The sequence below is a fragment of the Kitasatospora sp. NPDC058046 genome (genome assembly GCF_042885595.1).
In the GTDB taxonomy this organism is placed as follows: Bacteria; Actinomycetota; Actinomycetes; order Streptomycetales; family Streptomycetaceae; genus Kitasatospora.
In genome coordinates this window covers 400,133-441,636 of record NZ_JBHVRS010000006.1, presented here as the reverse complement: position 1 = coordinate 441,636, position 41,504 = coordinate 400,133, and the positions used below count along the sequence as shown (strand labels likewise).

General features: G+C 73.9%; 39 protein-coding genes (1 of these 39 cut by a window edge). 17 read left to right on the top strand and 22 right to left on the bottom strand.

All coding sequences use genetic code 11. From position 1 onward, the window contains the following. A partial coding sequence (locus ACFVU7_RS16360) for an ALF repeat-containing protein (protein ID WP_388045572.1) occupies positions 1 to 1,159 on the bottom strand: 1,159 nt, incomplete at its 3' end. A gap of 728 nt (positions 1,160 to 1,887) precedes the next feature. Between ACFVU7_RS16360 and ACFVU7_RS16355 the strand changes: the two genes are divergently transcribed. From ACFVU7_RS16355 to ACFVU7_RS16340, 4 genes are all read left to right on the top strand, one after another. After that, positions 1,888 to 2,277, top strand: coding sequence for a hypothetical protein (locus ACFVU7_RS16355; RefSeq protein WP_388045571.1), 390 nt, complete (start codon positions 1,888 to 1,890; stop codon positions 2,275 to 2,277). Positions 2,278 to 2,571: 294 nt separating this feature from the next. Further along, the gene (locus ACFVU7_RS16350; RefSeq protein ID WP_074002869.1) at positions 2,572 to 3,069 is read left to right on the top strand and encodes a carbonic anhydrase; all 498 of its coding nucleotides are present in this window, start codon (positions 2,572 to 2,574) and stop codon (positions 3,067 to 3,069) included. 109 nt (positions 3,070 to 3,178) lie between these two features. Beyond that, positions 3,179 to 3,772, top strand: a complete 594-nt coding sequence (gene thpR, locus ACFVU7_RS16345; protein ID WP_388045569.1) for an RNA 2',3'-cyclic phosphodiesterase — start codon at positions 3,179 to 3,181, stop codon at positions 3,770 to 3,772. A 293-nt stretch (positions 3,773 to 4,065) separates the two neighbouring features. Continuing rightward, positions 4,066 to 4,788 (top strand): LURP-one-related/scramblase family protein, encoded by a 723-nt coding sequence (locus ACFVU7_RS16340; protein ID WP_079272189.1) that lies wholly within the window; start codon positions 4,066 to 4,068, stop codon positions 4,786 to 4,788. Between the two features lie 226 nt (positions 4,789 to 5,014). Here ACFVU7_RS16340 and ACFVU7_RS16335 read toward each other — a convergent pair whose 3' ends face one another. From ACFVU7_RS16335 to ACFVU7_RS16320, 4 genes are all read right to left on the bottom strand, one after another. Then, a complete protein-coding gene (locus ACFVU7_RS16335; protein WP_388045567.1) occupies positions 5,015 to 5,338 on the bottom strand; it encodes a hypothetical protein in 324 nt (107 codons plus the stop codon). Positions 5,339 to 5,480: 142 nt separating this feature from the next. After that, positions 5,481 to 6,812 (bottom strand): M64 family metallopeptidase, encoded by a 1,332-nt coding sequence (locus tag ACFVU7_RS16330; protein WP_388045566.1) that lies wholly within the window; start codon positions 6,810 to 6,812, stop codon positions 5,481 to 5,483. 285 nt (positions 6,813 to 7,097) lie between these two features. Continuing rightward, entirely contained in the window at positions 7,098 to 8,366 is a 1,269-nt protein-coding gene (locus ACFVU7_RS16325; protein WP_388045564.1) for an MFS transporter, read from the bottom strand. Positions 8,367 to 8,412: 46 nt separating this feature from the next. Then, entirely contained in the window at positions 8,413 to 9,126 is a 714-nt protein-coding gene (locus ACFVU7_RS16320) for a class II aldolase/adducin family protein (RefSeq protein WP_388045562.1), read from the bottom strand. 219 nt (positions 9,127 to 9,345) lie between these two features. Here ACFVU7_RS16320 and ACFVU7_RS16315 point away from each other — a divergent pair, with 219 nt between their 5' ends. Further along, the gene (locus ACFVU7_RS16315; RefSeq protein ID WP_388045560.1) at positions 9,346 to 10,263 is read left to right on the top strand and encodes a LysR family transcriptional regulator; all 918 of its coding nucleotides are present in this window, start codon (positions 9,346 to 9,348) and stop codon (positions 10,261 to 10,263) included. A 214-nt stretch (positions 10,264 to 10,477) separates the two neighbouring features. Here ACFVU7_RS16315 and ACFVU7_RS16310 read toward each other — a convergent pair whose 3' ends face one another. Together ACFVU7_RS16310 and ACFVU7_RS16305 are read right to left on the bottom strand one after the other, a co-directional pair. Then, complete coding sequence (locus ACFVU7_RS16310) at positions 10,478 to 10,954, bottom strand: hypothetical protein (RefSeq protein ID WP_380781278.1); 477 nt, start codon at positions 10,952 to 10,954, stop codon at positions 10,478 to 10,480. Between the two features lie 323 nt (positions 10,955 to 11,277). Continuing rightward, complete coding sequence (locus ACFVU7_RS16305) at positions 11,278 to 12,594, bottom strand: serine hydrolase domain-containing protein (protein WP_388045558.1); 1,317 nt, start codon at positions 12,592 to 12,594, stop codon at positions 11,278 to 11,280. Positions 12,595 to 12,972: 378 nt separating this feature from the next. Between ACFVU7_RS16305 and ACFVU7_RS16300 the strand changes: the two genes are divergently transcribed. The 5 genes from ACFVU7_RS16300 to ACFVU7_RS16280 all read left to right on the top strand — a co-directional run bounded on the left by ACFVU7_RS16300 (position 12,973) and on the right by ACFVU7_RS16280 (position 18,132). Continuing rightward, a complete protein-coding gene (locus ACFVU7_RS16300) occupies positions 12,973 to 13,773 on the top strand; it encodes a ferritin-like domain-containing protein (RefSeq protein WP_388045556.1) in 801 nt (266 codons plus the stop codon). Next, complete coding sequence (locus ACFVU7_RS16295; RefSeq protein ID WP_388045555.1) at positions 13,770 to 14,576, top strand: ferritin-like domain-containing protein; 807 nt, start codon at positions 13,770 to 13,772, stop codon at positions 14,574 to 14,576. Before ACFVU7_RS16300 ends, ACFVU7_RS16295 begins: the two co-directional genes overlap by 4 nt. A gap of 203 nt (positions 14,577 to 14,779) precedes the next feature. After that, positions 14,780 to 15,364: an ECF RNA polymerase sigma factor SigK gene (gene sigK / locus ACFVU7_RS16290; protein ID WP_375872967.1), complete on the top strand. Its 585-nt coding sequence runs from the start codon at positions 14,780 to 14,782 to the stop codon at positions 15,362 to 15,364. Beyond that, complete coding sequence (locus ACFVU7_RS16285) at positions 15,361 to 16,107, top strand: anti-sigma factor domain-containing protein (RefSeq protein ID WP_380781270.1); 747 nt, start codon at positions 15,361 to 15,363, stop codon at positions 16,105 to 16,107. The genes sigK and ACFVU7_RS16285 overlap by 4 nt, the downstream gene beginning before the upstream one ends. Before the next feature lie 222 nt (positions 16,108 to 16,329). Then, positions 16,330 to 18,132: a S8 family serine peptidase gene (locus tag ACFVU7_RS16280; protein ID WP_388045590.1), complete on the top strand. Its 1,803-nt coding sequence runs from the start codon at positions 16,330 to 16,332 to the stop codon at positions 18,130 to 18,132. Between the two features lie 106 nt (positions 18,133 to 18,238). Here ACFVU7_RS16280 and ACFVU7_RS16275 read toward each other — a convergent pair whose 3' ends face one another. From ACFVU7_RS16275 to ACFVU7_RS16245, 7 genes are all read right to left on the bottom strand, one after another. Further along, entirely contained in the window at positions 18,239 to 18,409 is a 171-nt protein-coding gene (locus tag ACFVU7_RS16275; RefSeq protein WP_388045553.1) for a hypothetical protein, read from the bottom strand. A gap of 349 nt (positions 18,410 to 18,758) precedes the next feature. Further along, on the bottom strand, positions 18,759 to 19,856 hold the full coding sequence (locus ACFVU7_RS16270; protein ID WP_388045551.1) for a glycosyltransferase: 1,098 nt from the start codon (positions 19,854 to 19,856) through the stop codon (positions 18,759 to 18,761). Between the two features lie 4 nt (positions 19,857 to 19,860). Next, complete coding sequence (moaA, locus tag ACFVU7_RS16265) at positions 19,861 to 20,895, bottom strand: GTP 3',8-cyclase MoaA (protein ID WP_049657070.1); 1,035 nt, start codon at positions 20,893 to 20,895, stop codon at positions 19,861 to 19,863. Beyond that, entirely contained in the window at positions 20,876 to 22,069 is a 1,194-nt protein-coding gene (locus ACFVU7_RS16260) for a deoxynucleoside kinase (protein WP_388045549.1), read from the bottom strand. Before ACFVU7_RS16260 ends, moaA begins: the two co-directional genes overlap by 20 nt. Positions 22,070 to 22,123: 54 nt before the next feature. Then, positions 22,124 to 24,514, bottom strand: a complete 2,391-nt coding sequence (locus tag ACFVU7_RS16255) for an MBL fold metallo-hydrolase (RefSeq protein ID WP_388045546.1) — start codon at positions 24,512 to 24,514, stop codon at positions 22,124 to 22,126. Continuing rightward, positions 24,499 to 25,098, bottom strand: a complete 600-nt coding sequence (locus ACFVU7_RS16250) for a non-canonical purine NTP pyrophosphatase (RefSeq protein ID WP_387971405.1) — start codon at positions 25,096 to 25,098, stop codon at positions 24,499 to 24,501. The genes ACFVU7_RS16255 and ACFVU7_RS16250 overlap by 16 nt, the downstream gene beginning before the upstream one ends. After that, a complete protein-coding gene (locus tag ACFVU7_RS16245) occupies positions 25,095 to 25,898 on the bottom strand; it encodes an SDR family oxidoreductase (protein WP_388045543.1) in 804 nt (267 codons plus the stop codon). The genes ACFVU7_RS16250 and ACFVU7_RS16245 overlap by 4 nt, the downstream gene beginning before the upstream one ends. A gap of 416 nt (positions 25,899 to 26,314) precedes the next feature. On the opposite strand from ACFVU7_RS16245, the gene ACFVU7_RS16240 reads away from it, so the two are divergent. From ACFVU7_RS16240 to ACFVU7_RS16230, 3 genes are all read left to right on the top strand, one after another. Further along, a complete protein-coding gene (locus ACFVU7_RS16240) occupies positions 26,315 to 27,118 on the top strand; it encodes a class I SAM-dependent methyltransferase (RefSeq protein ID WP_388045541.1) in 804 nt (267 codons plus the stop codon). Between the two features lie 470 nt (positions 27,119 to 27,588). Next, the gene (locus tag ACFVU7_RS16235; protein ID WP_049653036.1) at positions 27,589 to 27,807 is read left to right on the top strand and encodes a ferredoxin; all 219 of its coding nucleotides are present in this window, start codon (positions 27,589 to 27,591) and stop codon (positions 27,805 to 27,807) included. Between the two features lie 82 nt (positions 27,808 to 27,889). Continuing rightward, complete coding sequence (locus ACFVU7_RS16230; RefSeq protein ID WP_388045538.1) at positions 27,890 to 29,095, top strand: cytochrome P450; 1,206 nt, start codon at positions 27,890 to 27,892, stop codon at positions 29,093 to 29,095. 48 nt (positions 29,096 to 29,143) lie between these two features. Here the strand turns inward: ACFVU7_RS16230 and ACFVU7_RS16225 are convergent, their stop codons facing one another. Beyond that, entirely contained in the window at positions 29,144 to 29,764 is a 621-nt protein-coding gene (locus tag ACFVU7_RS16225; RefSeq protein ID WP_388045537.1) for a sulfotransferase family protein, read from the bottom strand. Between the two features lie 86 nt (positions 29,765 to 29,850). On the opposite strand from ACFVU7_RS16225, the gene cysC reads away from it, so the two are divergent. Then, positions 29,851 to 30,429 (top strand): adenylyl-sulfate kinase, encoded by a 579-nt coding sequence (gene cysC / locus ACFVU7_RS16220; protein WP_049653039.1) that lies wholly within the window; start codon positions 29,851 to 29,853, stop codon positions 30,427 to 30,429. Next, complete coding sequence (cysD, locus tag ACFVU7_RS16215) at positions 30,426 to 31,364, top strand: sulfate adenylyltransferase subunit CysD (RefSeq protein ID WP_388045534.1); 939 nt, start codon at positions 30,426 to 30,428, stop codon at positions 31,362 to 31,364. Before cysC ends, cysD begins: the two co-directional genes overlap by 4 nt. A 102-nt stretch (positions 31,365 to 31,466) precedes the next feature. Here the strand turns inward: cysD and ACFVU7_RS16210 are convergent, their stop codons facing one another. From ACFVU7_RS16210 to ACFVU7_RS16200, 3 genes are all read right to left on the bottom strand, one after another. Then, positions 31,467 to 32,456 (bottom strand): aldo/keto reductase, encoded by a 990-nt coding sequence (locus ACFVU7_RS16210; protein ID WP_388045532.1) that lies wholly within the window; start codon positions 32,454 to 32,456, stop codon positions 31,467 to 31,469. Positions 32,457 to 32,651: 195 nt separating this feature from the next. Beyond that, positions 32,652 to 33,830 (bottom strand): P1 family peptidase, encoded by a 1,179-nt coding sequence (locus ACFVU7_RS16205; RefSeq protein ID WP_388045531.1) that lies wholly within the window; start codon positions 33,828 to 33,830, stop codon positions 32,652 to 32,654. Between the two features lie 47 nt (positions 33,831 to 33,877). Further along, positions 33,878 to 34,525 carry a TetR/AcrR family transcriptional regulator gene (locus tag ACFVU7_RS16200; protein ID WP_387827723.1) on the bottom strand — a complete coding sequence of 216 codons (648 nt, stop codon included), beginning with the start codon at positions 34,523 to 34,525 and terminating at the stop codon, positions 33,878 to 33,880. A 118-nt stretch (positions 34,526 to 34,643) separates the two neighbouring features. Between ACFVU7_RS16200 and ACFVU7_RS16195 the strand changes: the two genes are divergently transcribed. Beyond that, the gene (locus ACFVU7_RS16195) at positions 34,644 to 36,110 is read left to right on the top strand and encodes an APC family permease (RefSeq protein ID WP_388045529.1); all 1,467 of its coding nucleotides are present in this window, start codon (positions 34,644 to 34,646) and stop codon (positions 36,108 to 36,110) included. 101 nt (positions 36,111 to 36,211) lie between these two features. Here the strand turns inward: ACFVU7_RS16195 and ACFVU7_RS16190 are convergent, their stop codons facing one another. The 3 genes from ACFVU7_RS16190 to ACFVU7_RS16180 all read right to left on the bottom strand — a co-directional run bounded on the left by ACFVU7_RS16190 (position 36,212) and on the right by ACFVU7_RS16180 (position 39,367). Next, positions 36,212 to 37,129: a glycoside hydrolase family 19 protein gene (locus ACFVU7_RS16190; protein ID WP_388045527.1), complete on the bottom strand. Its 918-nt coding sequence runs from the start codon at positions 37,127 to 37,129 to the stop codon at positions 36,212 to 36,214. A gap of 253 nt (positions 37,130 to 37,382) precedes the next feature. Beyond that, a complete protein-coding gene (locus ACFVU7_RS16185; RefSeq protein WP_388045524.1) occupies positions 37,383 to 38,393 on the bottom strand; it encodes an NAD-dependent epimerase/dehydratase family protein in 1,011 nt (336 codons plus the stop codon). Continuing rightward, on the bottom strand, positions 38,390 to 39,367 hold the full coding sequence (locus ACFVU7_RS16180; protein WP_388045522.1) for a putative sugar O-methyltransferase: 978 nt from the start codon (positions 39,365 to 39,367) through the stop codon (positions 38,390 to 38,392). Before ACFVU7_RS16180 ends, ACFVU7_RS16185 begins: the two co-directional genes overlap by 4 nt. 170 nt (positions 39,368 to 39,537) lie before the next feature. On the opposite strand from ACFVU7_RS16180, the gene ACFVU7_RS16175 reads away from it, so the two are divergent. After that, the gene (locus ACFVU7_RS16175) at positions 39,538 to 40,827 is read left to right on the top strand and encodes an activator-dependent family glycosyltransferase (protein ID WP_388045520.1); all 1,290 of its coding nucleotides are present in this window, start codon (positions 39,538 to 39,540) and stop codon (positions 40,825 to 40,827) included. A gap of 61 nt (positions 40,828 to 40,888) precedes the next feature. Here the strand turns inward: ACFVU7_RS16175 and ACFVU7_RS16170 are convergent, their stop codons facing one another. Beyond that, positions 40,889 to 41,504 carry the end of an RNA polymerase sigma factor gene (locus ACFVU7_RS16170; RefSeq protein ID WP_388045519.1) on the bottom strand. The gene runs 659 nt beyond the window's last position, so 616 of the gene's 1,275 nt are visible here — the last part of the coding sequence; its start codon lies off the right edge, out of view; it ends in the stop codon at positions 40,889 to 40,891.

Here is a 41,504-nt window from a genome sequence, read left to right as displayed (position 1 = left end):
CGGCGGAGCCGGCCTGGCCCGCCCGGGCGCTCGCGTCGGCGGCGGACGAGGCGGCCGACGCCGCGTCCCGCGCACCGGCGGCGGCGTTGCGCGCCAGCACAGCGGCGTCGCTCGCCGCCTTGGCCTGGGACCGGTCGCCCGCGGCGGCGGCAGCGGCGTTGTACGCGCGGCTGGCGGCCTGGCCGGCGGCGGCCGCGGCCGAAGCGGCCGAACGCGCCGCCGTGGCAGCCGTCTTGGCCGCCGCCACCGCCGTGTTGGAGGCGTCGATCGCGGTCTTCGCGGCCTCCGCCGCACCCTGGGCGGCCTCGGCGGCCCGGTTGGCCGCGGCGCCCGTCTTCTCGGCGTCGTCCTTGGTCTTGGCAGCCTCGTCCGCGGCCGTCAGCGCGGCCTGCTTGGCCGTCTCGGCGGCCTTCTCGGCCCGGGCGCCCGCCTCCTGGGCGGCGGCCGTCTCCTCCAGGGCGCGCTTGGTGGCGTCCTTCGCGGTCTGGGCGAGCTGCTTGACGTCGAGCGTCTCCTGGTCCCTCGCCTGGGCGAGGAGCTGGCCGTTCTCCAGGAACCCGCGGATGTCGGCGGGTGTGCCGCTGAGCGCCCGGCCGGCCTGCTTGGTGAACTCCGGGCCGGTGTAGACGTCCATCAGCCGCAGGACGGCGACCCGGTCGTCCTCCTCCTGCGCCTTGAACCGGCCGGTGGTCAGGAAGGCGTCCATGGCCTCGGCGGTGCCGTCGCCGAGCGCCTTGGTCCCGGCCGTGCGGACGGCGACGTCGGCGCCGTCGACGATGGTGACGATCGCCGCCCGGCGGTCGTCCATCATCGGGTTCTGCCAGCCGCTGGTGACGAACGCGTGGAGGTCGGCGTCCGACCCGCTCAGCGCCTTCGACGCGGCGTCGCGCACGCCCTTGCCGGTGCTGCTCAGCATCTTGATGACGGCGAAGCGCTCGTCCGACGCCTGAGCACGGCTCAGCGTGCTGGTCAAGAACGTGGTGATGTCGGCGTCCGAGCCGACCAGTGCCCGTGCGGCCGCGTCCTTCACCGCTGTGCCGCCGCCCTGCCAGGCTTCGACCACCTGCGCGCGGTAGTTGGCCGGCAGCGGCTCCGGGGCCGTGTCGGACGGAAGTGCTTGGGCGACCGTCGTCCCCATGACGGTCGCGGCCAGCATCATGGCCGTGGCGGACAGGATCCTGGCGCGTGAGCGCCGTGCCGACCCTGCCCTCATTGGCGAGTTCGCCATTTCCCCCTCTTCTTCCCCAATCTCCTGGCCCGTCAGGGCCAGTGTTCACCAGGACAGTTGTCCTGATGCCGCAGGAATCCTAATGCCGGAGAAGGCGGATCGACGGGGCGGAATGATTTTGTCTGGATCGCATGCCAACTGGCTGAATCCCCGTCGGTTTCGGCCACCGATCGCATAGGCCTGCAATGGATTCACCCAAACGGCGGCAAAGGACCGGTTCATCACCCTCGTCCGGTTCACGTACATCCCCCCTGCGCCCCGAATGTCAGAGTGACTGACCGTCAGTATGGCGGCCAGTCACTGAAAGTGATGGCAGGATAGGGATTTGCCAAACCAGGAAAAATACAGGAAGGGCACAGGAAGAACACAGGAAGAGTGCCGCTCCGGGGGCGTGAGCATCCGATCCACCGGGGAGCAGCGAACACCACCGTGGTGTTCGCCGAAGCTCGCGAGGTTGCTGAAGGTTTCCGGGGTCGAGTCGATCGGTGCGTCGGCCGCTGTTCCGGAGAAAGGGCGACGGCCGGGCGCGGTGGCGCATCAACTAGCGCACGTCGGTGGGTATTTCGGCGGAGTTTCGTCCTGCTGGGCGGGCGGGAATCCGTCGTCACGCACCTGTGTTTCCACGATCACGTGGTCATCCGAGGGTGGTGTGTCGATCCTTGGGTTCGCCACCGTTTGCCGTGAGGGAAGCGGTTCGCCGGCGTGCGATCGACGCCTTCCAGGCCGCCACCGCACTGGCCTGCTTCCTCCACGTTCCCGATCTCGCCGCGCGCTTCTCGAAGGAGGACCGCGGCGGCGGGTGGCGGCTCCTCGAGAACCCGGCGTCGACCGGCGCGGTCCGAGAGGGCGGCATGTGGCGTGAGGGAACGTGTGGGATCGCCGCAGCTCGGCTGTCCACGGAGGCGGTCACCCGGCGGAGTGGAGAATGGGCGAATCCCGGGCGGGGGCGCTCCGGCGGGCAGTACGGTGCCCGCATGACCGTGCTCGTCCGCCGTCGTCACATCGACTTCGGCCGCATCCACTCCACAGGCTGTCCGGTCATCGTCTGATCGCCCGTTCCAGCCGCCCGGCCGTGCCGTTCCGTTGCGCTCTTCCGTTGCGCTCCGTTCCGAACGGCACCGCCGTGGCGGCCGTCGCTCCCCGCCGCCGTGAGGGTCGGCCGTCGCCCCGGTCGACGGACCCTCCGAGCGGCGCTCCGGACGCATCCGGCGGGACGCGCTCACCCGCTGCTCCGTGCCGCCCGCTCCGTGCTGCCCGCAGCACGCACCCGCGGGCGGGACGGGGCGCTCCCGCGCGTCCCGGCCGACCACGATCCGACCGCACCGAGAGGACAGCCGTCCACCATGACCGACACCGCCACCGACCACTACCTGCGCAACAACGCCGACTACGCCGCGGCCTTCGACGGGCCGCTCCCGCTCCCGCCGGCCCGCCGCACGGCCGTCCTGGCCTGCATGGACGCCCGGCTCAACGTGTACGGCGCGCTCGGCCTCGCCGAAGGCGACTCGCACGTGATCCGCAACGCCGGCGGGGTGGCCACCGACGACGCCATCCGCTCGTTGGCGATCAGCCAGCGGCTGCTCGGGACCCGGGAGATCATCCTGATCCACCACACCGACTGCGGCATGCTCACCTTCGGCGACGACGCCTTCCGCGAGTCGATCCGGGAGGAGACCGGCGTCAAGCCCCCGTGGGCCGCCGAGGCCTTCGCCGACCTGGAGACGGACGTGCGCCAGTCGGCCGCCCGGATCCGCACCAGTCCCTTCGTCCCGCACACGGACGCCGTGCGCGGCTTCGTCCTCGACGTCGCGACCGGCCTCCTCAAGGAGGTCGTGCTCTGACCTGACGGCGTCCCGGTGCGGCGGTCGGACGGGGCCGCCGCACCGGGGCCCGGCCGGCCCGTACGGGAGAGTCGAGGGCGGCGCCGGCCGTCGACTACCCTCCCCCCTCGTGGACGATCACCCCGAACCCCGGACCCTGCGCGTCTTCGTGGCGCTCGCCCCGCCCGACGACGCCAAGGACGAACTGGCCCGGGCCCTGCGACCCGCCTATGCCGGCTACCCGCGGCTGCGGTGGAACCGGATCGAGGACTGGCACATCACCCTGGCCTTCCTCGGCGAACAGTCGTCCGCGGCGGTGCCGCTGCTGCGGTCGGCGCTGGCCGTCGCGGCCCCGTCGCGCCCCGCCCTGCGGCTGGGCCTGCGCGGCGGCGGCTACTTCGACCAGCGGCTGCTGTGGACCGGCGTCGACGGTGACCTGGAGGGACTGCACCGGCTCGCCGCCGACGTCCGGGACCTCGCCAGGTCCTGCGGGATCGACTTCAGGGAGCGGCCGCTGAACCCCCATCTCACCCTGGCCCGCTCCCGCCGCGACGACTCCGTCAGCGTGCCGCTGGCGGCGGCCGGGCTCACGGGGTTCGTGGGCCGGCCGTGGCGGACCGAACGCCTCCACCTCGTCGGCAGCAACATCGGTCGCGGCCCCGGGCCGATCCACTACCGCGACATCGAGGCGTGGCGGCTCGGCGTCGCCGCGGCCCCGGCGTGAGGCGCCCGGGGGGGGCGTAGGCCGGGGAGCCGGGTGCCTGCACCGGCCTACGGGTACGTGCCTACAGGTACGTGCCTACGGGTACGGCTCCGTTCGATGTCGCACGGTTTTTCCGCCGTCCGTGATCGATCGGCGGATGTGACATCGGCCACACGCGTGCCGGTCGTCGGTCGGCCCTCGTTCGCAACACGCCGATCCGCAGGTCGAATTCGCGACTCGGAGCCCCCGGTGCGCCGAGTGGGCATCCGAAACGATCTCGCTGCTGACAGTGGATTGGCCCTAGCCTGCCGGGCATGTCCCAGAACACGAACATCCCCGGTTTCCCCGGGGGGCCGACCGCTGCGGTCGGCGACTCCGCCAAGGTGCAGCGCCAGGTACGGCAGCAGGCGGGCGTCGGACCGGTCTACGGTGGCGGCGGCACCCTCTTCTCCGAGCCCGTCCTGGTGGTGAACCAGAAGGCCAAGCTGATCGAGCTGACCAACGAGTACTCGGTCTTCGACCAGCAGGGCGCCACGCTGGGCTCGGTGGTCCAGGTCGGCCAGAGCGGCCTGCGCAAGGTGGTGCGGCTGCTCTTCTCCATCGACCAGTACCTGACCCACAAGCTGGAGATCCGCGACGCGCAGGGCACCCCGGTGCTGCTGCTGACCCGTCCGGCGAAGTTCATCAAGTCGCGGGTGATCGTGCAGCGTCCGGACGGCCAGGAGGTCGGCCAGATCGTTCAGCAGAACGCCATCGGGAAGATCAACTTCTCGCTGGAGGTCGGCGGTCAGAAGGTCGGCGCGATCAAGGCCGAGAACTGGCGGGCCTGGAACTTCTCCATCGTCGACGGGACGGACACCGAGATCGCCCGGATCACCAAGACCTGGGAAGGCCTGGCGAAGACGATGTTCACCACGGCCGACAACTACGTTCTCCAGATCCACCGCCCGCTCCCCGACCCGCTGCTCAGCCTGGTCGTGGCGACCGCGCTGACCGTGGACACCGCGCTGAAGCAGGACGCCCGCGGCCTCGGATAGCCGCGAACCGGGGAAACCGGGGACTGACGGGCAGGCCGCCCGAGCGTTGCGGGCGGCCTGCCCGTCCCCGCGTTCCGGCTCGGGGGAGGGGGTTCGGGGGAGGGGGCTCGCCGACCGGCCTCTCGAACGTCGCGACGCGCCGACCGGGCTCCGGGCGGTCCCCGGTGCGTGCACTCCGGGCGGGAGGCACCCGTAGGCGATGCCCGGGGGCGGGCCACCCCTCGACTCAGACGAAGGCGATGACGAGCAGGACGGCCGCCAGCAGGAGAACGACCGTCAGCGCCGGGGCGCCGGTACGCCCGCCGGCCTCGGAGGTGACGGCGATCAGCGAGACGGCGGGGACCGCCAGCGAGAGGAAGACCGCCAGCCACCTGACGGTACCGATGGGAACCCCGGCGACCATGGCCCCCCAGACGGTCGTGAACATCACCGCGAGCCAGCCCGTCGCGGTCAGCGCCGCCCAGGTCGCACGCGCGGTCCACCGCTCGACCGGGTCGGCCAAGCGGAAGTTGGTACGGGTCATCGTGAAGATCCGGGTCAAGTTCGCCACCTGAGCATCCTTTCGAACAACACGGCCGGGCACCAGCGACGGAAGCACACGGCGACCCGGCGTCCGGAGTAAGGGTGACGTCGCGTCGGACCAGGCCGGCGTGGACCCTCGCCGGCGCGGCCGTGAGGGTCCACGCCCGTGGTCAGCGGGTGACGCTCCAGACCAGGCTGCGGGTCAGCGCCGGGGTCAGGGCCGGGTCGATGACGGCCGAGGTGGGGTCGTTCGCCACGGCCTTGAGCTCGTGGGACGCGGGCTTGGAGCCGGTGGGGCCGAGGTCGGAGACGGCGATCGACTTGTGGTCGCGCAGGGCCGTCACCTCCTTGCCGTCGAGGTACCAGCGCAGCTTGGTGCCGGAGACCGGGAGGTCGACGGTGAGGTGGTCGGTCGCGGTCAGGCGGGTGGTGACCGGCGTGCTGCTGGAGAGGGTGGAGGCGTGCCGGTAGAAGCCGGCGATCATCGCCTCGCGGCCGGGGAGGTTGAACTCCCGCCCGAGGGAGCGCATCACGGAGTTGTCGGTCGGCCGGTTGAGGCCGGTCGGGTAGTTGCTGCCGCCCTGGTACGCGCCGACGGTGCCGCCGTCGGGCGAGGTCTTCCCGAGCCAGCGGTACCACTTGGCCTTGTCCTGGCGCATCCGGTCGGCGCTCAGGGTGGTGATGTTGGGCTGCGGGGGTTCCGCGCCCTGGTAGGGCCCCGCCCCGTCGGCCCAGTACTCGTCCGCGAGCTTGCCCAGCGAGTGGCCGGTCTCGTGCACGGCTATCTGGCCGGACGCGCTGTTGCCGCCCGCGACGGTGGCGATGCCCTCGTACCCGAGCGGCGACTGGGTGCTGCCGTAGCCGGCGCCGCCGTACTTGGCGGTGTTGGCGACGACGATCACGAGGTCGGCCTGCGGGGCCTTGGCGGCGTAGGTGTCGACGGCCTTGATGTCCACGCACAGCAGCCGCTCGATGGAGTTGCACCAGAAGCGCGAGCCGAGGGCGGTCTTGCGGACGGTGTCCTGCTTCGGGTCGCCGGAGACGCCCGACTGGGCGGAGACGGCGCCCACGGCCCACACGTTGAACAGCTTGCGGTAGGTGGCGTAGGGCTCGACGGCGCTGATGTCCTTCCACTTCGCCGCGGCGTCCTTGCGGAACTTGTCCTGCTCCGAGGCCGTGTAGCCGTCGCCGATCATGACCACGTCCAGCTTGCTGTCCGTGCTCCCGTTGTTGACGATCTTCGTCACGGTACCGTCCGCCGCGGCGCCGGCCGCGTTCATGACCGGCGCGCCGACGAAGGGGGAGGCGGCAGGGACCTTGGTCCGGCTGATGGCACCGTCCTCGGCGAAGACCTCCACGTCCTGGTCCCCCGGGGAGACGGTGACGGAGGCCGGGTCGACCGGGTCGGACGGGGCGGCGACCGCCGGGCCGACGCCGACGGCGAGAGCCGCCAGCGTCATGGCGCCGGCCAGGGTGACCGAGGTGAACCTGCTGGTGCGCAAGAGGGTTTCTCCGAAATCTATGGGCGGCGAAAAGTGGTGGAGCGCGGGGGAGCGCGGCCCCGTGCCGTGCTGTCGCCGCACTCAGCCAACACGGCTGAACGGAGCCGGAACTGACGAGGGGACACCATTCGGTGGCCCACCTCATCGGTGGATACGGCCGGCTGCCCACGAACGGTTCACGCGGGCTGTCGCCGTCTCGCCGGTGAGCGAGCTCCTGGCGGCTGCGGGACCGTCTCATCGCCTGCCGGCGCGTTCCGGGGGCCGGCCGGCCCGTTCTCCGGGGAGTCACCGGCGGGCGGGTGCCCGCTGGGTCAGGAGGACGGCGGCGGCCAGGGCGGCGACCGCGGTGGCGAAGACGGTGGTGGCGGTGCGCAGTCCGACGGCGCCGATCAGCGCGCCGACGCCAACGGCCGGCAGGGCCAGCATGGTGTACAGGGCGGCGAAGAAGGCCGAGACGGTACGGCTGCGGGTCCCGGGCGGGGTGCGCGCGCCGATGAGCGCGATCCCGTGGCCGACCGCGACGCCGGTCGCCAGGCCGACCGTCAGCCCCGAGCCGAGCAGCGGCAGGAGGGAGGAGGCCGCCACGGCGGCGGCGATCAGCCCGGCCGCGACGATCAGCCCGGCGCACGCCGCGGGCAGGGCGGCGCGCCCCAGTCGTGCGGCCAGGAGCTGGCCCGTGCCGGTGCAGGCGAAAGCGAGGGAGACGGTTGCCGCGGTGGCCAGGAGGTCGTGGAGGTGCGCGACTTCGGCCAGGAACAGCCCGGTCACCGCGGTGAGCACGCCGAGGACGGCGAATCCCGCGCCAGCGGCGAGCGCGGCGTGCCGGAACTCCCTGCGGAGGGCGGTGGGCACGCGGGGCGCGCGGGCGACCGAACCGGTTCCCCGCTCCCTCGGCGTCACGGTCTCCGGGGCCACGGCGAGTGCGGCCAGGGCTGCCGTCAGCAGAGCCGCGGCGGCGACCCAGGCGGCTCGCAGCGGCCAGTCGGTGGTGTCGGCGAGCACGGCCGCGAGCAGCGGGCCGCAGGCCAGGCCGCCCATGTTCGCGGCGAGCGCCAGCCGCCCGGCACGGAACCGGCCGTCGGCGGGCGCCAGTTCGGCCAGGTGGGCGGTGGCGGTCCCGGTGATGAGCGCGGCGGCCAGCCCGGACAGCACCCGTCCGACCAGGAGGGCGGCCAGGTTCTCGGCGAGGAGGAACACGACGGCGGCCGCCAGGGCGGTGAGCAGCGCCGCGGCGGCGACCGGACGGCGGCCGTACCGGTCGGAGAGCCCGCCGAGCGCCAGCAGTCCCGCGACCACGGCCAGCGCGTAGACCGCGAAGGCCACGGTCACGGCCAGCGGTGAGAAACCGAAGGCGCGCTCGTACAGCGGGTAGAGCGGGGTGGGCACCGTCGTCCCGGCCGTGACGGCCCAGAAGGCGCCGGCGACCGCCCAGGTGCCGATCCGCCGTCTGCTGCCCGGGGCGCCCGCCCCGGGAGTGGCGGCGGTCCCGGCGGCGGGCGCGGTCGGCGGGGCGGGTATCGGCGGGACGGGTGTCGGGGAGGCGTGGGTGTTCACGTGCGGGGTTCCTTCCGCGTGGGCGTTTTCCGAGAACGGGGAAGGGTCAGTGGGCCTGGAGGAGTGCGGCTCGGCGTAGCCAGTACCGCCAGCCGGCGTCGATCTGGCTGTCGGGCCAGGCCACCGCGTCCTTCTCCAGGCATTCCTGATGGCCGGTCCAGTGCCGGAGCTCGCCCGCGGCGCGGGCGGTGAGCTGGGTCCGGCAGGCCCGTTCGAGCAGGATCGCGTACATGACCGCGTGGGCGGTGTCCCGACCGACCGCCGCCAGGCCGTGTCCGGGCATCAGGCAGGCGCGGGCGCCGCCGAGGTCGGCCGCGAGCGCGCGGCCCAGCCCGGGGGTGCGGACGAGGTTGTCGGTGGCGGTGTACCGGGGCAGGCCGTGCTCGGCGAAGACGACGGCGTCGTGGCTGAGCGCGCGGAGCGGTTCACCGAGCGCGCAGAAGGCGTTGACCGTCGGGGAGTGGGTGTGGACGCTGGCGCGCATGTCGGGACGGGCCCGCATGAGTTCGGTGTGGAGGTGGTGTTCGAGGTGGACGCGTCCGGTTCCCGCCAACCGCTCGCCGGTCCACGAGACGAGCAGGACGCGCTCGGGAGTGATCTCCTCCAGGCCCCAGCCGGCCGACTTCATCCACACGCCGCGCCCGTCCGGGTCGCGGACCGCCAGGTGTCCCCACACCATGTCACCGTGCCCGGCGGCGGCCAGCGCCCGGCTGCCAAGCGCGACCAGCTCGACCGGGTCGTCCATCGTGTCGTCCGTCATGGGTGGTGCTCCTTGATGTCGTGTCCGGGATGTCGTGTCCGGGATGTCGTGTCCGGGCCCGTTCTCGGGCTGCTGCGGCCGCCGTCTCCCCTCGTACGCGGGGGGTTTCGGACCGTGCGTCCGGGGCGTCCGGGACCGCATCCTGCGGCGGTGCTCACGACCCTAGGAGCGGTCGCGGATTGCGACCAGTGAAAAGAATGCAAGTGCTATTTTCACTTGGTGAAAGTCACGTCCCTCGACCTCAACCTCCTCGTCATCCTCGACGCCGTACTGGAGGAGGGCAGCGTCACCGCGGCGGCCCGCCGGCTGGACCTGTCGGCACCGGCCGTCAGCAGGGCCCTGGGCCGGCTGCGGACCGCCTTCGGCGATCCCCTGCTGGTGCGCTCCAGCCGCGGACTGAAGCCGACCGCGCACGCGCTGGCGCTGCGTCCGCGGGTACGAGCCCTGGTCGAGGACGCCCGGAACCTGCTGGGGCCCGCGGAGGAGGACGCGCCAGCCGCCTGGTGCCGCAGCTTCACCGTTCTGGCACCCGAGGACCTGACCGGGTGCTTCGGTACGGACCTGCTGGCCCTCGTACGCGCCGAAGCCCCCGGCGTCCAGCTGCGCCTCCTCGGCGAAGGGCGGGCGGCCGACGAAGGCGCGGCGGTGCGCGAGGGCACCGCGGATGTAGCGATCGCGGTCAACGCCTCCAAGGAGGCCGACCTCCGCTCGGAAGGGCTGGTCCGCGAGCCGCTGCTCGGCGTGGTCCGCGCCGGTCACCCGCTGAGCCGCGGCGAGGTCACGGCGGCCCGCTTCGCGGCGTGGGAGCACGTCGTGGTCTCCCGTCACGGCAGCCTGCGCACCGCGGTCGACAGGCTGCTGGAGGCCGAGGGCGTGCGGCGTAGCGTCGCGGCCTCCGTGCCCGGCTTCGCCACGGCGCTGCGCCTGGTAGCCGCCGGCGACCTGGTCGGGATCGTGCCGGCAGCCCTGGCCGGCCGTCTGGCCGACCCGCTCGAACTGGTTGCCTTCCCGGTGCCGTTGGACGTGAAGCCGCTGCGCGTCAGCATGCTGTGGCACCCTCGCCACGACGACGACCCGGCCCACCGCTGGCTGCGTGCCCGCGTCCGCGAAGCGGCCGGCCGGCGGACCGCCCCGTGACGCGCGCCGCCCCGCCCGTCCGCACGGGGCGCGGACGGGCGGGGCGGTCAAGTGCCATGGTGCGGACAGGCCCTGGACCCTCGGCAGCCTGTCGGCGACGGTGAGGCCGAGGGTGCGTTCCTCGGCATGGTCCGGCGCCGTGACGGGTCCTCGGTCCCCGTCACGGCGCCGTGTCCTGGTCCGGAAAGATCCCGGGGAAGGCCCAGGGGCGGCGTCAGTAGATGAGGACGTCCCAGTGGCTGCCCTCGTTGCAGTACAGGTTGCCCGACGCGGCCTGCCACTGCGGGTAGCCGTCGCCCCGGAGGCCGATGTAGGTGAAGCTGTTCTGGACGTAGCTGTCGATGCAGGAGCTGCGGGCGATGTCGACCTTGTAGCCGTTGTAGTGGCTGTAGGTGCCGGAGGCGTGGCCCACCTCGGTGCCGCCCGTGATGTTGATGGCGCAGCCGCTGGCCTGCTTGAGGGTGATGACGGCGCTGACCGTGCCCGAGTTGATCTGGTCGAACGAGGTGCAGGTGGAGTTGGACCTGGTGGTGCAGCCCCCGCTGGAACTCCACGTGATGCCGGCGCCGCTGAACTGGCCGGCGGCCGCGGACTGCGACAGCTTGGTGCCGCTGGCGCCGGCCGTGGGCGCCGAGAGGGCGAGGCCGGCCAGGGCCAGGGCGACGACGGTGGCTGCGGTGCGTGGCTTCATCTGCATCTCCCGGTGAGGATGGTGTGCATCCGACTCGACCCCCGCCCTCCTGCCGCGCCTCGCTGGGAGGGCGGGAGGTCCGGCGCCGGGCCGACGGAACCGGCCCGGACGTAGGGGTCGTACGCAGTGCTGTGACGCGACAGTGCTCCGGCACGAGGGCCGACCGATCCCTCCGGCGCCACCGCCCGCCGCTCCCGGGAAACGGGGGGCGACGGGCTTCGAGCGCCGGCATCGGACCAGGATGCCCCATCGTTGTCTATGCGAGTAGACCCCGGGCTGTGAATTTCGCGTGACCGGGAGCGGCCTTCAGTGCGTCGAAACGCTCAGGCGAGCGGTCCGGCGGAGTACGGTGTCGCGGCGGCGTCGGACGGGACCGCCGACGGCGAGGAGGCCGACGGGCCGCCGCCGCAAGTGCCCGCGGAGTACAGGGCGTTGGAGGTCCTCAGCATCGCGGCATGGTCCGACAGGTCGTACCGGTTGATCGAGGTGGCGAACTGCCGCTTGCCGGTGACCTCGCCGACCAGCAGGGTGTTGTAGCCGGGGATGCCGCCGTCGTGTCCCCAGAACTCGCCGCAGGGTGTGGTCAACCGCTGGAGCCCGAGGCCGTAGCCGGCGGCCGCGTTCGGGCCGCTGGTGTCCTTCATCGCGGCGAGTTCGGCCGGGCCGAGCAGCTGCCCGCCGAGCAGGGCGGCGATGAAGCGGGTGAGGTCCGCGGTGGTGGAGATGCCCGCCCCGGCGGCGGACGCCATCGACGGGTTGAGCAGCGTCACGTCGGCGGGGCCGGTGGGGAGCTTGTAGTAGCCGTGCGCGTGGGAGCCGGGGATGAAGGGCGAGTAGAGGGGCATCGAGGTGCCCGTCAGGCCCAGTGGCCGGATGATGCGGCGGTCCACCTCCTGCGCCCAACTGCGCCCGGTGAGGCGCTCGATGATCATGCTGATGAGCACGTAGTCGGTGTTGGAGTAGTGCCAGCCCTGACCGGGGGCGAAGTACGGCGGGTACTTGTTGGCGATGTCCACGAGCTGCTGCGGCCGGTAGGACGTCCAGCGCCCACCCGCCAGCCACTGCCGCAGTGTCTCCTCGTTGCTCGCGTCGAACGCCGGGTCCTCGGTGAAGTCGTGGATGCCGCTGGTGTGGTTGAGCAGTTGGCGCACGGTGATGCCGGCGCCGTTCGGCACCACGCCCGGCAGGCGGCTCTCGACGGAGTCGTCGAGGCCGATCCGGTGTTCCGCGACCAGTTGGAGGACCACCGTCGCGACGAAGGTCTTGGTGACGCTGCCGATCCGGAACCGGCCGTCCGGATCGGCGGGCGCACCGGTGGCCAGGTCGGCCACGCCGGCCGCACCCTTCCAGACCGTGGAGCCGTTCTCCCGGACGCGGGCCAGCGTCGCCGCCGCCCCGCCATCCCGCACCATGGCCCGGACCACCGCGTCCAGGGCCGCTCCGTCCGCCGTCCGCTCACCGCCCGCCGTCACCCGGTGGGGCGCCGCCGGGCTGTCCGCCGCGCCGGCGGCCGGGGCCAAGGCCGCCAGCAGGCCCGCGCCTGCGAGCGCGACGATCGCCGACCGCCCGACCGGGCGCCGCCACCGTCGACCCTTCGACCGGATCGTCCGAGGACTCGGTACTGCTGCCTCGTCCGCCATGTCGTCCTCCCGAAGTCGACCGACGGATGCGATCAACACCCGTCACAACAAAGACAGTTGACAGAGTGTCAGTCGGCAGCATTGCGAGGCGTCCACCTCAGGTCCGGAGCATCTCCGCCCCGGGACCCATCTTCCCGTCCGGAGGACTCCACCTCAGGTCGAAGGCCGCCCCCGACGGATCCCTGAGGCCTCGGTGGATCGAGTGGCCGGCAGTCGGGATAGGGGCTGGCGCACGCTGTCCACCTCGCCCTGGTGGTTCACCCTCACAGGTGAACTACGGGCCCATCCGGCCCTGTGACCAAGCCGGGGCCGGGGAGGCGCCGAAGGCCGGGAGGAAGCGGTCCGGCATTCGGCCGGGCCGACGAGCCGAGACGGGACATGATGGCCAGCGAGCACATCGACACCCGGCTGCTGGAAGAACTCGCCGAGCAGTCAGAGGACTTGAACAGTGACGCGCTGCGGGTCACCCGCACCGCGCTGACCGACTTCGAGCAGGGCGCCGAGCCCGCGCGCCGCTGGTGGCAGCGTGGCACGGCGCTCGCGGGCCTGGCGGGAGCGGTCGGCCTGGCCGGCCTGACCCGGGCGGCGGCCTCCCCGTCGGCGACGGCCTCCGGGGGCGACATCCGGGCGCTGCAGACCGCCGCGTCGATCGAGAACCTGGCCGTGGCCGTCTACCGGGCCGCCGCGGGCCTGCCGTTCATCAAGGACGGCAACCGGACGGTGGCCGCGTTCATCGCCAGGACCACCGAGCAGCACCAGGCCCACGCCAAGGCCTTCAACACCGCCGCGACCGCCGCCGGCGGCAAGGCGCAGAACGACCCCGACCCGAAGTACAAGGCCGTCGTCGACCAGGCGCTGCCCACCCTCAGGACCCCGGCGGACGTGGTGAAGCTCGCCATCACCCTGGAGGACGTCGCCGCGCAGACCTACACCAGGAACGTCGGCCAGGTGGGCAGCGCGGACCTGCGCAGGCTCTTCGCCTCCGTCGCCCCGGTCGAGGCCCAGCACCGCGCCGTCCTGCTGGCCGTGCAGGCGCTGCTGGCGGGCGACGCCGCCGACCTGGTGACCATCCCGGTCGACCCGGCGAAGCTGCCCGCCGCGGCCGGAAGCGTGGGCTTCCCCGACGCCTTCCAGACGACCGAGAACGCCTCCCCGATCGCCGAAGGGGCTGTGAAGTGACTGCCGACCGTACCTGGGAGCCCGCCGTCGGCGAGGCCGAACTCACCCGTCTGACCCGGGAGATGAACGAGGCCCACCGGGCCACCCTCCCGGCCATGCGGGCGACCGCCCGCGAGCTGGTCGCGGACATCCGCGCCACCGGGCGGGTCGACGTGGGCCGCCGCCGCTTCCTGCTCGGAGCGGGTGGGGCCGCCGCCGGCCTCGTCCTGACCGCGTGCTCCAGCAGCCGGAGCCGCACCAACCCGGTCCCCGGCAGCGGAGCCTCCACCACGCCGGCTTCGGCCCAGGCGTCCGGGAGGTACACCGGCGATCTGAAGGTGGTGGCCCTGGCCACCGCGCTGGAGAACCAGGCCGTCGGTGCCTACCAGGCCGCACTCGACGCCGCGAAGGCGGGCAGGCTCGGTGCCGTCCCCCTGGCGGTGGCGACGTTCGTGACCGCCGCGATGGCCCAGCACGCCGACCACGCCAAGGCCTGGAACGCGGTCCTCACCGGTGCCGGCCTGCCCGCGATCACCGGCGTGCCGCTCTCCAACCAGCCGGAGACGCTGGCCGCGCTGGGCAAGGCCGCCTCCGTCGGCGACGTTGCCGAGCTCGCCCTCCGGCTGGAGGACCAGGCGGCCCAGACGTACCTCTTCGCGGCCTGCAACGTCGCCAGTCCCGCCGGCATCGCCACCGCTGCCGGTATCGCCCCCGTCGAGGCCATGCACGCCGCGATCCTCAACTTCGTGCTCGGCCGGTACCCCGTCCCGGACGACTTCCTGCCGACCGACAAGGCCGCCGCACCCACCCTGCTCACCGTCTGACCCCCTCAGCAGGCGCGTGCCCGGCGATCCGGACCGACACCCCCCGGCCCCGGCGGGCGCGCGCCCCATCCCGACCGGTGCCGATCGACCGGTCCTGCCCGCCGCTCGGCCCAGGAGGCCCTCATGCATTGCTACCGTTCGCACGGCAGGCCCGGACGGTCGCAGCCGGCCGGATCCGACAACGGCCGCGGAGGGAGGCGGGGGTGAGCGCCGTCGTGTACCTTCCCGCTCCCCGCTTTCGCGGCCCGGATCTGAAGGAACTGGTCGCCAGGACGGCGTTCGGCGACCAGGAGGCGTTCGCCCGGCTGTACGACGCGGTGGCCGGCCCGGTGCTGGGCCTCGTGCTGCGGGTGCTGCGGGATCCGTCGCAGTCGGAGGAGGTCACCCAGGAGGTGATGTTCGAGCTGTGGCGCACCGCGGACCGGTACGAGCCGCAGCGCGGAGAGGTGATGGCCTGGGTGCTGACGGTGGCCCACCGACGAGCGGTGGACCGGGTCCGGGCCGCGCAGGCCGCCACCGACCGGGACCAGAGGGCGGCCGCCCGGGCACGTGTTCCCGCGTTCGACGAGGTCGTCGAGCAGGTCGAGGGCCGGCTGGAGCGCGAGCAGGTCCGCCGCTGCCTGCGGTCGCTGACGGAACTGCAGCGTGAATCGGTCACCCTGGCGTACTACCGGGGGCACACCTACCCCGAGGTCGCCCAGCTGTTGGGCATCCCGCTCGGCACCGTCAAGACCCGGATGCGGGACGGCCTGATCCGCCTGCGCGACTGCCTGGGAGTGGGATCATGAATGCGGTACCCGATGCGCACACCCTCACCGGTGCGTACGCGGCGGACGCGTTGCCGGACGGGGACCGCGTCGCGTTCGAGCGCCACCTCGCCCAGTGCCCGGCCTGCGCGCGGGAGGTCTCCGAGTTCCAGGTGACCCTGGCGCGGCTCGGGGCCGCCGAATCGGTGGAGCCGCCGCAGGAGCTCAAGGCGCGGGTGATGCGGGGCATCGGCCACGTCCGCCAGCTCCGGTCGACGGCCGGGCCCGCGGCGGCGCGACCGCGGTACACGTCGAGCCTGGCACGGCAGTGGCCCAGGGTGCTCCTGGCGGCGTGCCTGGCCCTGGCCGCGGGGGCCGGTGCCATCGCGGTGCGACAGCACGGTGAGGCGGGCCGGGCCCAGGCCCAGGCGAGCCGGCTGCGCGACCAGCAGGCGGCCGTCGCGAGCCTGCTGTCCGCTCCGGACGTGCGCACCTCCACTGCGGTCTCCGGCCCGGCCGCCGCCACGGTCGTGTGGTCGGCCGGCCGCGGGCAGGCCGCGTTCCTCGTCACCGGCATGCCCGTCCCGCCGCGGGGGCGTGCCTACGAGCTGTGGTTCGACGATGGCGGCACGATGAGGCCGGCCGGCCTGCTGCGGGCCGGCGACGGGCAGTTGCTGCTCACCGGGAGCATCGGCGGCGCCGGCGGGGTCGGCGTGACCGAGGAACCGTCCGGCGGATCGGACCACCCCACCGGGCGGCCCCTCATGATGCTGCCGCTCGCCTGATGACACCCCGATGGGTGCCGGAGGCCCCGTGACATCAAAACGTAACGCTTCCGTGGAAAGTCGCCGGGCGTAAAGTCTTCCCCAACTCCTGCTAAATCTGGCATGTTTCCCTCAATTCCCGTGCGATCCCCCTCACGTACGGTCTGAATCGGAGGATACGTGTCACCCCTGATACCCCGGCGGCTCGGCCGCCCGGCCGCAGCCCTCGCCGTGCTCTCGGCCATGGCGCTCGCCACCCCCACCGCGTTCGCGACCGCCGCCACCACGACCCCCACCCCCACCGTCCCCGGCGCCGTCTCCGCGCCCGCGGCACAAGCGCCCGCCACGCAGGCCCCCGCCGCCCAGGCCCCCGCCGTTCCCGCCGCCGCGGGCAGCGCGGCGGGGTGGGCCGCCGGCACCCGTGCCTACCTGGTGATCAGCGCCCCCGCCGACATCGCCGCCGCCAAGGCAGCCGTCGCGGCCAAGGGCGGTACGGTCTTCTCGAGTTACGACCAGATCGGCGTCATCGTCGCCCACTCCACCAGCGCTGGCTTCGCCGCCGCGCTGCGCACCGTCACCGGCATCCAGCAGGTCGGCGCGACCCGCACCTCCGACGTGCCGGCCGACGCCTACAGCCCGGCGCTGCCCGCCAACCCGGCGCAGGCGACCACCACGCTCACCGAGTCCAACCGCTGGGACATGACGCAGATCAAGGCCGACCAGGCCTGGAGCGTCAGCACCGGCTCGCCGTCCGTCAAGGTCGGCGTGCTCGACACCGGCGTGGACGACCAGCACCAGGATCTCGCGCCGAACTTCGACGCCGCCGACTCGGTCTCCTGCGCCTACGGCAAGCCCGACGCCCGCACCGGCGCCTGGCGGGACGTGGACACCCACGGCACCCACGTCGCCGGCACCATCGCGGCCGCGAAGAACGGCAAGGGCGTCATCGGTGTCGCACCGGGCGTGAAGATCGCCTCGGTCCGGATCGCCGAGCCGACCAGCACCCTGTTCTACGCCGAGAACACCGTCTGCGGCTTCGTCTGGGCCGGCGACCACGGCTTCAAGGTCACCAACAACAGCTACTACACCGACCCCTGGCAGTTCAACTGCCCGAACGACCTCGACCAGGCGGCCATCATCGAGGGCGTCAAGCGCGCCCAGGAGTACGCCGAGGGCAAGGGCTCGCTGCAGGTCGCGGCGGCCGGCAACGCCAACTACGACCTGGCCAACAAGACCACCGACACCGAGAGCCCGAACGACTCCACCAAGGTCACCCGGACGATCACCAACGCCTGCATCGACATCCCCACCGAACTCCCCGGCGTGGTGACCGTCGCGGCCACGGGCAGCGGCAGCGGCAAGGCCTCCTACTCCAACTTCGGCCGGGGCGTCATCGACGTCGCGGCGCCCGGCGGTGACGGTGCCACCGGCGTCTACTCGACCCTGCCCGGCGGCAAGTACGGCACCAAGAGCGGCACTTCGATGGCCTCCCCGCACGTCACCGGGGTGGCCGCGCTGATCGCGAGCAGCAACCCCTCGCTCACCCCGGCCGACATCCGGGCCCGGCTGGCGAGCCAGGCCAACGACCTGGCCTGCCCCGCCTCCGACAGCCGCTGCACCGGCACCACCGCCGACAACTCCTTCTTCGGCGAGGGCCAGGTCGACGCGCTGAAGGCGGTCGGCGGCGCCACCCAGCCCACCGGCACGTACTTCGAGAACACCGCCGACGTGGCGATCCCCGACAACACCACGGTGGAGAGCCCGATCACCGTCACCGGCGTCACCGGCAACGCCCCGGCGACGCTCAAGGTCGGCGTGGACATCAAGCACACCTACCGCGGCGACCTCGTTATCTCCCTGGTCGCGCCCGGCGGCACGGTCTACCTCCTGGAGGACTTCCCGAACAGCGACAGCACCGACAACGTCGCCAAGACCTACACCGTCAACGCCTCCGCGAGCGCGGCGAACGGCACCTGGAAGCTCCGCGTGAAGGACGGCGCCTCCGGCGACACCGGCACGATCGACGCCTGGAACCTCACCTTCTGATCCCGCGGTTCCGCCCGGCCGACCGACGCCCGAGCGCGTCGGTCGGCCGGGAGCGTGAGCAGGACGCCGACGGCCACCGGGGCGGGCGGCTCACCGGGCCCTGCTCCTATCTGCCGGCCTCGTCGTTTTCGTCGGTGTCGGGCGCCAGGCCGACCTCCTCGCGGTCCTCCTCGGTGCGCTCCTCGAGCTCGGCCTCGTCGGGGCGTCGCGGCAGGCCGCGGCCGTGGCCGGTGTCGGGGTCGCCCTCGACGTCCTTGTTCGACTTGTGGTGCGACATGGTTCCTCCTGGGCCGGACGGCCCGCGGGCGGGTTCGCTGTTCTTCCCCCTCCTATCACCGCCCCTGGTCCGGCAGTCCGCAAGTCGGCTGGTAGGCCCGCGGCCGCGGGGCGGGACCGGTAGCCGGTGCGGAACCGGGTCGGCCCCAGAACTCCCGCAGGGCGGCGTTGACGGCGGCGGGTCCCTGGGCGTGCGGCCTCCGCCGGCCCGGTCGCGGTCGTCCCACACGGTCACGTGCACGGCTGCCACGGGGCATCCTCCCGAAGCCGAGGAAGATCAACTCCACTGAGGGCAGGATTCGGTGGTCAGCTCGACATCGACCGTGTCGAGCGGGGGCGGTGTCCGGGTGTCACGGTGACCCCGCGCCGCTGCCGCGGGAGGTGGCGGCGACCAGGTCGCGGGCGATCCGGGCGGCGCCGTCCGCCTGTCGGGCGGGGGTGGCGGCCGGCCGGGCCCGGGTGCCGGACGGGCCGTTGAGGGCTTCGGCCAGGGCCCGGGCGATGACGTGCTCCTCGGCGTCGGCGACCACCACATTGGGGCTATCGGCGGCCTTCAGGTGGACGCGTTGGTCGTCGAAGTCGCGGACGCCGGGGACGGCCACCACCGGCAGGCCGGAACGGACCAGTTCCTGCACGGTGTTGTACCCGGCGTGGGTGATCGCGGCGTCGGCGTGCCGGTACACGTCGTACGACGGCCCCAGGTACGGGCGGACCCGTACCGGCCCGGGCAGGCCGGGTGGCACGAGGACGGATCCGTCGAAGTGCGGGCCGGTGAGCACCAGGACGTCGACGCCGGCGGAGGCGGGGCGCCGGCGCGTGAACGCGCGGATGCCGTGCAGCGCGGCCGTGAGGAATCCGGGCGCGTCGTCGTGCCCGCCGCCGCCGGCCACCACCGCGACCCGGAGGGCGCGGGTGTCCTCGGGCCAGGGCGACCGGTCGTCGAGCAGCGGTCGGACGACGTGGGGCACCCCCAGCACGCGCACCCCGTGGACGGTCTCCTCCGGTCCGGGCTCGCCCAGCAGGTAGATCGTGCCGATGGCGGGCGTGTGGCGGGAGACCCAGTGGGGCGGGTCGGGGCGGTTGCGCTGGAAGCGGTGCACCAGGAACTGGGGGCAGCCCAGCCGGGCGGCCTGGTCGTACAGTTCCCGCTGCACCGTCACGTCGTGCAGCACCACGTCGTCCGGCCGCAGCACCCAGGCGACCATGGCCCGGGCGAGACCGTGGTCCACCGCGGGGCCGGTCCCGTGCAGTGGCTCGCCGACCAGGCTGTCGGCGTCGGTGGGCAGGACGGTCTGGGCGAAGCCGTAGTCCTCGATCAGCCGTTGGGGCCGTTCGGTCAGCAGCAGGGAGTCCCGGCCCAGCCCGCGCAGTTCGCGGTGGACGGCGATCTGGCGGGAGACGTGGCCCAGCCCCCGGCCCCAGGTGAAGGAGACCACACGGCCGTTCACGGCTTCAGCCGCCGATCATCGACATGCTGCGGTCGGGCCGGACGAAGTCGGGGTGGTTGATCTTGTGTCCGGGCCACTTGTGCCACAGCGCCTCGCGGACCAGCCGTTCCAGTTCGGCGTCGTCGGCACCGGAGCGGAGCGCGGTGCGCAGGTCGGTCTCCTCCAGCGCGAACAGGCAGACGCGGAAGGCTCCTTCGGCCGTGGTCCGCATGCGGTTGCAGCTGTCGCAGAAGGGCTTCGTCACCGAGGGGATGAAGCCCAGGACCCCCGGGGCCCCGTCGGCGAAGCGGAAGGAGGTGGCCGGCTGCGGCGCGTCCTGGACGACGGGGGCCAGGTCGTAGGCCGCGGAGACCGCCGCCAGCGTCTCGGCGGCCGGGACGACCTTCTCCCGCTCCCAGGTCCGCTCCGCGTCCAGCGGCATGTACTCGATGAAGCGCACGTCGTAGCCGCCTTCCCGCGCCAGGCGGGCGAAGTCGACGGCCTCGTCCTCGTTGCTGCCGCGGATCACCACACAGTTGATCTTGATCGGGTCGAATCCGGCCTCGCGGGCCGCCTCCAGCCCCGCGGTCACCTTGTCGAAGGCGTCCCGACGGGTCATCTCGGCGTAGCGGTGCCTCATCAGGGAGTCGCAGGACACCGTGATCCTGCGCAGCCCCGCCTCCCGCAAGGGCCGGGCCAGGCGGTCCAGCAGCAGCCCGTTGGTGGTGATGGAGACGTCCACCCCCTCCAGCGCGCACACCCGGGCCACGATCTCGGGCAGTTCCCGGCGGACGGTCGGCTCCCCGCCGGTGATCTTGAAGTCGCGCACCCCGAGGGAGTGGAAGAGCCGGGCGAGCCGGTCGATCTCGTCGACGGTGAGGAGCTCCTCCTTCTCCAGCCAGGGCAGCCCCTCGGCCGGCATGCAGTAGGTGCACCGTAGATTGCACTTGTCGATCACGGAGATCCGGAGGTCGCCGCCGACCCGGCCGAACGTGTCGATGAGCGGGCCGCCGGTCGGGGCGGGTCCCGGATTGCGCCAGTCAGCCTTGGGCTTGGTCATGTCGGTCGGTCCTTCGGTCGGCGGAGCCGGCGCGCGCGGGGAGCAGCTCCTCGAAGCGCGCCAGCACCTGGTCGGGGTTCAGCTCGGAGGTGTCGAGGTGGTGGACGGGGATCCGCGGGGCGAGCTCCTCGGCCACGTCCTCGAAGCACTGGGCCACCAGGGACACGTAGGAGTTGGTGAACGAGCGCTCCAGGACGCGGTCGCGGCGGCGCAGCCGGCGCATCAGCACGTCGGTACGGGCGGTCAGGTGGACCACCGCCTCGGGCGGCGGCAGCGCGGAGGTGATCAGGTGGTGGTAGCGGTAGTACGTCTCGTACTGCTGGGCGCTCAGGGCGCCGCTCAGCCGGAGCGCCTTGGCGTAGGCCAGCGAGCTGTGCACGTCCTGGTCCATGACGCCGCTCTCGCCGGTGCGGAGGTTCTGCAGGACCCGCAGCAGCAGGGTCTCCATCTGGCAGAAGAACCCCGAGGCGTCGTCCCCGCGCAGGTAGCGGGTCAGGTAGTTGTCCGGGCCCGGGCCCCGGTCCCGGCGCACCGGGACGATGTCCCGCACGTGCTCGGTGTCCGGGGCGCGGGCGGTGTGCCGCTTCAGCAGGGTGCTCTTGCCGACGGCGGGCGGGCCGATGACCACCACGCGGGCCGCTCCGTCCCTGCGCCACAGCGCGGGGACCGGATCGATCAGCCGCCGCGCCTCGTCCTCGATCTCGGCCACGGCACGGATCCCGCCGTCGTCCGCGGCGTCGTCGGGGCGGTGCCGCAGCAACTCGCCGACGCAGTACGCGGATGCCGCGTCGAGTCCAAGGCCCTCCCCGGTACCGGACTGCGGCGGGCTCCAGCGCAGGTCCGGGCCGGGTGCGGTACGCCGGGAGGCGCCCGCGTACCGGTGGACGAACACCCGCAGGTCGTGGGGCGCCTCCCCGTGGGGGCCGGGCGGGAGGTGGAGTTCGGTGAGGTAGCGCAGCCGGGCCGCGGCCACGCGCTGTCGGCAGGCGTGGCGGGCCACGTCCGCGGCGGTCTCCCGAGCGGTGCTGCCCGGTGGCACGACGGCCCAGGGCAGGCCGGGCCGCTCGTCGGCCGACCGCGGTTCGGTGAGCAGGACCCGGTCCTGCCCGTCGAGGATGACGCACGCGGCGCGGAGGTGGTCCGGGCGGTGCCGGGGCGGTAGTTCGGTGAGCATCACGGTCCTTGAGGTCGGTCGGAGACGGCCGGAGACGGCCGGGGGCGGTCGGGGTCAGCCGGTGCCGGCCGGTGGCGGCCCGGTCCTCGGGTACGCCCGGCGGGCCAGTTCCGCGAGGGCGAGCAGGGCGACCCGCTCCGCGAAGGCGACCGGGTCCACGGTCCGTCCGGCCTTCCGTACGGTCTCCCGGGGCGGCAGCAGCCAGGAGAACCGCACGTCACCGCCGAGCAGTGCGTGCAGGACGGCGTCCGGTGGCGCCGACGGGCGGGACAGCGCCGCCCGCACGCGGAAGTCGGGCTGTTCCACTGCCGGGTCCTCCGGCCCGGGGGCGGCCTCGACCAGGCCGTGGAGCCGGCACCCGGGCGACTCCCGGAGGACCAGGACCCGCCGGCCGTCGGACGGCCCCTCCAACGGGGGCACGCCGAGCCACCAGCAGCGCTCGGCTCCGCCGGTCACGGCGGGGTCGGGAGCGACGGGGCCGAGCAGTTCGCCGTCCCAGCCCCGGCGGGCCAGGTCGGTACGGAGCCGCTCGGCCGAGACGGGGAACAGCGAGGCCGCACGCCACCGGGGCACCCGTACCCCGGGGGGAAGCGCCGCGGCTACCCGCCACCGGCGGACGGGAGAACGCTCGATGTTCGCCAGCAACCGCCGGTAGGAGGAGTCCGGGAACCGCACCCCGCCACCGAGGTGGGGTTGGGCGTCCAGCAGGCTCGTCAGCACGAGCAGCCCCGTGCCGTCGTCCGGCCCGGGCCCGGGCGCGGGCCACTCGCCGCGCCCGAGCACACCGAGGTAGTGCGTGCGACCGGCATCGGTGAACGTCCCGGACGCGGCGGACGGGTCCTCGCCCCGCGCCAGGCAACGAGCGACGCGCGGCCAGAGCCGGGGCGGCTGCTCCCCGGCCCGCGACTGCGGCCGGACGACCGGGGGAAGGGTACGGGCCGGCGGCGCGGAGGGCGGAAGCACCGGAAGCACCGAAGGCACCGGACGGTCCGGGAGCCGGGCGTCGAGCTCGTGGTCCAGCTCCACCAGCGCCGAACCGAGCCGGGCGCGCAGCAGGATCGCGAACAGCCCGATGCCCGACAGCATTACCGCCCCGGTGGCGGGGACCGGGTCATGCCGGCTGGTGACAACGGCGGGGCCGGCGTCGGGATCGGCCGCCGGCCCGGGCCGCACCTCGCGCAGCCGCCCTCCGTACTGCGCCGCGGAGTAGCCCAGGCGCCCGTCGAGCAGGTCGTCCAGATCCCGGACGGAGACCGCCAGTTCGACGTCCGGCACGCTCTCCGAGGGCAGGGCGGACAGCGTGCCGTCGACGCCCAGCCGTACGGTCCGCTCCGCGAGCGGCTCCGCGCCGGCGCCCACCGTGACGAAGCGGTACGCGGTGGCGCGCAGCCGGCCCCGGGCGGCCGCGGCGAGCTCGGGCAGGCCGGGCACCGTCACCCGGCCGGAGGGGGCGTCAGCCCCGGGGAGCCCCGGGAGCCCGGGGAACAGCCGGTCCAGTGCCGCCGCTCCGCTGTGGCCGTCCGGTGCGCTCCGGCCGCCCTCGGCGGCGGGACCGGGGCCCGCGGCCAGCCGGCCGATCCAGCTTCCCGGACGGTAGCTGCGGTCGCGTGGCTCGTCGGTGGCGCGTACCCACTCCACGGCGGCCTCCTCCCACCGCACGGTCCCTCCCGTCACGGTGAGCCGGTCTCCCGGGCCGGGGCGCAGCACCCGGCGGTCCGGGTCGTCCGCGCGCAGCGCCCGGTCGACCAGACGGGGCGGTACGGGGAACTTGTGCCCGTTGAGCCAGGCCGCCTCGCCCAGCCCGTACTGCCCCTCCGGCAGCGGGACCACGTGCGCGGGGCGGACCTGTGCCATCAGCGCCGTCAGCGGATCGGACCAGTCCGGGTCCACCCCGGGTGGGACGCCCTCCACACTGCGGGTCTCCTCGATCGGCTGGCAGGGAGCCAGCAGGACGTCCGGCGGTGGTCCGTCGGCGAGCACCCGCCGCACCCACGCGGGCGTGACCAGGCTGTCGACCATGTGCCAGACGAAGGCGTCCCGGGTGCGGACCGAGAGCCCGTGCTCGGGGACGGCCATCGTCGAGGGCGTCCACGTCAGTTCGACGCCCCGGCGGGGGCTAAACGCCGTCCAGTCGCGCACCACGACGGTGTCGCGGAAGCCCAGCCGATGGAGGGCGTGCGCGATCCTCGGGTCGTCGGGGTGCAGGACCGGCAGCGCCCGGTCGAGCCGGGCCAGGGAGGCGAGGTCGAAGTGGTCGCGGTGGGAGTGGGAGATCCACACCGCGTCGGGCCGGGGCAGCGCGTGCGGCAGGACGCGTCGGGCGGGGGCGAAGCCGAGGAGGCCGCCGCGGTAGCTGTCGTGCAGGTGGGGGTCGCAGAGCAGGGTGAAGGCGTCCGCCCGGATCAGGACCGTCGCGTGTCCGCCGAGCTCTAGCGCGACCGGCATGCCGCGCTCTTCAGGGAGGCGGCCAGGCCGCGGAACGCCCGCCCCCGGCAGTACAGCCGGGCCTTCTCGTCCGCGGTCATCTGGCCGAGCGTGCGTCCGTCGCCGTCGTCGGGCACGAACACGGTGTCGTAGCCGAACCCGCGGTCGCCGAGCGGGCGTTCGGTGATCCGGCCCCGGGCGACCCCTTCGCTGACCACCCGCCGTCCGTCCGGGTAGCAGAGCAGCGCCACGGTGCGCACCCGGGCTCCCCGGCCCGGGGCGGCGACACCCGCCATCTCGGCGAGCACCTTGGCCACGTTCGCGGCGTCGCCCGCGCCCTCACCGGCGTAGCGGGCCGAGAACAGCCCGGGAGCGAGGCCCAGGGCGTCCACCTCCATCACGGTGTCGTCGGCCACCGCGGGCAGGCGGGTCGCGAGGGCCACCGCGGAGGCCTTGAGGTAGGCGTTCTCCTCGACCGTCGTCCCGTCCTCGACGATCTCGGGAAGCCACCCGGGCCGGGGCAGCAACTCCAGGACCCCGTGGAGCAGTTCGACGATCTCGGCGGCCTTGCGGGGATTGCCGGTCGCCAGTACGGCGTGCATCATGCGGGCGTCCCGTCCACGTGCCGGGCGTGGGCCCGGTCGTCCCTGCGCCCCGGCAGCACCTCGGGTTCCGACCTGCTGTGGCCCATCGCCAGGTAGCCGCCGTCGACCGGCAGGTCGGCGCCGGTGATGAACGACGCGCCGGGCCCGCAGAGGAACAGCACGACGGCCGCGACCTCCTCCGGCTGCCCCACTCGCCGCAGGATGTGGTGGTCGCCGAGCACGGGGCCCCAGCGCGCCCGATCGCCGCCGGTCATCCGGTCGGTCTCCGGGGTCCAGATCAGGCCCGGCGAGACGCTGTTGACCCGGATGCCGTCGTCCGCCAGGTCGAGCGCCTGGCAGCGGGTCAGCGCGAGCAGCGCCCCCTTGCCGGCGCTGTACGTCCACTGGCGGGGCTGGGCGATGTGCCCCGAGACGGACGCGACGTTGACCACCGAGGCCCCTCCCGCCCTGCGCAGCAGGGGGGCCAGCGCCGACGTCATCATCGCGCTGCCCTTGACGTTCACGCCCAGGCTCCGGTCCCAGTCCGCCGGGCCGGCGCCCTCGCCGAGGGCCAGGAAGCTCGCCGCGCAGTTGACCAGCGACCGGACCGGCAGCGCCGTCCCCTCGGCCGCCCGCGCGGCCTCCAGGCAGTCCGCGTGCCGCGAGATGTCACCCACCACCACGGAGGCCGCCGGGCCGAGTTCTCCGGCGACCCGGCGCAGCCCGTCGGAGTCCCGGTCCACCAGGACGGCGTGGGCTCCCGCGCCGGCGAAGGCGTGGGCGACGGCGCGACCGATGCCCGACGCGCTTCCGGTGATCACACAGGTCGTGTCCGCGAGGCCCGGACGAGGTGCGGAACGAGGCTTCGCGGGGTCGGGGTGAGGGTGGGGCGCCATGTCCCGCCTCCTCGGCTTGGAGCGACGGCGATCAGTCGTCGGACGAACCACCTACCTGTGACTTATGGTGCACGTGGCGATACGCACCGCAACCCAGCCCCCTCGCCTTCCCTGCCCGCCCCGCCCGCCGCCTGCCGGAGGAACGCCCGTGCACCCGCCCGTGACGACCGGATTCCCGGTGCCTCCCGAGGACCGCCGGCTCCCGCCGCACACCGGCCGGAGGCGAGCCCATTGGGAGGCCGCCGCCGACCGCCCGCCGGAGGCTCTGCAGCCCCTCACCCGCCCGGGCGGGGCCGCGGTGAACCCGCCCGGCACGCCCCGGCCGGTCGTCGGAGGTCCGGATGTCCTCCCCGGGTGAGCTCTTCGCCTCCGGCGCGTCGCACTACGCCCGCTATCAGCCGCGGTACCCGCGGGAGCTCTTCGACTTCCTCGCCGAGGCCTTCGGGCTGGACGGGACCCAGACGGCCCTCGACCTCGGATGCGGACCAGGCATCCTCGCCCTCCCGCTGTCCCGGCTGGTCGCCCGCGTCATCGCCGTGGACCCGGAACCGGGCATGCTCGAAGAAGGCCGGTCGATCGCCGAACGGCAGAGCGTCGACACCATCCGGTGGAGGCGGGGAGACTCCTCGGACCTGCGCGCGCTGGGCCTTCCCCCGCTGGACCTCTGCGTCATGGGCAGGTCGTTCCACTGGATGTCCCGCGAGCAGGTCCTCGCCGACCTCGACGGCCTCGTCAACCCTCGGGGCGGCGTGGTCATCGTCGCCACGGAACCGACCGGGACGGCGTGGTCGCGCGCCGTGGACGAGGTACGGGAGGCGTACCGCACGCTCCCCGGCGGCGGAGACGACGGCTCCCGCCCGGAACAGGAGGAGTCGAACCGCGAGATCCTCCGTCGCTCCCCCTTCCCCCGCGTCACGGCCGCGCACTGGACGTACCGCATCGACCGCACCCTCGACGAGGTCATCGGCCTCCAGTTCTCGCACTCCTCCTTCACCCCCGCCCGGCTCGGCGGCCGGAAGGACGCCTTCGAACGGGACCTGCGGACGGCGCTGACCGGCATCAGCCCGGACGGCCGCTTCGAACAGACCGTCCGTACCGAGGCGTTGACCGCGACGCGGCGTCGTCGAGGCCTCCGCCCCGGGTAGGTTCTGTCATGAGCGGAGCCGTACGACCAGTGCGGTGCCGCCCGGGAGACCGGGCGGGGGACGCCCGGACGGTGCCGGTCCGGCCGGAACCGGTCGTCGAGGTCGCCTTCGACGGCCTCCAGCGCGGCCCCGCCACCCCGCCGGGCAGGCCCTGCGGTTCGCCCGGGTGGTGCGCTACCGGACGGACAGGAGCGCCGCCGAGGCCCATGCGGTGGCCTCCGAGCGGGAGTTGGCCACCGTCGAAGGCTTGTGAGGCCGTCCGCGCGGCCGGGTCCGCCGACCCCTCCGATGAAGTACCGCAGGTTGAACGCATTGTGCGGCCATGGGGGTTCACGCACAGGGGCTGATTCAGCCGTTCTCGGTCCGGCCACCGTACCCGTCCGTAGGCGGACCGGCGACGGCTAGTTTGACCGTGACAACGAGAGGCGGCCGCCGGGCAGCCGGCGCCGCCCTGGCGAAAGGTGCCCGACATGCAGGTGAGCGTCGACCGGGACCGTTGCTGCAGCTCCGGCATGTGCGTGACGAACGCCCCCGCGGTCTTCGACCAGGACGAACGGGACAGTCTGGTGAGGCTCCGTCAGACCGTCCTGCTGCCCGAGCAGTTCGACGACGTCAGACTCGCCTCCGAGCTCTGCCCGGGCCGGGCGATCACCGTCACCGGGGACGAGCCCGCGCGGACCGGGGCCTGACGGACCCCCGCCGCAGGCCGCCGGGAACCCTCCCGGGCCCCGAACCCCACGAGAACACCCGCGACGTGAGGAGACCCCCGCCGTGACCACCGCACCCACCACCCCCGTCCTCCCACTGCCGGCCCGGCACTCCGGCGGCTGCCCGTTCGGCCCGCCGCCCGCGTACCCCGAGGCCGCCGCCACCGGGCCGGTGACCAGGGCCGTGCTGCCCGACGGCGACCTCTGCTGGCTGGTCACCGGCATCGCCGAGGTCCGCACCGTGCTGTCCGACCGCCGGTTCAGTGCCGACATTCGCCACCCGACCTTCCCGCTGCTGATCGCCGGCGCTCGCGAGCTGATCACCGACAATCCGGACTTCCTGCGGCTCGACGACCCCGAGCACGCCCGCCAGCGCCGCATGCTCACCGGGGAGTTCCTGGTCAAGCGGGTGGAGACGCTGCGCCCGGAGATCCAGCGGATCGTGGACGGGGCACTGGACCGGATGACCGAGGGCCGGACCACGGCCGACCTGGTCACCGACTTCGCGCTGCCGGTGCCCTCGCTGGTGATCTGCCTGCTGCTCGGCGTGCCGTACGAGGACCACGACCGCTTCCAGCGCCTGAGCCGCACGATGCTCAACCGGGAGAGCACCGTGGAGCAGCTCCGGGAGGCCCAGGAGGAGGTCCATGACTACCTGCGCGACCTGACGGCCCGCAAGCGCGCACAGCCGGAGGACGACGTCCTCAGCCGGCTCGCGGCGCGGGACGACCTGACCCCGGTCGACGTGGCCGCCATGGGCGTGCTGCTGCTGGTCGCCGGGCACGAGACGACCGCGAACATGATCGCGCTGTCGACCGCGCTGCTGCTGGAGCACCCCGAGCAGATCCCCGGCCTGGCCGACCCGGCCACCCTGCCGGGCGCGGTGGAGGAGTTGTTGCGGCTGCTGACCATCGTGCACACCGGCCTGCCCCGGGTGGCGCTGGAGGACGTGGAGCTGGGCGGCGTCACCGTCCGGGCCGGGGAGGGCGTGATGGCGATGCTCTCCACCGCCAACCGGGACGAGGGGGCGTTCGGCGGCGCCGGCCACCGGGCGACGGACGAGCTGGACGTGTACCGGGACGCCCGGCGGCACCTGGCGTTCGGCTTCGGCGTGCACCAGTGCCTGGGCCAGCCGCTGGCCCGCGCCGAACTCCAGATCGCCCTGGAGACGCTGTTCCGCCGGCTGCCGGGGCTGCGGCCGGCCGGCGAGCGCGAGTTCCGTACCGAGTCGTTCATCTACGGGATGCGGTCACTGCCCGTGACCTGGTGAGCGGGGCCCGAGGGAGAACTCTCACCGGAGTACCGGCCGGATCCCTGGCTAGTTGAGGTGGGGGAACGGCTCGTCCGGGACCGGCACGCCGAGGAAGGGGCCGAGCCGTTCGTACCCCTCGCCCCCGACGACGTCGAGGACGAGCAGGTCGTCGGCGCGGTCCGCGAAGTACCGGGCCACCTCGGCGACATGCCGCCGGTACACCCCGCGGAACCGCTCCGCGTGGAACGCGTGGCAGCCGTACACCGCGGCCCGCAGGAAGCGCTGGAGGTCGCCTTCGAGACGGACGTCCCGGCCGTCGCCCCGGTCCGGCAGCGGTCGTTCCCAGTGCGTCCGGCAGGACCGCAGCCAGCTCTCCTCCTCGCGGACGGTCAGCACGAACCTGCTGCCCGGCCAGGCGAGGTCGAGGTCCTGGTAGTACGGCACGACGGTGATGTCGGTGAGGCCGTCGTGCGATTCGAGCAGCGGGAACCGCGCGCTGCCGGCCAGCAGCGTCCGGTAGGTGGCCCCGTCGACCGGGTAGTGGACGACGTCGAACCCCAGGACGCCCAGGGCCGCGGTCAGGGAGCGCGTGCCCGTGCGCGTCAGACCGAGGCCGAAGACCTTCGGCGGGCGCGGGCGGCCGCCGTCGCGCTCGGACGGGACCGGCTGGAAGGAGGATGCGCTCACATGGGAACCCAACGACGTGGAGCCCCGCGGGGGTACGGAGCAACCCGGCATCGTGTCGTCACGGCGCCGGCCTCGTTCTAGCGGGTGTGAACGATCCGTCCCGCCCCGTCGCCTCCCGCGAGGGCCTCCCCGGGGCCACGGTCTGGCTGACCGGCCTGCCCAGCGCCGGCAAGTCGACGATCGCGTGGGCCCTCGCCGCGCAACTGCGGGCCGAGGCCCGCCGGATCGAGGTGCTGGACGGGGACGAGATGCGCGGCCTGCTCTCGGCCGGCCTCGGCTTCTCCCGCGCCGACCGGGACACCAACGTCCAACGGGTGGGCCTGGTGGCCGAGTTGCTCGCCCGCAACGGCGTCCTCACGCTGGTGCCGGTCATCGCCCCGTACGAGCAGGCCCGCGAGGCGGTGCGCAGGCGGCACGAGAAGTCGGGGACGGCGTACCTGGAGGTCCATGTCGCGGCGCCGGTCGAGGTCTGCGCCCGGCGCGACGTCAAGGGCCTCTACGCGCGGCAGCGCGAGGGGCTGCTCACCGGCCTGACCGGGGTGGACGACCCGTACGAGGAACCGGAGCGGCCGGACCTGAGGCTGGACACGGACCGGCAGAGCGAGGCCGAGTCGGTCAGGGCGCTGCGCGCGCTCCTGACCGACCGGGGACTGTGCGCGCCGTGACGGCCGGCGGCGCTCCGCCCGACGGACCGGGCACGGGCCCGCCCGGCCTCTCCCAGCTCGACCTGCTGGAGTCGGACGCCGTGCAGATCATCCGGGAGGCGGTGGGCGAGTGCGGGCGGCCCGTGCTGCTCTTCTCCGGCGGCAAGGACTCCATCGTCCTGCTGCACCTGGCGCGCAAGGCGTTCGGCCCCGCGCCGCTGCCCTTCCCGCTGCTCCACGTCGACACCGGGCACAACTTCCCGGAGGTCCTCGCCCACCGGGACAGCCTGGTCGCCGCCCACGGGCTGCGCCTGCACGTCGTCTCCGTCCAGGAGTTCATCGACGACGGGCGGCTGCGGGAGCGGCCCGACGGCAGCCGCAACGTGCTGCAGAGCGTCCCGCTGACGGCCGCGATCGAGCGGCACGGGTTCGACGCGGTGTTCGGCGGGGCCCGCCGGGACGAGGACCGGGCCCGGGCCAAGGAGCGGGTGTTCTCGATCCGCGACGGGTCCGGCGGCTGGGACCCGGGGCGCCAGCGCCCCGAGCTCTGGCGGCTCTACAACGCCCGGTGCGGCCCCGGCGAACACGTCCGGGTCTTCCCGCTGTCCGACTGGACCGAGCTCGACGTCTGGCAGTACATCGAGCGCGAGGGCGTCGGCCTCCCCGCGCTCTACTACGCCCACCGGCGGGAGGTGTTCGCCCGCGCGGGCATGTGGCTCACCCCCGGTGCCTGGGGCGGCCCGGGGGAGGGCGAGCGGCTGGAGACCCGGCTGGTCCGCTACCGCACGGTCGGCGACATGTCCTGCACCGGAGCCGTCGAATCGGACGCGACGACCCCGGCCCAGGTCATCGCGGAACTCGCGGCCTGCCGCTCGACGGAGCGCGGCGCCACCCGTGCGGACGACCGGCTCTCCGAGGCGGCGATGGAGGACCGCAAGCGGGAGGGGTACTTCTGACGAACGCCCGCCGCCGCCCCCGGGCCCGGAGGTCCGGGGGCGGCGGCCGTCCCACTGGCAGTCGCCGGGGATTCCGGGGCCGGCGACGGGAGCGGCGGTCGTTCAGCGGTTGACCGCCCGCATCCCGTCCTCGTCGTAGCGCTCGCCCGCGACCTCGGGCAGCTCGGCCTCGATGCGGGCCAGGTCCTCGGCGGTCAGCTCGACGTCGACCGCGCCCGCGTTCTGCTCCAGGTAGCTGCGGCGCTTGGTGCCCGGGATCGGCACCAGGCGCTCGCCGCGGGCGAGGACCCAGGCGATCGCCAGCTGGGCCGGGGTGACCTGCTTCTCCGCGGCGATCTCCTTCACCTTCCCGGCGAGCCGGAGGTTGGCCGCCAGGTTGGCCTCGGTGAAGCGCGGGTTGGTGCGGCGGAAGTCGTCCTTGTCGAGCTCGTCCGGGGAGCTGAAGCGGCCCGCGAGGAAGCCGCGGCCGAGCGGGGAGTACGGCACGAAGCCGATCCCGAGCTCCCGGCAGGTGGGGAGGACCTCGGCCTCCACGTCCCGGCTCCAGAGCGAGTACTCGCTCTGGACGGCGGTGACCGGGTGGACGGCGTCGGCGCGGCGGATGGTCTCGGCGCTCGCCTCGCTCAGTCCGATGTACCGCACCTTTCCCTCGGCGACCAGTTCGCCGAGCGCGCCGACGGTCTCCTCGATGGGCACCTCCGGGTCGACCCGGTGCTGGTAGTACAGGTCGATGCGGTCGGTGCCGAGCCGCGCGAGCGAACCGTGGACGGAACCGCGGACGTGCTCGGCCGAGCCGTCCTGGCGGCCCACGGTCGACATGTCGCCCGGGACGGCGCCGTCCATGCGGTAGTTGAACTTCGTGGCGATCACGTACTCGTCGCGGTGCCCCCGGACGGCCTCGCCGACCAGGGACTCGTTGGTGAGCGGCCCGTAGACCTGCGCCGTGTCGAGGAAGGTGATGCCGAGGTCCAGGGCGTGCCGGATGGTCGCGACGGCCTCGTCCTGGTCGGCGGTGCCGTAGAAGGCGGACATCCCCATGCAGCCGAGGCCGATGGCCGACACCTGGAGGTCCCGCAGACTGCGCTGTTGCATGTGACGTGCCAGCCCTTCGTCTCGTTCTTCCCGCGGCCCGACGCCTTCCGGCGCCCCGGTCCGGGTGACCGGTCGGCCTCGTCTTCCGGAGAGGACCTTACGGCGCCGGGGCCTTCCGGCGGCGGACCGGCACGGCCGGGTGCGGGACGCCCGTACGGTGCCGCGCCGCGACGGCTTCCGCGGTCACGGCCACGGCTACGCGGACAGCGGCCCCGCGCCCGGGACGGATGGTGTCCCGTCCTCGGCCGCCGCCAACGCGCCGCGCGCCGCGAGGAGTTCGCGGAGCCGCTGGTGGGGGAGTGCGGGGGAGCGGTGGCCGTCGCGGCCGGTCGTCTCCTCGGCGGTGACCAGGGCGTTCAGCACCGCCTCCTCCACGGCCTGGACGACGGCCTCGTAGAAGGGGTCGATCCGGCCCCAGGGGATGAACCGCAGGGTGTCGTAGTCGGTGTCGCCGGGCTCGCCCCGGGGGAAGGAGCTGCCCAGCGCGCCCGGGTTGGCGGTGGAGAAGGCGAGGAAGACGTCGCCGGAGAAGTGGCCCCCGCTGGTGCCGGTCCGGGCCAGGCCCAGCGGCACCCGGCGGGCCAGTGCCTTGCACTGGCCGGGCAGCAGCGGCGCGTCCGTGCCGATCACGACGATCACCGAGCCGGCCCCGCCGGGGGCGAACCAGTCGTCGTCCTCCATCGGGTTGTCCGCCGACAGCTCCCGCCCGACCGGGACGCCGGCGACCACGAGTTCGCGCCGGTCGCCGAAGTTGGCCTGGACGAAGGCGCCCACGGTGCACTCGGCGGAGCCGTAGCGGACGACCCGGCTGGCGGTGCCGGAACCGCCCTTGAAGCCGTAGCAGTTCATCCCGGTGCCGCCGCCGACGCAGCCCTCCTCGACCGGCCCGGCCGCCGCCGACTCGATCGCGGCGATCGCGTGCTCGGCGCGGACGTGCGGTCCGTTGATGTCGTTGAGGTAGCCGTCCCAGGTCTCGGCGACCACCGGCAGCAGCCACTGCCGGGCGAGGTCGGGCCGGTGGGCGGCGGTCCAGTCGACGACGCCCCGGTGCACGGTGCCGACGGCGTGGGTGTTGGTCACCATGATCGGGCCGTTGAGCGCGCCGGTCTCCTCGATCCAGGTCGTCCCGGTCATCTCGCCGTTGCCGTTCAGCGCGTACCAGCCGGCCGCGCACGGCGTGCCCACGCCCTCGCGTCCGCGCGGGAGCACCGCGGTGACGCCGGTGCGGACGTGCTCGCCCTCGACGAGCGTGGTGTAGCCGATCCGTACGCCGGGGACGTCGGTCAGGGCGTTGGCGGGGCCGGGGGTGCCGTCCAGGAGCAGGCCGAGGGCACGGGCCCGGGGGCGTCCGGACGGGGTGGAGAGCGTGGTCATGTGGATCCTTCCTCGCGGGGCAGGGGCAGGGGCTGGGGCGCGGGAGGTCAGTCGCGGGGGCGCGCGGCCGGGCCGTCCACCGCCCGGTCGGGGCGCAGGTCCGGGCAGCCGGTCGCCGTCCGGGCGTAGCCGAGCAGCAGCTCCAGCGAGCGCTCGGGGGTGAGCGAGGCGTTGCGGGAGACGATGTGCAGGCCGTAGCCGTCCTCCAGGACGACCAGGTTGGCGGCGAGGTCGAGGGCCGGCGCGGTGGGCTCGAAGTGGCCCTGGGCCCGGCCGATCTCCAGGATGCTCGCGTAGAGGGCGACCTGACGGTCGAACAGGCTCTGCGCGAGTGCGGAGTAGACCGGGTTGTCGTGCGTGGCCGAGCTGAACTCGTACAGCACCAGGGCGAGTTCGTCGTCCGGGCCGTCCGGGAGGCCGAGCCGGGCGCAGGCCACGAGCTTGTCGCGGGCGTCCGGCAGCGCGGCCGCGACGGCGCTGCGGCTGGTGAAGAAGCGGTCGGCGGCGCGCTGGTAGACCTGCTGGAGCAGCTCGCCGATGTCGCTGAAGTAGTAGCTGACCGAGCCCCGGGCGACGCCGGCGGCGTCCGCGATGTCGGCGACGCGCAGCTGCGCCAGGCCGTGCCGTCCGACGGCCTCGGTGGCCGCGAGGACCAGCTGTTCGCGGCGGGCGGCCTGGTTCTTTGCTCGGGCCATCGCATTCCTTGTCACTGATGTCGGATCACGTCGTACCTCTTGACGTGGAACTATCGCAGAACTTTGACTTCTGTGCCAAAGAACTCCGACGAAGTTTCATGGACTCGGAAGGAGCACGATGGCCGATCCCCGCGCCACCGACCCCGCCACCGTAGATTCTGGCTCCGACGGCCCGGGCTCCGCGCCGTCGGCCGGCTACGCCCAGGACCTCTCCCGCTCGCTCAGCCTGCGCGAGAACATGCTGATCACCCTCTCCTCGGTGACCCCGGCCTCCAGCGTGTTCATCGTGATGCCGGCGGTGATCCGGGGCCTCGGCGGCGCGGCGGCCGTGGCCTTCGCCCTCGCGGCGGCGGTCGGCGTGCTGATGGCGCTCTGCTACGCGGAACTGTCCAGCGCCTTCCCGGTCACCGGGGGCGAGTACGCCTTCGCGGCGCGCACTCTCGGCCGGTCCACCGGGTTCGCGCTGTTCGCGCTCAGCCTGCTCGGCGGGGTGCTGGTCACCGCCGTCATCGCCCTCGGCACCGGCAGCTACCTGGGCGTGCTCTGGAGCGCGCTGGACGGGAAGGGGACCGGGCTGGCGGTGATCGCGCTGGCCTCGCTGGTCGCGGTGCTCGACATCCGCACCAACGCCTGGGTCACCGGGGTCTTCCTGCTCCTGGAGCTGGCGGCGGTCGCGGTGCTGGCCGTGCTCGGCTTCGTCCACGTCGACCAGCCGGTCTCGGTGCTGTGGACCCCGCAGGCGCTCGGCGGCGCCGGCGGCGACGTGCTGGTCGGGGCGTCCTGGGGGCTGGTCGCCTCGTTCACGACCACCGCGATCTTCGCCTACAACGGCTACGGCACCGCCGTGTACTTCGCGGAGGAGACCAGGCGGGCGTCCTCGATCGGCCGGGTGGTGCTCTGGTCGCTGGGGATCACCGTCGCCGCCGAGTGCCTGCCGCTGGTCGGGGTGCTGCTGGGCACGCCGAGCATGAGCGGACTGATGTCGGCGGCCTCACCGATGAGCTACTTCCTGCTGGAGCGGGCCGGTTCCACCGTCAACACGGTGGTCAGCCTGGGCATCGCCGTCGCCGTCGTCAACGCGGTCATCGCGATCATGCTGCAGAGCGGACGGCTGCTCTTCTCCTCGGCCCGCGACCGGGCCTGGCCGGACCGGGTCGGCGCCCCGCTCGCCTCCGTCCACCCCCGGCTGCGCACGCCCCTCGCGGCGACCCTGACCATGGGCGTGGCCACGCTGCTGGTCGGCTGGCTCGTCTCGCTCGACACGCTGATCCTGGCCACCGGGTCGACCCTGGTCGTGGTCTACGTCCTGGTCGCGCTGTCGGCGCTGTTCGGCCGGATCAGGGGGACCACCGCCACGGCCCCCTACCGGATGCACGGCTGGCCGTATGTCCCGCTGGGCGTCGTCGCGATCATGCTCTACGTCGGCTACGAGTCGGTGCGGGCCGACTGGCGCCCGATCGCCATCGCGGTCGGGATGACGGCCGTCGGCTACGCCTACTACTACGCCTACCTCCACCCCCGCCGCGCCGACCGCTGGACCATGCCCGACCCGGTCCGGGAGGAGGACGGCGGCGCCGCCGGCTGAGGCCCCGGGCGGGTTCCGCCGGGGCCGGGACCGGCACCGGGGAACGCGGCAGCGGCGCCGAGGCCCTCCGCGGTGACGTACCGCGGAGGGCCCGTGCGGGTTCAGCAGCCCAGGTGGTCACCCGGCACGGTGCCGAGCAGCTGGGTGAAGCGCTGGTAGGCGTCGATCCGGCTCTGCACCTGCGCGGGGTTGCCGCCGTTGCACTCCAGCGAGCCGTTGATGCTGCGGATCGTCTCGCCGAAGCCGTAGCCGTTGACGATCGCGTTGTGCGGGGTCATGGTGCCCGGCCCGTTCTGGGTGTTCCAGTACCAGAGCGCGGTCTTCCAGGCGACGGCCGGGTCGGTCTGCACCAGGTTGGGGTTGCGCAGCAGGTCGATGCCGAGGGCGTCGCCGGCCGCCTTGTAGTTGAAGTTCCAGCTCAGCTGGATCGGGCCGCGCCCGTAGTACGCGGCCTGCCCGGCCGGGCAGCCGTACGGCTGCGAACTGTCGCAGTAGTGGGGGTAGTTGGCGGTGTTCTGCTCGACCACGTAGACCAGGGCGCCGGTCTCGTGGTTGACGTTGGCCAGGAAGGCCGCGGCCTCCTGCCTGCGGACGGTGTCGCTGCCGGTGGCCGCGAAGGCGGGGTAGGCGGAGAGGGCGTCGATCAGGCCCTGGTAGGTGTAGAAGGCGTTCCGGTTCGGGAACATCTGGTTGAACTGGGCCTGGCTGACCGGGAATCCGCCCGGGTTCGGGGTGCCGGTGGACGTCGGCGTGGCGGTCGGGCTCGGGCCGGTGCCGCAGCCGCCCTGGTCGGACCAGACGCCGGAGCCGCCGGTGCTGGGCGGCTCGTTCTGGGTCCACCACTTGGCGAGCCAGTTGTGGCCGTTGTAGGAGACGGCGGCGCCGCCGGTGTAGACGGCCGAGGAGCTCCAGGGCGTGGCGCAGACGGCGGCGCTGGCGTTGGTCGCGGGCAGCAGGAGGAGCACCGTCAGCGCCGTGGCGACGGCGGAGAGCAGTGCGAGCAGGCGTTTCGTGGACACTTGATCACCCCTTGTGCGGTGTGGGGCCGCACGGTCGTGGAGGTAGGGACGTCGGGGCAGGGGAGCCGGGCCCCGCGGGGTGGGGGCACGTCGTGGGGGACGGGCCGACCGGGGTGCGGGCCGGTGCGGGGCTGCCCCAGACTCAAGCGGAGTGGTCTATACCTGTCAAGGGGTTCCGGGCAAAAGACCCGCCCGCGAGCGGCGCGGTGGGCGGCGCCGGGGCGGTGGGGCGTGCGGATGCCGGCCCGGGTGGTCACAGGTCCGCGAGGTCCGCGAGGTTGGCGATCAGGTCGGCGAGTCCGGCGTCCAGCGGGATCAGCGGGCGCCATCCGGTCGCGGCGCGGAACCGCGAGGAGTCCGCGACGGTGCTCCGCAGGTCGGTCGGCAGCGCGTGCTCCGGCGGGGGGACGGAGACCACCGGCACGGCGGGACGGCCGGTCCGCACCGCGACGCCGTCGGCGATCGCCCGGAAGACCCGCCCGAGCGGCTCCCCGTGCCCGGTGCCGAGCACCCAGTGCCGGCCGGCGACCGCGTCGGGCCGGTCCAGGGCGGCCAGGAAGGCCCGCCCGGTGTCGTCGACGTGGAGCAGGTCGCGCCGTACGGAGCCGTCGTGCCACATCGTCAGCGGCTCCCCGGCCAGGGCGCGGCGCACCATCGTCGCCAGCACCCCCCGGTCGCCCCGCCCCGCCGGTGCGCCGCGGCCGTAGACCGTCGGCAGCCGCAGACAGGCGCCACGCACCGCGCCCTCGGCCGTGGCGGCCAGCAACTCCCGTTCCGCCGCCGCCTTCTGGCGGTCGTACGGGCTGGCCGGGGCGTCGGGCGCGGACTCGTCGACCGGGATCGGCGCGTCCGGCCCGGCCTGCGAGGTCGAACCGGCGAACAGGACGACCACGGGGGCGCCGCCGCGCCGTGCGCGCTCCTGCCGGAGGGCCGGCAGGAGCGAGCTCATCACGCCGGCGTTGGTCCGCCCCAGCGCTTCCTCGGGCTGGCCGGTGCCGCGCCACCCCGCGCCGTGCGAGACCAGGTGGACGACCGCGTCGGACCCGGCGACGGCGGCCCGGAGGGCCTCGGGGTCCGTCACGTCGGCGGCGACCACCTCGACCTCGGCCCGCCCGGCGGGCGGCACGGCGACCGCCCCCCGGGCCACCGCGCGCAGCCGGAGCGGGCGTTGGGCGAGCGCCCCGAGGACGACGGAGCCGACGAAGCCCGAGGCGCCCAGCACGGTGACGCGGGGGCGGCGCGCCGCCGCGACGGGGCCGCTCACGCCGCGCCGGCGCCCGCGTCGGAGCCCGCGTCGGAGCCCTCGTCGGGGCCCGCACCGGGTGCCGTGGACCGCCGGTACAGGGCCTGCCAGTAGTAGCTCCACGGGACGGCCCCGCCGTCGGCGACGGTCTCCCAGTGCGGCCCGGGGCGGTAGGACGAGAGGAACTTCGGCGCCAGCGCCTCGACGGCGCGGCTGTCGTGGATGTCGAGGACGTCCCGCAGCAGCCCGGTCGCCAGGGCCATCCGGACGACCTCCTCGCCCTGGGCGTGGTTGTCCAGCTCCTTCTCCAGGTACTTGCCGACCGGGTTGTTCACGTAGAGCGCCGTGCACCGGCGGTCGACCAGGTCGAGGTAGTTGAGCACCGTCCCGGGCGGCATCTCCGCGAACGAGTCGATGTTGAGGCAGAGTTCGAAGCGGCTCCCGCCGAGGGCCCGGTCCAGGTCGTCCGTGTCGTCGACCGGGACGAACCTTACGCGCGCGAAGTCCTCGGGGGCGAGCACCCTGCCGAGGTACGCCCGCGACAGCGAGAGCACGCGGGCCAGGTCGACGATGCAGTACTCCTCGACGCGGTGGTTGGCGAAGATCGCGTGGCAGGTCCGGCCGTAGCCGGCGCCGATCTCCAGGACGCGGGCGCCGTCCAGCGGGAGGTGGCGGGAGATGAAGTCCAGTTCGTGGACGGCGAGCAGGTAGTCCATGCAGACCCGGTCGCCGTCGTGGGTCACGGTGATGGGCGAGCCGAGTTCGCGGCCGCGGATCCGGCGCAGGCGGGACCGGTTCTCCGGCGTGAGCCGCGTGGCGAGTTCGAAGATGAGCGCCTTGAGGTAGCGAACGCCGTTGACCTGCGGATCCCAGAGGGCGAGCTTGAAGTTCACCGGCTCGGACTTGAAGGATCCGAGCTCGGCCACGCCCTGCTCGGTCACCTTGACGGAGTTGTTGTATTCCCACAGTGCGCTGGGGGCGTACCTGTCATCCATGGCTGCCGATGCTAGGAGGACCGGCCGGCGGGGGCTTCCTCGATCGTGCTGTTCCCGGCCGGCCTGGCCGTCCGCCGCCCCCGCCGCCCCGAACACAGCACTCCGCGAGAAGTGCGGCCGTCCGCCGCGGTGCCAGAATCACCGGGATTCGTCCGAGCTCGGAGGGCCCGTTGCGCGTACTGTTCGTCACCGCACCGTTCCGCTCGCACCTCTACGTGCAGACGCCGCTCGCCTGGGCGCTGCGCACGGCCGGCCACGAGGTCCGGGTCGCCTGCTCGCCCCGCCTGACCGAGGACGTCGTCCGCACCGGGCTCACGCCCGTGCCGATCGGCGAGGAGGTCGACCTCGGCGACCTGATGGCGCGGTCGGAGCCGGAGCGCGCCCCGGCGGCGCCGGCCGGGGGCCGGAAGTCGCACCAGAGCGACTACCCCCTCGGCGACCCGACCGCCGAGCTGGCCTCCAACGCGGCCGGCTGGCGGACGCTTTTCAACCCCGACTCGTCCTTCGACGACCTGGTCGCGTTCGCCGAGCTGTGGCGCCCCGACCTCGTCGTCTCCGACACCTTCGTCCTCTCGGGCGCGCCCGCCGCCCGCCGGGTCGGGGCGGCGCACGCCCGCATGCTGTTCGGCGCGGACGGGCTCGGCCAGCTGCGCACGGCCTGCCGCGCGCAGTGGCGGGCGCAGGGCTCCGACTGGGACGGCGTCGATCCGCTGCGGGAGTGGCTGGAGCCGGTGTTCGGCCGGTTCGGCGTGGAGTTCGACGAGGAGGCGGTCCTCGGGCAGTGGACGGTCTTCCCGATGCCCACCTGGGTCTGGCGTCCGGCCGGGATCCCGTACGTCCCGATGCGGCACGTCCCGTTCAACGGCCCGAGCACCACGCCGTCCTGGGTGTACCGGCGCCCTGAGCGGCGGCGGGTCTGCTTCACCCTCGGACTGGCGCACCGGGAGGGCCGCGGCCACGGGGTGTCCGCCTCGCCGCGCGAGGTCTTCGAGGCCATCGCGGACCTCGACGTCGAGGTGGTCGCGACCCTCGCCCCCGGTCAACTCCCGCCGGGGCTCCGCGTTCCCGACAACGTGCGGGTGGTCGACTTCGTCCCGCTCAACGACCTCCTGCCCACCTGCGCGGCCGTCATCCACAGCGGCGGGGCGGGGGCCTTCGCGGCCGCCGTCGAACACGCCGTCCCGCAGCTGATCGTGCCCAACGTGTACTGGAGCGAGAAGTGGTGGGGGCCGGTGGCGATGGCCTCCGGGCTGGAGGAGCAGGGCGCCGGCCGCTACGTCGCCGACGCCGACGGGCTGACCGGCGAGCTGCTCCGCTCCGAGCTGCGGCGGGTCCTGGAGGACCCGGCCTTCCGGGAGGGCGCCGCGCGGGTGTCCGCGCAGTCGGCCGCCCTGCCGAGCCCGCACGACCTCGTCCCGGTCCTGGAGGGGCTCACCGCCAAGCACCGCTACCCGGCCTGACCCCCGCACCGGCCCGCCGGGCCGCCCCGTCCCCGCACCGGCCCGCCCCGGGGCCGACGGCTCACCGCCGGGCCGGGCCGCCCCGGGACCCGCCCGGCTGACGGACCCGCTCCGCCTGCGCCAGCAGGTAGCGCCGCTCGGGGTCGCTCTCGGTGCGCCGCGCCGCGGCCTCGTAGGCGGCCCCGGCCTCGGCGGGGCGGTCCGCGAGTTCCAGCAGATGGGCCCGGACGGTGTCGACCCGGTGGTTCTGCGCCAGCGCGGGGTCGTCCGCGACCTCGGCGAGCACCTCCAGCCCGGCGAGCGGGCCGTGGACCATGGCCGTCGCCACCGAACGGCTGAGCGTGACCACCGGGCTCGGCGCGATGCGCTCCAGGATGCGGTACAGCATCAGGATCTGCGGCCAGTCCGTCTCCGCGACGCCGGGCGCCTCCGCGTGCAGGGCGGCGATCGCGGCCTGCAACCGGTACGGGCCGGGCCCGAAGCGTTCGAGGGTCCGGGCCACCAGGGCGACCCCCTCCGCGATCGCGTCCCGGTCCCACCGGGTGCGGTCCTGGTCGGCGAGCGGGACGAGCGCGCCGTCCGGTGCGGAGCGGGCGTCCCGCCGGGCCTCGGTCAGCAGCATCAGCGCGAGCAGCCCCGCCACCTCGCCCTCCTGCGGCAGGGCGCGGTGCAGGTCG

Excerpts from the sequence above, each read along its gene's own strand:
- ACFVU7_RS16350 (WP_074002869.1), top strand. The coding sequence starts at position 2,572 with ATGACCGACACCGCCACCGACCACTACCTGCGCAACAACGCCGACTAC.
- ACFVU7_RS16340 (WP_079272189.1), top strand. The coding sequence starts at position 4,066 with ATGTCCCAGAACACGAACATCCCCGGTTTCCCCGGGGGGCCGACCGCT.
- ACFVU7_RS16320 (WP_388045562.1), bottom strand. The coding sequence starts at position 9,126 with ATGACGGACGACACGATGGACGACCCGGTCGAGCTGGTCGCGCTTGGC.
- ACFVU7_RS16310 (WP_380781278.1), bottom strand. The coding sequence starts at position 10,954 with ATGAAGCCACGCACCGCAGCCACCGTCGTCGCCCTGGCCCTGGCCGGC.
- ACFVU7_RS16305 (WP_388045558.1), bottom strand. The coding sequence starts at position 12,594 with ATGGCGGACGAGGCAGCAGTACCGAGTCCTCGGACGATCCGGTCGAAG.
- ACFVU7_RS16300 (WP_388045556.1), top strand. The coding sequence starts at position 12,973 with ATGATGGCCAGCGAGCACATCGACACCCGGCTGCTGGAAGAACTCGCC.
- ACFVU7_RS16285 (WP_380781270.1), top strand. The coding sequence starts at position 15,361 with ATGAATGCGGTACCCGATGCGCACACCCTCACCGGTGCGTACGCGGCG.
- ACFVU7_RS16280 (WP_388045590.1), top strand. The coding sequence starts at position 16,330 with ATGGCGCTCGCCACCCCCACCGCGTTCGCGACCGCCGCCACCACGACC.
- ACFVU7_RS16275 (WP_388045553.1), bottom strand. The coding sequence starts at position 18,409 with ATGTCGCACCACAAGTCGAACAAGGACGTCGAGGGCGACCCCGACACC.
- moaA (WP_049657070.1), bottom strand. The coding sequence starts at position 20,895 with ATGACCAAGCCCAAGGCTGACTGGCGCAATCCGGGACCCGCCCCGACC.
- ACFVU7_RS16260 (WP_388045549.1), bottom strand. The coding sequence starts at position 22,069 with ATGCTCACCGAACTACCGCCCCGGCACCGCCCGGACCACCTCCGCGCC.
- ACFVU7_RS16255 (WP_388045546.1), bottom strand. The coding sequence starts at position 24,514 with ATGCCGGTCGCGCTAGAGCTCGGCGGACACGCGACGGTCCTGATCCGG.
- ACFVU7_RS16250 (WP_387971405.1), bottom strand. The coding sequence starts at position 25,098 with ATGATGCACGCCGTACTGGCGACCGGCAATCCCCGCAAGGCCGCCGAG.
- ACFVU7_RS16240 (WP_388045541.1), top strand. The coding sequence starts at position 26,315 with ATGTCCTCCCCGGGTGAGCTCTTCGCCTCCGGCGCGTCGCACTACGCC.
- ACFVU7_RS16235 (WP_049653036.1), top strand. The coding sequence starts at position 27,589 with ATGCAGGTGAGCGTCGACCGGGACCGTTGCTGCAGCTCCGGCATGTGC.
- ACFVU7_RS16210 (WP_388045532.1), bottom strand. The coding sequence starts at position 32,456 with ATGCAACAGCGCAGTCTGCGGGACCTCCAGGTGTCGGCCATCGGCCTC.
- ACFVU7_RS16205 (WP_388045531.1), bottom strand. The coding sequence starts at position 33,830 with ATGACCACGCTCTCCACCCCGTCCGGACGCCCCCGGGCCCGTGCCCTC.
- ACFVU7_RS16200 (WP_387827723.1), bottom strand. The coding sequence starts at position 34,525 with ATGGCCCGAGCAAAGAACCAGGCCGCCCGCCGCGAACAGCTGGTCCTC.
- ACFVU7_RS16195 (WP_388045529.1), top strand. The coding sequence starts at position 34,644 with ATGGCCGATCCCCGCGCCACCGACCCCGCCACCGTAGATTCTGGCTCC.
- ACFVU7_RS16180 (WP_388045522.1), bottom strand. The coding sequence starts at position 39,367 with ATGGATGACAGGTACGCCCCCAGCGCACTGTGGGAATACAACAACTCC.